This is a genomic window from Vicinamibacteria bacterium (assembly GCA_035620555.1).
Taxonomy (GTDB): Bacteria; Acidobacteriota; Vicinamibacteria; order Marinacidobacterales; family SMYC01; genus DASPGQ01.
In genome coordinates this window covers 1-57,671 of the sequence record DASPGQ010000218.1, presented here as the reverse complement: position 1 = coordinate 57,671, position 57,671 = coordinate 1, and the positions used below count along the sequence as shown (strand labels likewise).

Annotated in this window: 53 protein-coding genes (1 of these 53 running past the window's edge); 26 read left to right on the top strand and 27 right to left on the bottom strand. The window is 62.6% G+C overall.

The window, feature by feature from the left end; all coding sequences use genetic code 11:
* The 4 genes from VEK15_08905 to VEK15_08890 form a co-directional block, all read right to left on the bottom strand.
* On the bottom strand, positions 1 to 143 hold the 5' portion of the coding sequence (locus VEK15_08905; protein ID HXV60800.1) for a hypothetical protein. It extends 70 nt beyond the left edge of the window; the window shows 143 of its 213 coding nt (coding positions 1-143); its start codon is at positions 141 to 143; its stop codon lies beyond the left edge, outside the window.
* 36 nt (positions 144 to 179) lie between these two features.
* Positions 180 to 2,609: a protein kinase gene (locus VEK15_08900; protein ID HXV60799.1), complete on the bottom strand. Its 2,430-nt coding sequence runs from the start codon at positions 2,607 to 2,609 to the stop codon at positions 180 to 182.
* Between the two features lie 318 nt (positions 2,610 to 2,927).
* A complete protein-coding gene (locus VEK15_08895) occupies positions 2,928 to 3,641 on the bottom strand; it encodes a BON domain-containing protein (GenBank protein ID HXV60798.1) in 714 nt (237 codons plus the stop codon).
* A 55-nt stretch (positions 3,642 to 3,696) separates the two neighbouring features.
* The gene (locus tag VEK15_08890) at positions 3,697 to 4,509 is read right to left on the bottom strand and encodes a DHHA1 domain-containing protein (protein ID HXV60797.1); all 813 of its coding nucleotides are present in this window, start codon (positions 4,507 to 4,509) and stop codon (positions 3,697 to 3,699) included.
* Positions 4,510 to 4,641: 132 nt separating this feature from the next.
* Here VEK15_08890 and VEK15_08885 point away from each other — a divergent pair, with 132 nt between their 5' ends.
* Entirely contained in the window at positions 4,642 to 5,703 is a 1,062-nt protein-coding gene (locus tag VEK15_08885) for a hypothetical protein (GenBank protein HXV60796.1), read from the top strand.
* Positions 5,704 to 5,732: 29 nt separating this feature from the next.
* Here the strand turns inward: VEK15_08885 and VEK15_08880 are convergent, their stop codons facing one another.
* Positions 5,733 to 6,995 (bottom strand): MFS transporter, encoded by a 1,263-nt coding sequence (locus VEK15_08880; GenBank protein HXV60795.1) that lies wholly within the window; start codon positions 6,993 to 6,995, stop codon positions 5,733 to 5,735.
* Positions 6,996 to 7,045: 50 nt separating this feature from the next.
* On the opposite strand from VEK15_08880, the gene VEK15_08875 reads away from it, so the two are divergent.
* The 4 genes from VEK15_08875 (at position 7,046) to VEK15_08860 (ending at position 11,075) form a co-directional block, all read left to right on the top strand.
* A complete protein-coding gene (locus VEK15_08875; GenBank protein ID HXV60794.1) occupies positions 7,046 to 8,065 on the top strand; it encodes an amidohydrolase family protein in 1,020 nt (339 codons plus the stop codon).
* Positions 8,062 to 9,513 carry a 4-hydroxyphenylacetate 3-hydroxylase N-terminal domain-containing protein gene (locus VEK15_08870; GenBank protein ID HXV60793.1) on the top strand — a complete coding sequence of 484 codons (1,452 nt, stop codon included), beginning with the start codon at positions 8,062 to 8,064 and terminating at the stop codon, positions 9,511 to 9,513. Before VEK15_08875 ends, VEK15_08870 begins: the two co-directional genes overlap by 4 nt.
* 26 nt (positions 9,514 to 9,539) lie before the next feature.
* Positions 9,540 to 9,692, top strand: a complete 153-nt coding sequence (locus tag VEK15_08865; GenBank protein HXV60792.1) for a hypothetical protein — start codon at positions 9,540 to 9,542, stop codon at positions 9,690 to 9,692.
* A 300-nt stretch (positions 9,693 to 9,992) separates the two neighbouring features.
* The gene (locus VEK15_08860; protein HXV60791.1) at positions 9,993 to 11,075 is read left to right on the top strand and encodes a sugar ABC transporter substrate-binding protein; all 1,083 of its coding nucleotides are present in this window, start codon (positions 9,993 to 9,995) and stop codon (positions 11,073 to 11,075) included.
* 126 nt (positions 11,076 to 11,201) lie between these two features.
* Here VEK15_08860 and VEK15_08855 read toward each other — a convergent pair whose 3' ends face one another.
* Positions 11,202 to 12,224 carry a trypsin-like peptidase domain-containing protein gene (locus VEK15_08855; protein HXV60790.1) on the bottom strand — a complete coding sequence of 341 codons (1,023 nt, stop codon included), beginning with the start codon at positions 12,222 to 12,224 and terminating at the stop codon, positions 11,202 to 11,204.
* An 835-nt stretch (positions 12,225 to 13,059) separates the two neighbouring features.
* Between VEK15_08855 and VEK15_08850 the strand changes: the two genes are divergently transcribed.
* The gene (locus VEK15_08850; protein ID HXV60789.1) at positions 13,060 to 13,218 is read left to right on the top strand and encodes a hypothetical protein; all 159 of its coding nucleotides are present in this window, start codon (positions 13,060 to 13,062) and stop codon (positions 13,216 to 13,218) included.
* 70 nt (positions 13,219 to 13,288) lie between these two features.
* Here VEK15_08850 and VEK15_08845 read toward each other — a convergent pair whose 3' ends face one another.
* The gene (locus VEK15_08845; protein HXV60788.1) at positions 13,289 to 13,900 is read right to left on the bottom strand and encodes a DUF998 domain-containing protein; all 612 of its coding nucleotides are present in this window, start codon (positions 13,898 to 13,900) and stop codon (positions 13,289 to 13,291) included.
* 329 nt (positions 13,901 to 14,229) lie between these two features.
* On the opposite strand from VEK15_08845, the gene VEK15_08840 reads away from it, so the two are divergent.
* Positions 14,230 to 15,594 carry a hypothetical protein gene (locus VEK15_08840; protein ID HXV60787.1) on the top strand — a complete coding sequence of 455 codons (1,365 nt, stop codon included), beginning with the start codon at positions 14,230 to 14,232 and terminating at the stop codon, positions 15,592 to 15,594.
* A 54-nt stretch (positions 15,595 to 15,648) separates the two neighbouring features.
* Here VEK15_08840 and VEK15_08835 read toward each other — a convergent pair whose 3' ends face one another.
* Genes VEK15_08835 through VEK15_08820 form a run of 4 tightly spaced genes read right to left on the bottom strand, consistent with a single transcriptional unit; the run spans position 15,649 to position 20,757 of the window.
* Complete coding sequence (locus tag VEK15_08835) at positions 15,649 to 15,963, bottom strand: LuxR C-terminal-related transcriptional regulator (GenBank protein HXV60786.1); 315 nt, start codon at positions 15,961 to 15,963, stop codon at positions 15,649 to 15,651.
* Positions 15,882 to 17,243 carry a DUF4340 domain-containing protein gene (locus tag VEK15_08830; protein HXV60785.1) on the bottom strand — a complete coding sequence of 454 codons (1,362 nt, stop codon included), beginning with the start codon at positions 17,241 to 17,243 and terminating at the stop codon, positions 15,882 to 15,884. The genes VEK15_08835 and VEK15_08830 overlap by 82 nt, the downstream gene beginning before the upstream one ends.
* A complete protein-coding gene (locus tag VEK15_08825) occupies positions 17,243 to 19,993 on the bottom strand; it encodes a Gldg family protein (GenBank protein HXV60784.1) in 2,751 nt (916 codons plus the stop codon). Before VEK15_08825 ends, VEK15_08830 begins: the two co-directional genes overlap by 1 nt.
* Complete coding sequence (locus VEK15_08820) at positions 19,993 to 20,757, bottom strand: ABC transporter ATP-binding protein (GenBank protein HXV60783.1); 765 nt, start codon at positions 20,755 to 20,757, stop codon at positions 19,993 to 19,995. The genes VEK15_08825 and VEK15_08820 overlap by 1 nt, the downstream gene beginning before the upstream one ends.
* Before the next feature lie 223 nt (positions 20,758 to 20,980).
* Between VEK15_08820 and VEK15_08815 the strand changes: the two genes are divergently transcribed.
* A complete protein-coding gene (locus VEK15_08815) occupies positions 20,981 to 21,628 on the top strand; it encodes a hypothetical protein (GenBank protein ID HXV60782.1) in 648 nt (215 codons plus the stop codon).
* Here VEK15_08815 and VEK15_08810 read toward each other — a convergent pair.
* From VEK15_08810 to VEK15_08800, 3 genes are read right to left on the bottom strand one after another with little or no spacing between them, the layout of a single operon-like run.
* Positions 21,625 to 22,881: a HAMP domain-containing sensor histidine kinase gene (locus VEK15_08810; protein HXV60781.1), complete on the bottom strand. Its 1,257-nt coding sequence runs from the start codon at positions 22,879 to 22,881 to the stop codon at positions 21,625 to 21,627. The genes VEK15_08815 and VEK15_08810 overlap by 4 nt on opposite strands.
* Before the next feature lie 6 nt (positions 22,882 to 22,887).
* Positions 22,888 to 23,595, bottom strand: a complete 708-nt coding sequence (locus tag VEK15_08805) for a response regulator transcription factor (GenBank protein ID HXV60780.1) — start codon at positions 23,593 to 23,595, stop codon at positions 22,888 to 22,890.
* Between the two features lie 36 nt (positions 23,596 to 23,631).
* Positions 23,632 to 24,168 carry a periplasmic heavy metal sensor gene (locus tag VEK15_08800; GenBank protein HXV60779.1) on the bottom strand — a complete coding sequence of 179 codons (537 nt, stop codon included), beginning with the start codon at positions 24,166 to 24,168 and terminating at the stop codon, positions 23,632 to 23,634.
* Positions 24,169 to 24,435: 267 nt separating this feature from the next.
* Between VEK15_08800 and VEK15_08795 the strand changes: the two genes are divergently transcribed.
* The gene (locus VEK15_08795) at positions 24,436 to 26,037 is read left to right on the top strand and encodes a CHAT domain-containing tetratricopeptide repeat protein (protein HXV60778.1); all 1,602 of its coding nucleotides are present in this window, start codon (positions 24,436 to 24,438) and stop codon (positions 26,035 to 26,037) included.
* On the opposite strand, the gene purF is transcribed toward VEK15_08795, so the two are convergent.
* From purF to VEK15_08760, 7 genes are read right to left on the bottom strand one after another with little or no spacing between them, the layout of a single operon-like run.
* Positions 26,038 to 27,441 (bottom strand): amidophosphoribosyltransferase, encoded by a 1,404-nt coding sequence (gene purF, locus VEK15_08790; protein HXV60777.1) that lies wholly within the window; start codon positions 27,439 to 27,441, stop codon positions 26,038 to 26,040. It abuts the gene before it with no gap.
* Positions 27,438 to 29,633, bottom strand: coding sequence for a phosphoribosylformylglycinamidine synthase subunit PurL (purL, locus tag VEK15_08785; protein ID HXV60776.1), 2,196 nt, complete (start codon positions 29,631 to 29,633; stop codon positions 27,438 to 27,440). The genes purF and purL overlap by 4 nt, the downstream gene beginning before the upstream one ends.
* A complete protein-coding gene (purQ, locus tag VEK15_08780; GenBank protein ID HXV60775.1) occupies positions 29,630 to 30,301 on the bottom strand; it encodes a phosphoribosylformylglycinamidine synthase subunit PurQ in 672 nt (223 codons plus the stop codon). The genes purL and purQ overlap by 4 nt, the downstream gene beginning before the upstream one ends.
* Positions 30,301 to 30,543, bottom strand: a complete 243-nt coding sequence (purS, locus tag VEK15_08775; GenBank protein HXV60774.1) for a phosphoribosylformylglycinamidine synthase subunit PurS — start codon at positions 30,541 to 30,543, stop codon at positions 30,301 to 30,303. The genes purQ and purS overlap by 1 nt, the downstream gene beginning before the upstream one ends.
* Entirely contained in the window at positions 30,540 to 31,838 is a 1,299-nt protein-coding gene (purB, locus tag VEK15_08770) for an adenylosuccinate lyase (protein HXV60773.1), read from the bottom strand. Before purB ends, purS begins: the two co-directional genes overlap by 4 nt.
* Positions 31,832 to 32,674, bottom strand: a complete 843-nt coding sequence (locus VEK15_08765; protein ID HXV60772.1) for an MBL fold metallo-hydrolase — start codon at positions 32,672 to 32,674, stop codon at positions 31,832 to 31,834. The genes purB and VEK15_08765 overlap by 7 nt, the downstream gene beginning before the upstream one ends.
* Positions 32,667 to 33,920 carry a pitrilysin family protein gene (locus VEK15_08760; protein HXV60771.1) on the bottom strand — a complete coding sequence of 418 codons (1,254 nt, stop codon included), beginning with the start codon at positions 33,918 to 33,920 and terminating at the stop codon, positions 32,667 to 32,669. The genes VEK15_08765 and VEK15_08760 overlap by 8 nt, the downstream gene beginning before the upstream one ends.
* A gap of 139 nt (positions 33,921 to 34,059) precedes the next feature.
* On the opposite strand from VEK15_08760, the gene rlmN reads away from it, so the two are divergent.
* A complete protein-coding gene (gene rlmN, locus VEK15_08755; protein ID HXV60770.1) occupies positions 34,060 to 35,079 on the top strand; it encodes a 23S rRNA (adenine(2503)-C(2))-methyltransferase RlmN in 1,020 nt (339 codons plus the stop codon).
* A 190-nt stretch (positions 35,080 to 35,269) separates the two neighbouring features.
* Here rlmN and purE read toward each other — a convergent pair whose 3' ends face one another.
* Both purE and purD read right to left on the bottom strand, forming a co-directional pair.
* The gene (gene purE, locus VEK15_08750) at positions 35,270 to 35,770 is read right to left on the bottom strand and encodes a 5-(carboxyamino)imidazole ribonucleotide mutase (GenBank protein HXV60769.1); all 501 of its coding nucleotides are present in this window, start codon (positions 35,768 to 35,770) and stop codon (positions 35,270 to 35,272) included.
* A gap of 8 nt (positions 35,771 to 35,778) precedes the next feature.
* Entirely contained in the window at positions 35,779 to 37,068 is a 1,290-nt protein-coding gene (gene purD / locus VEK15_08745; protein ID HXV60768.1) for a phosphoribosylamine--glycine ligase, read from the bottom strand.
* Positions 37,069 to 37,311: 243 nt separating this feature from the next.
* On the opposite strand from purD, the gene rpsU reads away from it, so the two are divergent.
* Complete coding sequence (rpsU, locus tag VEK15_08740; GenBank protein ID HXV60767.1) at positions 37,312 to 37,512, top strand: 30S ribosomal protein S21; 201 nt, start codon at positions 37,312 to 37,314, stop codon at positions 37,510 to 37,512.
* Between the two features lie 31 nt (positions 37,513 to 37,543).
* Here the strand turns inward: rpsU and pta are convergent, their stop codons facing one another.
* The gene (pta, locus tag VEK15_08735) at positions 37,544 to 38,545 is read right to left on the bottom strand and encodes a phosphate acetyltransferase (GenBank protein ID HXV60766.1); all 1,002 of its coding nucleotides are present in this window, start codon (positions 38,543 to 38,545) and stop codon (positions 37,544 to 37,546) included.
* Positions 38,546 to 38,692: 147 nt separating this feature from the next.
* Between pta and VEK15_08730 the strand changes: the two genes are divergently transcribed.
* The 8 genes from VEK15_08730 (at position 38,693) to VEK15_08695 (ending at position 46,427) form a co-directional block, all read left to right on the top strand.
* Positions 38,693 to 39,031, top strand: coding sequence for an STAS domain-containing protein (locus tag VEK15_08730; protein HXV60765.1), 339 nt, complete (start codon positions 38,693 to 38,695; stop codon positions 39,029 to 39,031).
* A gap of 53 nt (positions 39,032 to 39,084) precedes the next feature.
* Complete coding sequence (locus VEK15_08725; GenBank protein ID HXV60764.1) at positions 39,085 to 40,011, top strand: decaprenyl-phosphate phosphoribosyltransferase; 927 nt, start codon at positions 39,085 to 39,087, stop codon at positions 40,009 to 40,011.
* A gap of 61 nt (positions 40,012 to 40,072) precedes the next feature.
* Entirely contained in the window at positions 40,073 to 40,807 is a 735-nt protein-coding gene (locus VEK15_08720; GenBank protein HXV60763.1) for a hypothetical protein, read from the top strand.
* A complete protein-coding gene (locus VEK15_08715) occupies positions 40,804 to 42,072 on the top strand; it encodes a glycosyltransferase family 4 protein (GenBank protein ID HXV60762.1) in 1,269 nt (422 codons plus the stop codon). The genes VEK15_08720 and VEK15_08715 overlap by 4 nt, the downstream gene beginning before the upstream one ends.
* Entirely contained in the window at positions 42,069 to 43,160 is a 1,092-nt protein-coding gene (locus VEK15_08710) for a glycosyltransferase (protein HXV60761.1), read from the top strand. The genes VEK15_08715 and VEK15_08710 overlap by 4 nt, the downstream gene beginning before the upstream one ends.
* Positions 43,157 to 44,218: a glycosyltransferase family 4 protein gene (locus VEK15_08705; GenBank protein ID HXV60760.1), complete on the top strand. Its 1,062-nt coding sequence runs from the start codon at positions 43,157 to 43,159 to the stop codon at positions 44,216 to 44,218. The genes VEK15_08710 and VEK15_08705 overlap by 4 nt, the downstream gene beginning before the upstream one ends.
* Positions 44,215 to 45,999, top strand: coding sequence for a glycosyltransferase (locus VEK15_08700; GenBank protein ID HXV60759.1), 1,785 nt, complete (start codon positions 44,215 to 44,217; stop codon positions 45,997 to 45,999). Before VEK15_08705 ends, VEK15_08700 begins: the two co-directional genes overlap by 4 nt.
* 122 nt (positions 46,000 to 46,121) lie before the next feature.
* The gene (locus VEK15_08695; GenBank protein ID HXV60758.1) at positions 46,122 to 46,427 is read left to right on the top strand and encodes a hypothetical protein; all 306 of its coding nucleotides are present in this window, start codon (positions 46,122 to 46,124) and stop codon (positions 46,425 to 46,427) included.
* A 44-nt stretch (positions 46,428 to 46,471) separates the two neighbouring features.
* Here VEK15_08695 and VEK15_08690 read toward each other — a convergent pair whose 3' ends face one another.
* A complete protein-coding gene (locus tag VEK15_08690; GenBank protein HXV60757.1) occupies positions 46,472 to 48,337 on the bottom strand; it encodes a glycoside hydrolase family 20 zincin-like fold domain-containing protein in 1,866 nt (621 codons plus the stop codon).
* 50 nt (positions 48,338 to 48,387) lie between these two features.
* On the opposite strand from VEK15_08690, the gene rpiA reads away from it, so the two are divergent.
* The 7 genes from rpiA to VEK15_08655 all read left to right on the top strand — a co-directional run bounded on the left by rpiA (position 48,388) and on the right by VEK15_08655 (position 55,630).
* Positions 48,388 to 49,089: a ribose-5-phosphate isomerase RpiA gene (gene rpiA / locus VEK15_08685; GenBank protein ID HXV60756.1), complete on the top strand. Its 702-nt coding sequence runs from the start codon at positions 48,388 to 48,390 to the stop codon at positions 49,087 to 49,089.
* A 14-nt stretch (positions 49,090 to 49,103) separates the two neighbouring features.
* Entirely contained in the window at positions 49,104 to 49,865 is a 762-nt protein-coding gene (locus VEK15_08680; GenBank protein ID HXV60755.1) for an ATP-binding cassette domain-containing protein, read from the top strand.
* Between the two features lie 49 nt (positions 49,866 to 49,914).
* Complete coding sequence (locus VEK15_08675) at positions 49,915 to 50,502, top strand: ABC transporter permease (GenBank protein HXV60754.1); 588 nt, start codon at positions 49,915 to 49,917, stop codon at positions 50,500 to 50,502.
* Positions 50,499 to 51,368, top strand: coding sequence for a glycine betaine ABC transporter substrate-binding protein (locus tag VEK15_08670; GenBank protein HXV60753.1), 870 nt, complete (start codon positions 50,499 to 50,501; stop codon positions 51,366 to 51,368). Before VEK15_08675 ends, VEK15_08670 begins: the two co-directional genes overlap by 4 nt.
* Before the next feature lie 84 nt (positions 51,369 to 51,452).
* Positions 51,453 to 52,610 (top strand): FHA domain-containing protein, encoded by a 1,158-nt coding sequence (locus tag VEK15_08665; GenBank protein HXV60752.1) that lies wholly within the window; start codon positions 51,453 to 51,455, stop codon positions 52,608 to 52,610.
* On the top strand, positions 52,607 to 53,533 hold the full coding sequence (locus tag VEK15_08660; GenBank protein HXV60751.1) for a VWA domain-containing protein: 927 nt from the start codon (positions 52,607 to 52,609) through the stop codon (positions 53,531 to 53,533). Before VEK15_08665 ends, VEK15_08660 begins: the two co-directional genes overlap by 4 nt.
* Before the next feature lie 114 nt (positions 53,534 to 53,647).
* The gene (locus tag VEK15_08655; protein ID HXV60750.1) at positions 53,648 to 55,630 is read left to right on the top strand and encodes a radical SAM protein; all 1,983 of its coding nucleotides are present in this window, start codon (positions 53,648 to 53,650) and stop codon (positions 55,628 to 55,630) included.
* 24 nt (positions 55,631 to 55,654) lie between these two features.
* On the opposite strand, the gene VEK15_08650 is transcribed toward VEK15_08655, so the two are convergent.
* The gene (locus tag VEK15_08650; GenBank protein ID HXV60749.1) at positions 55,655 to 57,106 is read right to left on the bottom strand and encodes a CRTAC1 family protein; all 1,452 of its coding nucleotides are present in this window, start codon (positions 57,104 to 57,106) and stop codon (positions 55,655 to 55,657) included.
* A 94-nt stretch (positions 57,107 to 57,200) separates the two neighbouring features.
* Positions 57,201 to 57,671, bottom strand: a 471-nt coding sequence (locus VEK15_08645; protein ID HXV60748.1) for a hypothetical protein, incomplete at its 5' end; no start/stop codon positions are given.

Sequence of the window (57,671 nt, the reverse complement as noted above, 5' to 3'; positions counted from 1 at the left end):
CCAGCCATTTTCTCCTGGATACGACTCAGCTCCCGTTGGGCGTCAGAAATCTCCTGCAGCAGCTCCTTGATGTCGAGAGTCGTCTCTACCGGTTTACTGCTCTTCTTCTTCGCGGCCCTCGTCTTTGCCTTTTTCTTTGCCATGTCCCTCCTCCTTGCCTGGCATGGACGTTCACGGAATCAGGGGGGAAAGTCCAGTCTTCGCATGAGGTCCTCGAACCTTTCGTCGCCCCTCAAGGGGTCGAGAAGCGGATTCGTCTTCACGCTCACCATGTTCGGGTCGTGGACCTGGAAGCCTTTCTCGAGCCACTCCATCGCCTGTTCCATTTCCCCGAGCGCGGCGTAGACGAGCCCCACCTCGAAGGGAAGACGAGGGTCCAAAGTCTCTCCCGCCAGGAGTTTCTCGAGCACGGCTCTGGCTTCCTCTTTCTTGCCAGCGGTCGCGTGGACCTGGGCCAGCATCGCCGAATAGGAGTCCCCCACCGCCCGGAGCTCGGCGACAGCCTCCTCGTAACGGCCGACCTGGACGAGCGCCCGGGCGAGGAGGGTCTTCGCCGGAACGAAGTCCGGGTCCGCGCGCAAAGTCTTTTTCAGCTGGTCGACGGCCTCGTCGAAGCGGCGAGCCGAATACAGCGTCCACGCCACTCGACGGCCGTAAACAGGTGAGAGCGGCGAGCGGGACTCGGCGAGCCGGCTGTGAACGAGCGCTTCTTCATGGTGCCCAATGGCCGTCAGGTAGTCCGCGTACCAGTGGTGCACATCCGCGGAGTGCGGAGCGAGCGAAAGGGCCTGCTGGAATTCCTGGAGCGCCTTCGACCAATCCCAAACCAGCGCATAATGCGCGAAGGCCTGCGCGGCCCAGGCGTCGCCCAAGGTGGCGTCGATAGCGAGCGCTCGTCCGGTCGCGTCGACTGCCAGCGCGTACGCGCGGTCCGCGCTCACCACGCCCCAATACGCGCTGAGCAGGCTGTACGCATCGGCCATCCCGACGTAGGCTTCGGCGAACTCGGAGTCCTTCTGGACCGCGGCCTGAAAATGCTCTACGGCTCGGTTGAGGCTCGCCTCCGTGCGATCCGAAAGCTCTTGGCGGCCCCGGAGGTAAGAGGCCATCGCTTCGGATTCCACAACTCGGGAGCTCGCGATCTGAAGCGTCTCGCCCTGGGCGAGCTGCACTCGAAGAAGGGCGGCGATCTGCTGCGCGATCTCTCCGCGCACGCGCAGGAAGCCGCCGAGCTCCCTCTCGATCGAGTCCGACCACAGGAGGAGGCCGGTCTCCGTGTCGAAGAGCTGCGTCTGGATGCGCACCACGCTCCTTCGGCCACCCGATTCCGAAGGAACCAAGGCCACCGCACCCTCGAGGACCGCGTCCGCCCCGCTCTCCTGCCGGATCTGGCCGAGAGACGTCGACTTCTCCCGGTAGCGGCGCATGAACGTCCAGGGAACGACCTTCAGCGTTGGAACTTGTCCCAGACGGGACGTCAGCTCGAGCGGCACCGCGGACGCGAGGTAGTTCTCCTCCGCGTTTCCTGAGACGTTCTCGAAGGGAAGCACTCCGATCGTTCGAAGGTGCGGGTAGGCGACGGTCCCGGGCTGCCCCCAGAAACGGTAACCGACGGCGGAGAGAGCGAATACGACTGCGATCGCCGAGGCGAGCCAGACCCGGGTCCGGGATCCAGGCCCGGCCTTTTGGCTGAACCGCGAGACCACCCGTTCGAGGGCCTCTCGCGCCTCGCCGGCCGAGGCGTATCGCTCCTCGGGTTTCTTCGCGAGACATCGGTTCAGCACCTGGAGGAATCCGTCCAGGATCGGCCCGTCCGCGCGGCGGGGCACGGGAGGGGTCGCGTGCTTCACCGCCTCGAGCACTTCCGGGTCGCTGCCTCCCCGGAAGGGAAGCTCCCCCGACGCCGCTTCGTACAGCACGACTCCCAGGGAGAAGATGTCGGACCTCCCGTCAACCATGTGACCCGAAGCCTGTTCGGGCGACATGTAGGGGGGTGTGCCGAGAGCCGTGCCCTTGAGAGTCATGCCCGAAGGGTCGGCGGAGTCGCGAACCCGGGCCGGACGGGGGCTTCGCAGCGGAGTGGCGTCTGCTTCCGCCGCGAGCGCGTTTGGCTCGGACAGGGCCTTGGCGAGCCCGAAGTCCAGCACTTTGACGAGTCCGTCCGGTGTCATCATGATGTTGGACGACTTGATGTCGCGATGGACGATCCCGAGTTTGTGCGCGGCGCCCAGGGCCTCACAGACCTGCACTCCGATCGAGAGCACCGTGCTCATCGGCAAGGATCCCGCCCGCAGCGCCTGCTTCAGGTTGCGACCGGGAACGAGCTCCATGGCGATGAAGAGAACGCCGCCCTCCTCGGCCATCTCGTGGATGGTGGCGATGTTCGGATGCGTCAGCTGCGAGGCGAGGTGAGCTTCACGGAGGAAGCGGGCCCTTGCAGCCTCGTCTTCGAAGAGCTCGGCGGGAAGAATCTTGAGGGCGACGACGCGCTGGAGAGCGGAATCTCTCGCTCTGTAAACCGTGCCCATTCCCCCGGCGCCGAGGAGATCGAGAATCTCGAAGTGGCCGAGGGTCGTGCCGGGCGCGAGATCTCGTTGAGTTTCGTTCACCGTTCCGGAACCGTCTCCTCGGTCACTCGCCGGGCTTTCGGATTGGAAACTATCACGCTCGTTGATGGACATCAAAGGAAAATTCCGCGAGGCCGGTTGCTCCGATTCGAGAGCCGTCCCTCCGCTCTCAGTCGTTGGTGGTGCTGGCGACGACCGGGACGTAGTCGGTTCCGCCGATCATCATCTCGTCCAGACATCGTCGAAGCGATTCCGACATCCTGGTCTCGATCGTGCGGTTCAGGTCGTTCTCGGCGTCCTCCTCGTCGTCGTCAATGTCGTGGTCTACGTCTCGTCGCCTACGGCCGCCGCCAGCAGCGGTCAGCTTCCAATCCGTAGCCTGCTCTCGACGGAGAGCACTCCGGGTGTCTGGCGGATGATCGACTCGGCCTTTTGCTTCATGAGCTGGTTGTTGACCACCCCGGTGAGGATGACGCGGCTTCGCGAAACGATGATGTGAATGGGGGGGATGGTCATGGAGGCGAAGTCCGAGAACGTCGGATCCCGATAGAGCCGATTCCAGAGCGCTTGCCGCAAGCGTTCGTCCGACTGTGACGTGGGCAGCACTTCGATGTCGTTGGAAAACTCCTGGATGCCGATGACGTCACGAAGCCTCTTCTGGAGCTCTTCCTTTTTGAAGGGCTCGGTCACCCAACCGAAAAGCACCACTCTGCCGCCCTCGACATATGCGCTGGCATCGTCGAAAACGGTGAAACGGCTGTACTTTCGAAGCTCCTTCACGACCTGCTCGCCGAGCTCGCGATCGCTCTCCGCTTGGGAAACTTCGATATCGGCATCGACTTCTTCAATCGACGCCTCGGCAAGCGCCAGCTCGAGCGCCTGTTCCTTGTCGAATACGTTTCGCACCCGGCCCTTCAGGCTCACGGTCTTGCCCTGGACCGAGACCGCGAGGCCCTTGATTTCCGCGTCTTCGAGGGCCTTCTCGATCGTCGCGCGAACCTGCTCATCGCTTTGAGACGCCGTCGCGCCGCTACTGAGAGCGAGTACGATTCCCAGGATGGCGAACGTTCGCATGATTCCTCCCCGTGGCCGATTCTAGCGCATTCTCGCGCCGCGGCCCGGAGCGCCTTCAGCGCTTGGGGCGAGGCATGAAGTCGGCGGGAAGCTCCGACTCGAAACCCGCGGCCTGTCGATGCCCACCGTTTCGAAATCGCCGGGCGAGCTCCGACACGTCGAAGTCCTTCCGCGAGCGGAGGGACCACTGCCGCTTGCCGTCCCCACGGTCGAAATAGATGACCACGAACGGCGCGTCGCGGTGGCGCGCGAGCAGTTCCTCGCCGACGTCGGAGCCCAGGATCGTGGCGTTGACCACGGGAACGCGATTTCCCGCGAGGTCCTCCCAGCGAAACTCGTCGCAGAGGAGCTTCACCAACTCTTTCTGATAGCGCAGGATTGCGACCCCGTCCTGAGCGAGGGTCTCGATGTCGAGCGAGCTCCAGATCTCGAAATCCATGGGATAGGAGCTCAGCCCGGCGAACACTTCGCGGCTTCGCGGCAGCTCGTAGCGCCAGAGGTCGCGGTCCATGACGTAGCGGAGCAGTTCGGGAACCGTTTTTTGGGGGTGAAAATACTCCCAGGCGAGCACGGCGGCGCTCTTCTCGTTGTCGAAGAGAGCACAATCTAGGCCAGCGAGCTCCACTTCCGCGGTCCGATGATGGTCGATCACCACCAGCTCGCGAAAACGCGAGTGCATCGCCGTCGTGACCGCGCGGGGGTAGGAGAAATCCAGGATGTAGACCGTGTGTTCGTCGGGGATCTCGGGCGGGTCGGTTCCATGCTTGACGGGGATATAGACCGCCGAGGAGCCGAGCTTTTTCCATGCCGCCCAGGCCGCGCCGAAGCCGTCGGCACAGTGCGAATGATAGAGGACGGTGCTGTCCATGGGGGAAATCCTACCTCACTTGTGATCGATTCCATCCGTTGCTAATATGCCCCCTTTGCGCGCCACTGATGCCGTCTTCGCCGGCCGGGCGGGCGGCTGCACAACGATGGACAGGAAAGGAAATCACCTCTGATGACGCGTGTCCTTTTTGGTTTTCTCGGTGTCGGTTTTCTCGGAATCGCTCTAGGTTGCGGCGATGACTCCCCTAGTGGGCCAAGCGCTCCCAGCGGACCCCGTAGCGCGAACCCGAGCTCTCCGCACGCGCAAACGGATCTCACACTCACCGCTCCGACGCTTCGGGCCCCCGCCATGGGCGAGGCGGTCAAAGAGCTCCAGCCCGAGCTCGAGATCGGTAACGCGCAGGGGGGCTCCGGGCCGAGAACCTACATTTTCGAGCTCGCACTCGATTCCGCATTCCAGGAAATGGCGGTGACCGAATCGGGGGTAACCGAAGGGCTCGGTGGCATTACCAAATGGCGGGTCATCGAGCCGCTCGAGGCGGAAACCAAGTATTACTGGCGCGCGACGGCGGTGTCCGGCGGTGGCGCGGGTCCGTCCTCGGAAACCTGGGAGTTCCGCATCCGCGAGGCTTTCTCCTCCGACCGGCCGACGGGCGATATCGTCGTGTTCGATCCCCTGACGAACGGCTACTCGGTCGGCGAAGTGATGGGGGGGCAGTTCGTAAGCGGCGGCTGGCAGCCGCAACATCACGCCGACTGCCTTCGCTACCAAGTGCCAACGCTGAGCGAGGGTCGCATCGAGTTCACGTCCACCAACCTGTCGACGCCGAACCCCGCCCCGGGAAAGCGAATGCTCATCAGCATGTGGGACCCGACGAAAGGTGAGTACACGACGAACCCCTTCAGGATGCATCTGCAGAAGCTCGACGAGAGCACGGCCAAGTTCGACGACGTCCGCCTTCGGTGGATTTCGCGGGGGCAGGAGCACAACACCGGCATTAGCTTCTACGACTTCGAGCCCGAGCTCGTCTACGAATGGCGCATCGAATGGGGAAGCTTTCCCGGAATCAACTCGCAGCACGTAAAGGTATTTCTCGACGGGTTCGAGATTCTGACGCGAAATTACGATCCCATCTATCACCCGAAGACGCACTGGATCGAGCTCGGTCAGTGCGAGCGTCAGGAGACACTCGAGCAGGCCATCTTCTCGAACGTCCGCATCGGGTCCCGCTGAACGATTCCAAGAGGTTTTCATCAGCCTGACTAGGCCTTCTCGCTCGCGGCTTCCGTGAGCCGTCCTTCGACGGTGTCGGCGGAAAGGCGTAATCGCTCGTCTCGGTACGTCGCCCGGGCCGCGAACAGTGACAGGCCGGCGGCAATCGATGCAGCTACGAGAACGAAGAAGGCGATCCGGTAGCTACCGTGAACATCGTAGAGATATCCCATGATCGGAGGACCGGTAGCGAAACCAATGGTCACGAACGCCGTCAAGATGCCGATGGTCCGCCCCAGAACTCTTGGCCCGAAGCAATGCCTGCTCAGAACCGGAATGTCCACGATCGCCCCGCCGTGGGCGAGACCGCGGACCGCGGCGAAGACGAGGAGCGAAACGGCGCTCTGGATGGAGAACATGAACACCACGGAAAGCGCCATGAGGAAGTAGCACGCGGAAACGCCTCTCAAGGACCATCGGTCGTAGATCCATCCGAAGCCCAGCTTCCCGGCAATGCTGGTGAAGAACACGAAGCTCAGCGCGCTCGACGCGGCCGAACGCCTCAATCCGAGGTCACGTTCGAGATAGAGAACCGTGTGTTGGGTCATCGCCTGATCCACGAAACCGATGAGCACGACGGCTAGCGCCACCCACCAGAAAGTTGGTCCCAGCAGAATCAGGCGAAATGGAGTCGTATCGGTCGCTGCGGCGCTCACGGGAGCGTCCTTGGCCTTCCAGACGAAGACGGGCAGGGCGACGAGCCAGATTCCGAGGCTGAGAAGCGCCATCGAAAATCTCCACCCCGCGAGATCGATGAGCCGACTGGCGAGCACCGGCGCGAAGCTTCCGGCGACGCTGGTGCCGAGTAGCGCGATGCCGACCGCGACCCCTTGTCGCCTCTCGAACCAGCGCGAGACGAGCACTTTCATCGAGATCATGACGCCGAGCGATCCGAGACCCAGAACGAGGCCGATGGCATAGAACAGCCATAGAGTGCGTATGCCGAGAAAAGCGATCATCGCGCCGCCGGTGATCACCGAAGACGACACCACGATCGTTCGGATGCTGACCCGGTCGATCAGGAAGCCCAGAACGATGCCCCAGGCGGCGCCGGCGCCGACTTTCATCGTGGCCACGAGCGTGACTTGCGTGCGGGTCCAACCGAACTCGTCGATGATCGAGGAGTAGAGAACGGGAAGGATGACGGTCGGAACACCGAAGGCGAACACGATGGCGAGAAACGCCACCGCGACGATCCACCAACCGTAATCGGGTGGCCGGCCTTCGTCTTTTCGCGAAATCACGATGGACACGGTATGCTCCTCGCCCGATTGCAGGCAACCGCCGCTCGAGAGGAGGCTCCATGGTAATCGATGTCCACGCGCACGTGAGCGCGCCCGAGGAGCTCTACGCATACAAGGCGGGGATTCTCGCCCACCGCGGAGCTCACGGTCGGGGAAAGGTCAGTGCTTCCGACGAAGAGCTGAGGCGAGCCGTCGAAACGCCTGTGTTCGGTGGCCGATCCCACCTCGGGCAGCTCGAGGAGGTGGGTACCGACATGCAGCTCCTTTCACCCCGGCCTTACACGTTGATGCACAGCGAGAAGCCCGAGAAGCTCGTGCGATGGTTCGTCGAGGAGACCAACAACGTCATCGCCCGGCAATGCGAGCTGTTTCCCGAGACCTTTCGCGGCGTGTGCGGACTTCCCCAGAACATGGGGGTCAGCCCGGAGAACTCACTCGAAGAGCTCGAGCGGTGCGTCGGCGAAATGGGCTTCGTCGGCTGTCTCATCAATCCCGACCCCAACGAAGGACTGGCGCCGGCGCCCCCGGGGCTCGGAGAAGAGTATTGGTATCCCTTGTATGAGAAGCTGGTCGAGCTCGACGTGCCTGCACTGGTTCACTCCGCGGGCTGCCGCTCCGAGCGAGAGCCCTACTCGCTTCACTTCCTGAACGAGGAGAACATCGCCGTCGTCTCGCTCCTGAGCGCGAGGGTGTTCGACGATTTTCCCGCGCTGAAGCTCGTCATCGCCCACGGCGGTGGCGCCATCCCTTACCAGATCGGACGTTACCGCTCGATGTGGATCCGGAGAAAGCTGCCCCCGTTCGACGAACAGTTGAGGAAGCTCTATTTCGACACCTGTTTGTACTCGAAGGAGGCCCTCGAGCTCCTGGTCAAGACCGTCGGGCCGGAGCGCTGCCTCTTTGGCACCGAGCGGCCCGGAATCGGCACCTCGAAAGATCCCGAGACCGGACGCTGGCTCGACGACATCAAGCCACACATCGATGCGATGGACTTCTTGAGCGACGGCGACCGCCGAAGAATCTACGAAGAAAACGCGCGAGCGATCTTTCCGCTCGATCGTTCGCGGCGAGCCGCGTGAGCAGCATCGCGCCCGAGGGTGCCGTCACCGGAACGAGGTACCTGGAGAGCCTCCGGGACGGACGGGAGGTCTGGTATCGAGGCAAGCGCGTCCGGGACGTGACGCGACATCCCGCTCTCGGCGAGATGGCCCGATCCATCGCCCGCATCTACGATTTGCAATCGGCCCCGAAGACCGCTGACGTCATGACCTTCGAATCGGAAGGTCGGCGTTTCTCCTGTTCCTACTTGCTGCCCCGTACGCGCGACGACCTGCTCCGGCGCCGGCGTAACTCAGAGATCTGGGTTCGGGAGAGCTTCGGCATGATGGGGCGATACTCGGATTTCTGCGCCAGCATGTTGGTTGGCTTCTACGACGTCCGCGAAGAGCTGGCTTCGTTGAACCCCGATCTCGCCGCGAACGTAACGAGCTACCACTCGTACGCGCGGGACCAGGATCTCTGTCTTTCCCACGGGCTTCACGATCCGACGATGGACAAGTCGCTCCGCCCCGAGCAGGATCCCGATCGGTGTCTGCGGATCGTCGAGGAGCGGGACGGCGGGCTGGTGGTCCGGGGAGCCCGCTTTGCCACGCTCGCCCCGTTCAGCAACGAGATCCTGGTGGCCCCGAGCTATCCGCTGAACGAGCGTGAGGCGGATCATGCGATCTGGTTCGCCATTCCGATTGCGTGGGAGGGCCTCAAGGTCCTCTGCCGGGAATCCTTTGCCGAGGGACGTAACCGGTTCGATCACCCCGTCTCGGTGCGTTTCGACGAGCAAGACGCGCTGGTGGTTTTCGACGGCGTTCTCGTCCCCTGGGAGCGCGTGTTTCTTGCCCGCGAGCCCGCGGCGGCGGAGCGCTTGTTCCGCCGTCGCGTCATGGCCTGGGCGTCTTACACGAGCCTCACCCAGCTCCTCGGCCGACTCGACCTGATGATCGGCACCGTTCATCTGCTCGCGGAAACGAGCGGTATGAGCGAGCGGCAGGACATCCAGATCGAGATCGGCGAGCTCATTGCTCACACCGAGATGGTCCGCTCGGCGCTCCGGGCCGCGGAGGTCGACTGCCTGCCCACTCCGGGCGGCCTCGTGAGCCCGGCGCCTCTGGCGCACGTCCGTTGCTTTCTGCCGATCATCTCCGAGCGTCTGGTCGCGATTCTGGAGCACGTCGGAACGAGCTCCCTGGTCTTCCTGCCCACGGCGGAAGATCTCGAAACGCCAGATATCCGGGGCTACATCGATCGGTACTTCCGGGGCCGCGGCGTTCCAGCCGACAAACGGGTACAGCTCTCAAAGCTCGCCTGGGAGCTGACCGGCGATTCCTATGGCGGACGTCAGCAGCTCTATGAGCGTCTCCACGCGGGAGACCCGAAGGCGATTACCGCTGGTCTCTACCGGCTCTACGACAAGACGTCGGCGGTCGAGATGGTGCGCCGGCTGCTCGGCTGGGCCGACGAGCCGTCCGACTGAGGCTCAGGTCGGGCGTTACGGCCAGAGTGATCGCTACCTGCAGGAGCAAGCTCCTCATCGGAACGAACCTATGGATCGGGGCGACGGTCGCCCACGACATGGCGCTTGCTGCCCGCAACCACCGTCACTTCCGCCGCGTTCCCGGAGTGAAGATCGCGGATTATCGCCAAGCGCGCTAGATGAGCTTGATCGCATCGATGGCGTCACGCCGGAGCTGGGCGGCCCGCCGGAGGTGGGAAGCATCTTCGGCCGTCACCGCGATGTCGTCGAGGTGCGCTGGCTTCGTTCCCGAAGATTTCCGCCGCGCGGTTGAGTGCGAGCGCGCTCGTCGAGTTCCTTTTTGCGGCCCAGAGACAAAACGCCTCGGCCGAACGGTGCGGCACGCCGCTATCACGAAAGCGAGGGAGAGAAAACCATTCGATTTTACGATCTGCCTCGGTCCCAACCGGAAGCGTTTGAGCTATAGTCGAGAGCGATCGATGGCAAGCCGAATCGGGCACGGGAGTCCTGGAGGATACGCGTGCGCGGCGCTTTTTGCTCTCCTCGCATTCGCGCCTCTTGCCCGTTCCCAGACAGAGGAGACGGTCTCGGAGCCGGTGCGCAAGATTCTTGCTTTCGACGCTCGAAACGTCGCAACGAAGAAGGAATACCGCATCGCCGTCCTCGCGGAATGCCCTCCTCCGGGCGGTCTGCGCGACCGGTACTGCCAGGCGAGGCTCGAGGGTCTGAGGGCGGCCGCAAAGAAGTACGGGTTCGAGTTCGAAATCTACTTCGCGAACTTCAATCCCGAAGCGCAACGGCCCCAAGTCGAGGAATCGGTGGCACAGGAGTTCGATGGATATGTGTTCGCGCCTACCGCCGCCGATCCCGGATGCGCGATGTGGACCGACCACCTGGTCCCGACCGGAAAGCCGGTCGTTTCCGTGGACCTGCCCATGTGCAACGATCCGGACCACACACCAGGTCTGGCGGCGACCGTGCTCATGCAGAGCCAGGCTTACTACGACGCCGACGTCGAGTTCGCATTCCGTACCTGTGAAAGGCCCTGTTACGTTGCCGCCGTCGGAGGCTTCGACGGCTCGGGTCTGTTCCAGGTCTGGCGGAACGCGATCGAGCGCGCTTCGACGCTGTACCCCGACGTGCACCTCCTCGTCGACGAGCCCGGGAACTTCGACTGGCGTGTGGCTCGAGAAAAGGTGAGACAGGGGCTTCGTAACAACCCCGAGATCAACGTGGTGCTTTCGGCCTGGGACGAGATGAGCCGCGGCGTGGAGCAGGCGATTCGATCGGCGCACAAGCTACCGGGCCGGGACGTTCGAATCTATTCCATGGGCGCGACGAGACAGGGTGTGGCAAAGGTAGCGCAGGGGATCTATTTCGAGACCACCGTTCTGTTGCCCTGGGAAGAAGGCTACTACAGCGCCGTTGCTGTCGTTGCGGCGCTGGAAGGCGAGCCCCTCGATGGATTTGTCAATGAAGCCGAGCTTCCCCGAGTCACCGAGGGCCCCGGTTCCATCTTGCTAACGCGCGAGAACGTGAGTCTCTTCGAGCCCAACTATTAGTCACGAGCATCAACGTGAGGGATGCACGTATCCGACGACTATCGCAGCTTCGTCGAGCGATGATCTCGGTGCCTACGAACATCGCCGAGGGTTCCAAGCGTCACTCGACGATTTGACGAGACTCGGCTACCAGTCGAGCCGATAAATGCGGCGGATGGAGCGGATCGCGTTCGGCCTCACGCCTTGCCGTTCCGCCACGGCGCTCAGGGTCAGGACTTGATTACCGACGTAAGACGCGAGCTGCTGAAGAGCTCCGACGCGACGGGCACAGTCGGCCGTAGGGGTCGAACTGGCGTCAAAGTCCGACAATAAGAGAGCGACCGTTGGCCGGGCCGCTTTGTAATAGACGTCGATGTTCACCAGGCATTGCCATTTGATAGCTTCGTACTCGCGGTCGATCTGGTCCGCTTGCGCCGAAAGCGGTTTCAGCGCTTCTTGCAGATTCCGAGCGGCCGACCGTGCCACCGAGGCACGCCCGTCGCTGGCCGCTGGGATCTGAGGCTCGGGTCGAGGCGTCTCCAAGAACATTGCGAGCGTTTCATCCTCGGTCGCGGCCGCGACCGATAGCGGTTCCAGCGAGCGCCCCTCGAACAGCGCGGCAGCGTGGTCGGCGGCGATGGCCAGTCCGAGTGACTCGGCCTCCTGGAGCTTTGCGGTATTGATCCCAACCACCTTGCCGTCCAGACCCAAGAGTGGTCCCCCACTGTTTCCGGGGTTGATGGCGGCGTCGGTCTGCAAGAAGGTGACACCCTTGGCGGTGCGGATAGCGCTCACGATACCTCGCGTCACTGTTTCTCGCAGGCCGAAGGCCGAGCCGATGGTGACGACCTCCTGCCCGATGACGACATCTTCGACGGAGCCAAGCTCGAGGACGGACTGACCTGGGTCGGGTTCATAGAGCTCGAGCAGAACGAGGTCATGATTCGGAGCGGACTTGAGGAGACGCGCCGACCGTGGCTCATTCCTGCCTCCGATTTCGACGAGCCGTGTGCCTCCGGTGACGTGGTAATTCGTCACGACGATCGAAGGCGTGATGAAAAAACCGCTTCCGGTGAACAGCCCGGCCCTGACGGAGACGACCGCCTTCATGGCATCGGCCAGGACCTCCTCGCGTGATTGCTTCTCAGCCCTTTCGGCGTTCCCGGCCACGTCATTTGCGGCGGCATCAAGGGAGCGATCGCCTCGTTGTTCCACGGCTTCTTCCATCAAACCGGAAGGTGGATCGTTCGCCGAGGCGGGAGTCTCCTCGCTCCCGATAAGATTTGCAGGGGGAACTATTGCGGATGCGGTGGGGGTCTCGAATCGGGGCTCGCGCGGTATACCGGGCCGCACAAGGGTCCACACCACCACGCAAAAGACGATCCCAAGCAGAACCAGAGTCGCGACCTTCCACAGATCAATCGCCGCGATGGATGGCGCTCGTGGCCTTCTCCCACCGCACCGGCAAGAAAGCATCGACCGCGAGAGACGCCTCCCGCAGCGCTCGCAGACCCAGCTCGTCGCATCATGCTTGCGGCCGCCAAGGATTCTCAGGAGCGCGGCAATCGTCAGAGGTTGGTTCTCCCCGCCGTTGTGAGTCATACCGCCTTCATCCTCTAATGGCGACTGCACCCAAAATGTTTCGTCGCTGGCTGTTTGAACCCCAGGCTTGAACAATCGCCGCTTAGAGAACCGGCCGGACCTCATGATTGGCCGGGTCGTTTCTCAGGTTGTGGTTGACGACGAGCGTGTCATGGTTCGGAAGAGCTCGGACGAGGCGACGAACTCGAGCGGGTGGATGCCTTCCGCCGCATGGGCGTGCCGCCCGACACACAAGTGAGCATCATGGTCTCGCGGCTCCTGAGGAGGAATAGGAACTCTGAACGAGCGACCTGTAAGAGGCCTGTGGAAAAAGGGTCGCGCGCGGGTTCCTGGGTCGGTAGAGGGGAGGATAGGCCTCTGGCTGCCCCAGAGGAGTTGAGAGATTCAGAGGGCCAAGCCAGTCGTGATCGACCGGGAACTGGTGACGCGCAAGCTCACGCTGATTCTCGAAGATCTGAAGTCTCTCGAGACTCTGGCGCGGAAGCCGAGGGAGGAGCACTGGCTTCGCCGTACGACGAGCTCGCAGCCGACAGGCTTCTGGAACGGCTCATCGGCCGGATGATCGACGTCAACTACCATCTGATCGTCGGCGCCTTCCATCGCGGCGCGATACACCTCTTCGAATCCAGCGGTCACGGCTTGTCCTGGAGCAGCATTTCTCCCTTGATGGTCCAGGAGACTCCGAAGGCCCAGAGGGCGAACGACTCCAGCCAGAAAACCGGCTTGAGCGCGGCCAGGGCCGATTCCTCGAGAAACAGGTAGTAAAATAGGATCGACCCGATGCAGGCGAGCATGATCCACCCGCAAACACGGTAGACCTTGTTGCGCTGCAGCTTCTGGGGGGTCGGCGAGCCTCCGGTCTTGGTGAAGAGCCTCAGCGAGAAGTACGAGAGGACGAGCAGCAGGGCGGCGGCGCAGACGAAGTGAACGGTGCGAATCCAGAGCCTCGCGCTGGTGGTGGGAAAGAGCGCCACCCCCAGAGCGAAGAAACAGGCGAGATCTCCAGCGAGGTCGTCCTTCCGCTCGTAGCCTTTGTAGGTGAACATGAACCAAGCGATGGCGAACAGGATGCCGACGAAAAGGTCCCGGACGCTCGTTCCGTAGTAGTCGCTGATCGAATCCTCGAGGCTGTGGTACAGCCCGAAGCCGAGGCAGAGGAGCGGCAGCAGAACTCCCAGGACTCCCACGACCTTTCGCAGCGTGAGATAAGAGACCAGCTCCTTGGAGCTTGTCTTCTCGTCCATCCCGGGATTCTAAGCCATCGGATTCCATGTAGTCCTGGGCGTCGAAGTGAGACCGAGTCGGATCGGGCGAGGCCACCGCCTGTACGACCGCGAGCCGGCCGGGACTTGTAGAGGGGAAGAATAGAGCTCATGGCCGGGAGGAAGGCGAAGCCGTCTCCGAGATCGAGAGCAGCCCCCTCGTTTCCCGGCTCCTTCAGGGCGAGAGCTTCCCTCTCGCTCCGATAGATCGGGACACGGCGCCGGGACATCGAGCCCCGGACACCTCATGAGTCCCGGGACGGTAGGAGGTTGCCCGCGGCGGTGTGCTCTCCTGATATATTGATCTGGACTTGCCTTCCAGACTCCTCGGCCCTTCGAGACGGCTCAGCAATCGATCTACCTTCGTAGCACTCGCGTTCTGTCTCGTCTCCCGATGCGGCTCCGGAGGCACGAGCTCCCAACGAGTGGCGGCCGAGGTGCCGGCCTCACAGATCGAGTGGCAGCGCCTGTTGGGAACGAGCGAAGACGGCACTCTTTACTCGCTGGCGGGCAGGGGCTTCCTGGGCATTCCATTTCTCGCTTCGCCCGAGCTCGATGACGGCATCGAGGAGTTCATCCGCACATGGCTCGAAGAACATCCCCACGCGGTGGTGGTGCCCGTCGAGAGTTACCCCTTGTTGTCCGAGTCGGCCCCCTTCGTCTACGCCTGGGTGATCGGCGACCGGGCCCACCTCAATCTCGAGCTCGTCGAGAAAGGATACTGTCGGGCCAGTCTCATGGTGCCTCTTCTTCGAGCCGAAGATCGCCTGGTGGGAGAAGAGCAGGTGGATGTTTTCTTGACACGCATCTCCCAAGCGGAACGCCGAGCCGCGACGGCCGGGACTGGGATCTGGCAATCCGCGTCCCCGGACAAGGTAGCCTCAGCCGGCGACATACCTCCTCCCGGTCGCCGTGCTCTCTCCGAAGTCATCGCCGAAGCTCGGGCCGCCGACGCGGAAGCGACCCCGCCGGCACCGACCTACGATGCGAGAACGCCGGAGGATGAGCTCATCCGCCTCGCCGACGGCGCCGATTCGGCCGCCTCCTATGCGGCATTGGAGGAGCTCTTGCGCCGCGCGCTGACCGAGAGCCTCTCGGACGCAGCCTTCGCGTCTCTGATCGAACGGGGCCTCGAGCGGCAGGCAGACGTCGCCCTCGACTGGCGTGGGCACTATGGATGGTTGCTTCAAGTCGCCTATGACCAAGGGCGGCTGTCGGAGGCGGACTTCCGGCAATACGCCTCTGCGTTCTTCCACCTGGAGCTCGCCGCGGCGTACCACCCCCCGGCGATCCTCGAGCTCCGTGGAGAACATCGGGGTGGTCCTCTTCGCGACTTCGACGGCACCTGGATTCCCACTATCCCGGTCTTTGCCATGGTGTACGTTCGGGACGTGTCTCTGGACGGCTCACCGGTCGCGATGCTCGAGGCCGACAGACCACAAGCCGAGATCGTTCTCTTTCATGACGGCAACGGAACCGGGACCGCCGCCGGCCGCAGAATACAACTTGGCACGGAAGATTCCCTCCTGCCCGGAACGCACGTGCTCATGGGTCGGGTCGAGATCGTCGTGAGGCGCGGCGCTCACAGTTGGCGAGACGGCGCCATTGAACAAGCCCCCCGGATTCTGAGCCGCGAGGAGTCCTTCCGTGCGACCTTCGAGGTGCCTGGCCGCTAGCGACTCAACGTCTGGGTCGTTACCCAGCTGACCGCGGGGCCGCGGTCGCCAAGCTCAAAACGTGGGCGGGCCTCCCGGCGGGACCTGCAGGCATCGGGAGATCAAGTGCTGACGGCGCTCGACACCGAACTTGGTGAGAAGATTGGACACATGGAACTTCACCGTCCTGTCGGAGATAGCCAGCTTGCTCGCGATCTCCTTGTTGGAGAGGAGGAGAAGATGCCGCCATGGCGTCCATGGCGAGTGAAGACGAAATTCGCTACGACAAGCCGCCTTCGGCCCGAGGCTCAGGTCTCCTTCTTCTTGAGCAGATCGCTCCGCTTCAGGTGAATCTTGTCGAAGCTGCTCGAGGAGATGACGTAGTACCAATCGGCGAACCGATTCGCCAGAGTGTCGGCCTTCTCTCGCCCGTTCTTGGTTTTCTCCTCCCACTGTTCGTGGGCATCGGCGAGCTCTTTGTTGCGCTTATCGTCGTCCGACCAATCGCTCTCTTCCTTGTCCTCGAAGGCGGTGTTGGCCGGCCGCTGGGGCTCGGGCAGAGCCGAGGAATCGAACTCTGCGGAAATGAACAGGTAGCGATTCTCCCCTGGGCCACCCGACTCGTCCGCCGTGGTCTCCGCACCCGCGCTGATGGCCTCTCCACTCCCGTACAGGATCTCGCCGAAGCGAAGCGTATAGAGCACTCCCTCGTTGGTGCGGACCCGCAGCTCACCCTCGTTCGACATGAGATCGCCGGCGCGGGTCAAGTAATATCCGCGGCTCTGGAGCGAAAGTACGTCGGTGCGGGAAATGGTCAAGTCCGAAAGCCTCTCTCCGATACCCTCGGGTTTGGGCCGGACCCCGACGATCTTGAGCTCGTCGACCTCGCGCAGCAGGTCGTTCATCTTCGTCGTGTCGACCTCTTGGTCGGCAGGCATCCGGTTTGCGCTCCAATTCCCGTCGCTCTTGTCGAGCTCGACCGTGTCTCTCACGTCGACCATCAGCGTTCGTTCGTCGATCGAGTAATCTTCGAGAACGACGCGATCGATGTTGCTCCTTTCGACCTGGAGAAGGTCCTTCTCGATCCAATCCTCGAACTTGGTGGAGATGTCGACGTCGATGTTGGCGGCATAGACCCGCTTCTGCCCCGGAACGCGAACGAAGTGAAACTTCTCGCGCTCCTCCACTTGTTTTCCGATGATGAGATCGGCGAGCACCACGTCGTTCGCTCCTTTGATGGTGACTCGCTTGCCGCGGCCTCTCAGACTCGTCGCCGTCTCGTCGAGGGGGTCGATGACTCCGAGGGCCTCGTGATCCGCGACGTTGTCGGAGCGGAAGTCGTCCTTCACGATCGTTATGACACCCGCCGCCGTTTGAGCGAGTCGATCCTTTCCGTCCGCCGGGTAGCCGTGATGCGATGGGATGGTCCAAACCCCGCCCTGGTTGGTCACTTTGAAGGGCTTGGCGGCGGCGGTGTCCTCGTCGAACTCGATGACCTCGAGCGTCGTGGCGACGTTGGGATCGTTGAAACCCGGAAAGAACGGCTCACCGATGTCGACGAAAGCACTGGGCGTCACGTTGCGGGGCGCAGTGACGATGGTGACGATGGCGAGAAGGATAGCGGCCCCCGCCAGAGACTTCGTCAACTTCAGCTCACTTCGCGTTTCCATCACGCTCCCTCCCTCAAACGGCGAGCGGCGGCTGCCCCCTCACGTTCTCGCTTCTGCCTTTGAATAAAGATATAGACGCCGATCACGAAGATGGGAATCGGCGGTAGAAGTACCGCCGCCGTTCTGATTCCGCTCTGGATGCGGCGGATCTGTGTCTGCATCCTCTCTTCGCTCGCGCGGACCTTGGCCTCCTTCTCGGATTCGATGTTGGTCTTGAGGACTTCGAACTTGCGGTTCTCGACCTCTTGAAGGTTGCGCGCCATGATCTGCTTCGTCTGCTCGTCGAGGTCGTCGCGGTTACGGACTTCGGCGACTCGCTCGTCGAGATGCCGCTGCGCTTCCGCAAGGGCTGTTTCCGCCTGCCGCTCGGCTTCGGCTTCCTCCTGAGTACGGCGCTCGATGAACTCGCGGGTTTGCTCTTCGACGCGGGCGAGCGTGCGGTGTCGCACTCGGCGGTTCCTCAAAGCTACGAAAGAGTCGTCGCCGACGAGCGTGTCCATGGCGTTGAGGAAGAACGAGACGTTGTCGAAGTTCAAGTTGCCCGGTCCGATTCGCCGGATCTCGAAGAACTGCTCGGAGATGAAGTCGATGTCGGCGACGAAGATGACGTGGATGGGGAGCGAGCCGTTCTCCGGATTGGTGGCTTCCTCGGTCCCGGCCTCCTCACTGGCTTCGTCTCCATTGCCGGTCTCGGGAGAGCTCGTGGCTTTGCCTTCGGGCGCGGGACGGCCCTTGATCTCGGCGGCGACCGTATACACCATCGGGTCGGGGCGGTGCGGCAGGTTGCGATTCAATGAGGCACCAAGAAAGTTCCGCTGGACCATCTGGAAGTAGGGGAACCGGCCGGAAAATGCGCCGCTTTCGAGCAGAGGCTGGTAGACCAAGCCTTCTGCCGAAGCTGACTCGACGTGTCCGGGGTACAGGAGCACGAGCTGTTCGAGCTCGGCGCTCGCCAGGTGGTTCTTGCTGAAGACGTTCTCGTTCTGATTGCCCCGGCCGAGGAAGACGACCTCGGGAGGAAGGTGCGCTAGGTCGGGATGAGGGTTGTAGCTGTCCCAGATGATCATCGAAGGGTCCCACCGGAAACCCAGCTCTGCGAGAAAACCACGAATGTCGCCCTTTGGCTCGGGAGGCGGTTGGCCCTGGCGCATGAAAGGATTCATGTTGGCGCCGGCCTGCTCCGAGGGCGCGAGGCCCAGGTTGACGACGGGGAGAGGATCGTCGAGCAGAAGCGCCGGGGTTCCTTCTTTGATGAGTTCGAGAACGTTGTCCATCTCGTCCTGGGCGAGCGAAGACGGGAGCACTACGAGGAGTCCGTCGATCTCTTCGGTGATGGCGGTGTTCGGAGTGATTTGGACGACCTCGTACTGTTTCTTGAGCTCGTCGACGACCGACCAGGCGGGGGTCGATTGCATGGTGTTGAAATCGAGCCCGCCGAACAGCCTCAGCTGGGTATTGACGACGCCGACGCGCTTGCGTTCCGTGTTCGCGACGACGCGGATGCTCCGGGCGATCTCGTATTCCGCCGGAAGCCCTCGGTCGAAAAACTGGATTACCTGCTCCTCGGCCCCGCAGGTGAATGCGAGTCCGAGGAATACTTCGCTGAAGCCAGCGCGCGCTCCTTCGAGGTTCGGAATCTCCCGCGCTTGGATACCAAACTTCTCCCGGGCCTCGCGAGCCTCGTCGCTGAAGGGCTCGGTATCGTAGACGGCGACCTGGACGCGTCCGCCGGAAGCGGACCCCATCTCTTTGAGCAGTCCGATGACGTTCGCCCTCGTCTGTACGTAGGGTTCGGGGACGGTGGGGCTGATGTACGCCTGCACGAACACCGGCCGGTCGTCGGAGAGCTCGTGGAGAAGTTGCCTCGTTTCCCGGCTCAGCGAATGAAGCCGCTCGGCGGTCGCATCGACCCTCCACCCCAACCTGCCTAACATGGCAATTCCGGCGACGAGGATGACGGCGATGGAGACGGCGCGGATGAGGTGATGCGTCGTCATCCTCAAACCTTCGGCCTCGCGCGGCCAATGGCGCCGGTTGACGAGGAGGACATTGAGGTAGAGAAAGAACCCGCCGATCGCGAGGAAGTACAGGAGCCCGGTGGTGCTCATGACCCCTTGCCCGAACTCCTCGAAATGGGGGAATACCCCTAGCGGTGACAGGAGCCGAGCCAGGCCCTCGCCCACGATTCGGGCCATCGGTTGGACGAACACCCCGATGGCGCAGAAAACCGCTCCCAGAACGAACGCGATGGTCACGTTCGCGGTCAGCTGAGAAGCGAGCATCCCGACGGCAATGAGCGCAGCTCCGGCCAGCCAGAAACCCAGGTAGTTGGCGAACATCAGCCCCATGTCGGGGCTTCCCAGAAAGAGAAGCACCACCACGTGGCTCAGCGAGAGGACGAGGGCCACGGTATAGACGGCGAGGACCGCCAGGTATTTTCCCAGAACGATCTCGAGATCGGTCGCCGGCAGAGTAAGAAGAAGCTCGTCGGTTCCGAGCTTCTTCTCCTCCGCCCAGACGGACATCGTCAGGGCGGCGACGAAGAATACGAGCAAGTAGGGGAAGACATTGTTCAACTGGTCGAGATTCGCCAGGTTGTTCAGGAAGAACCGATCCTGCCAGAACGCGGCCGCCGCGCTGAGAAAGATGAAGAGCGTGATGAACACGTAGCCCGTCGGGTTGCTGAAGTACATCTTCAGGTCCCGCTTCACGATGGCGCGTACGATGTTGAAGTTGATCTCCTTCAGCATCAGTGCACCTCCTCCTGGAGCTCCTGGCTGTCTCGAGTCAGGCGGTAGAAATTCGACTCGAGAGAGCCGTCCTCACGAAGCTCGCTCGGCGGGCCCTCGAAAACGAGGCGACCGTTGTGAACGAAGAGAACGTAGTCGGCGACGGCGTCGACTTCCTGGAGTATGTGAGTCGAGATGAGGATCGTCTTGCTCCGGCCGAGCTTCTTGATGTTCTCCCGGAATTGCCGGATCTGGTTCGGGTCGAGCCCCGCGGTGGGCTCATCCATGATGAGGACGTCGGGATCGTGGAGCAACGCCTGGGCGAGCCCCACTCGCTGCCGAAGACCCCGGGAAAGCTTTCCGATCGGTTTTTCCATGACTTGACCGAGAGTGCAGAGCTCGCGAACCGCGAAGATGCGCTCTTTCGCTTCCTTCGGGGGAAGCTCACGAGCTTCGGCGAAGAACTCCAGAAGCTCGAGCGGCGTCATGTCGGGATACAGTGGCCCGTTCTCGGGAAGATAGCCCAGCTTCTTCGATGCAGCGATTCTCTCTCGATGGATGTCGAGGCCCGCGATTCTGGCCGAGCCGCTGGACGGGGCGAGGTAGCCGGTGAGCATCTTCATCGTCGTGGTCTTTCCGGCACCATTCGCCCCAAGAAACGCCACGATTTGTCCTTCGGGGATGGAGAACGAGATGTTCTCCGTCGCGACAAACGGCCCATAGTACTTCGTCAGACCCTGCGCCTCGATCATCGTTCTCGGTTCGCTTGGGGACGCGTTGGTCATGGGAACTCGAGCACCTCCCTGGTCGAAAGTTTCGCCCTCCGCTCCGCGGAGAGCCGGATTTTAGCGAAAGCCAGCGGGCGACACAAGTCGTGCGGCGTCCGTAAAGATTCTGAACAAACGGTTTATAGTCCGACGTCCTAGGCGCCTGACACCCCCTGTGAGATTCGTCACTGGCAGCCGGGAGTCGCGTCAGCCCATCGCACCACGTTAAGATGATGGTGCCATGCCCGATGAAATCCCTTCCCCCGCGGAAGCCCAACAAAACATGCCCCCTTATGTGATCGAGGGGGCGCGTTCGAGCCGTTCCAAGTGCAAGACCTGCCGCAAGAAGATCGACAAGGACGTACTTCGAATCGGTATCCTCATCGAGGGGCCGTACGGCGTCGGCTACCTCTGGCACCATTTGACCTGCGCTGCCAAGCGGCGTCTCGACGACGTCGAAGAGGCCTATGAGATCGAAGCGTGGAACAACGCCAAGGAACCTCCGGGAGAGGTTCCGCCCATCGAGGCGATGCGCAAACTGAGCGAAGAGGCGGAGGAGCAGCGACAGGCGAGAAAGCGAATTCCCTACGGAGAGGTCGATCCTTCGGGTCGGGCGAAGTGCAAGAACTGCGGCGAGCTCATGGACAAGGGAAGCCTCCGCGTCGTGCTCGGCCGCGAGATCGAGTTCGGAAATCAGTATCGAACCATGCCGATCCAGGTCCATGCGCGCTGTGTGTCCTCGGAGATCGAGAAGGACGATTGCAATACCGAGGCCGGCGGGTTCGAGGCCGCGATACGAGCCAACAGCCGGGAGTTGACTCCGGAGCAAATCGAGACGATCCTGCGGGAGGTTGGTCGGCTTCCCGAGAGCGAAGCGCCGCCTTTTTAGACGGTTCGCAGAGTCACCTCGAAGCAGGTACCGCCTCCCCCTCGGGGAAGACAGCGCGCATCCCCCTCGTGTCGTCGTGCGATCTGGCGGACCAGAGCCAGTCCGAGTCCCACTCCGCGATCCTCACCTTCGCGCATTCCCTGAGGGCGATAGAAAGGTTTGAATATATTCTCCCGTTCCTCTGCCGGTACGCCGTCGCCGCGATCGGCGATGAGCAGGAGCGCACCCGAGCCGCGGGGAACCACGGATGCCTCGATGGGTGAGCCGGCGGCGTAGCGGCGCGCGTTGTCGAGGAGGTTCCGAATGAGCCGCCTGAGCATCCGGGGATCTCCCTGGATCGAGACTGGCTCTCCGGTGACCGTGGCCGCGCTGCGAGCTCCCTCCTCCGCGAGAATCGCCAGGAGATCCACGTCCTCGTTCCTCTCGAGTTTTTCGAGCGCGTCGAGTCGGCTCGCGAGCAAGAGCTCTTCGATCAAGTCGTCCAGCTCTTGGATGTCCTTGGAGATCCGGGCGCGGACGTCCGGTCGCTCCTCACCACCACCCAGAAGCTCGATGGCCACCCGCATCCGTGCGAGGGGGGACCGAAGCTCATGAGATGCGCTCGCGAGCATGTGCCGCTGGGCGTTCACCAGGCGCTCGATCTGACTCGCCGCCTGGTTGAAACTGCGGGCGAGAGCGGCCACCTCGTCGTTTCCTTCGATTTTCACGCGGGCCGAGAGATCTCCGGCGCCGAGCTCGTCCACGCGGCTCTGAAGTCTTTCCAGCCGGCGCGTGATGCGACGCGCCAGGGGGTAGGAGCCCAGGGCAATCGCTCCCGCCAACAGTACGAGCAGCCAGAGTACGTGCACCGCCGGCGGATGAACGTGGCGGGCGACCAGCCAGCGTCCGTCGGGAAGACGGAAGGCGGCAGCGCCTCTCGAGCGACGGCTACGAATCCAACCGCTGCGCTCCCGTTGCGGCGAGGGTGCCGGCAAAGCCTCCCCGACGGATGCGAGAAGCCGCCCGTCGGCGTCGTGGACCGCGAGGTCGGCGTCGAAGCGTTTGCTGAGCCGCTCGAGCGTCGACTGGAGCTCGGTGACGGGCTCGTCGGCTCGCGGCAGCACCTCTCCCGCCATTGCCGAGATGCTGTCGAACATCAGGAGCTCGCGTCCGCCGGGAGCCTGGAAGTACCAGGCAATGGTGACGAGAGCTCCGAACAGGAACAGGATTCCCAGGAACGCGAGATAGACTTGCAGATACAACCGGCGCTTCATGTCTCGTCAGGCTTCCGATCCCTCGTCCTGCTTTTGGGCGAAGACATAGCCGGCGCCGCGCACGGTGATCACGCGCCTCGGCCGTTTGGGATCCTCTTCGATGGCTGCACGGATACGAGAGATGTGAACGTCGATGCTTCGATCGAAGGCCGAATGGCCATGGCCGCGAAGGTGCTGCATCAGGGATTCTCGCGAAAGCACCCGCCCCGCATTCTCGGCGAGGGCGCATAGCAGATCGAACTGGTGACTCGTCAAGGTCTTCTCCTCGCCTTCGACGCGGACGGTGCGCGATGCACGATCGATCTCCAATCGTCCGAAGCGAAGGGGTCGAGCGGACCTTCGGGGAGACGCGCCGCTGCGGCGGAGTATGGCGCGCAGGCGAGCGAGGAGCTCTCTGGGATTGAAGGGCTTGGGGAGGTAATCGTCGGCCCCGAGCTCGAGGCCGACGATGCGATCCGTATCTTCGCCCCTCGCGGTGAGCATCAGGATGGGGATGTCCGATCCCGCTCGCACGCGGCGGCAGATTTCGAATCCGTCGAGGTCGGGGAGCATGACGTCGAGAACCAGGGCATCGAAGTCACCACTCTTCACGAGCGGAAGCCCCGTCTTCGCATCGGGCTTCGCGATGACCTCGATGCCCCGTTTGCCGAGATACTCGGCGACCATCTCGGACAAGCTCCGATCATCCTCGATCATCAAGATGCGTTCTGGCACGTCTCGATCTCTCGCCTCACAGGACGCTTCCCCCTGCTACCGGTGGTGGTGAAAGCGCTCCGCCATCTCGATGAGCTGGGCGCGCTGCTCGGGGGTGAGCGCTTCGGCCGCATCCGCCAGCGCTTCCACGAGCCGCGTGCTCGCGGCTTCGGCCATCTCTATCTCCGCTCGCCGCAGCTGTTCGAGCGCAGCCCGGTCGATGGTCGGCTTCGATAGCTCGTTCACCCATGCCTCTCGGCTCTGGCGGTGCTGATCCACGAGCGCCGCAAGATCGTCGGCCGAGCGTCCGATGATGGCCTTGACTCGCTCCTGTTGCTCATCGCTGGCGTCGATCCGACTGAGCACCCAGGAAGCGGCAAACTCCGCGCGCTCGCGTGCCAGCTCGGGATCGTGGCCGAAGTGCCCCCGAAGGCCCCGTCCGACGTGCGACCATCCCGCCGCGTGGGTCGAGATGACGGCCGTCCCGGCCACGATCGCGCCGAGGGCCACGCTCAGAAGGACACCGACTCGGAATTTCCTCGACCCGTTCTTTCCGTCGTCCTTTCGAACCTCTTCGTCAGGATTGCGATTCATCGTGTAGCTCCCTGTTCGAGATCTCGCTCCATTGCGATCCTCATCCCGAGGTTAGCCACGGGCGTTTTCGGAAGTTTGTCAGCGGCGTAAAGTTTTGTAAATCACGCGCTGCTCTAAGATCGGCGTTTCGATTGGCGTATTCAGAAAACGTACACCTGCCCCGCCGAATAGAGTCGGGTGTAGCCGGGGCCTCACCGTTTCGCATCAAGGAATGCCGGTAGACCACAGTCTTTGCCGTGGCATGCACCTTGCAGCCGCCCCACGACCATGGGACTCGGGACGCACCATCTGGGCGCCGCCGTGGCGTTCCTGGTCCTCACGATCCTTGCCACCTCGGGCGACTCCGAGCCGATTCGATCGCGGAGCGCGCTGCTCGACGCCGCGGCCGCGCATCAGGCTCACGCGGATCGGGATCTCTCGGTCGATAATCGTCGTCGAGCGGCGCACCATTTGCACCGTGCGCTCTCGCTCTATCGAGATCTCGGACGTCGAGACCTCGAGGCGAGGGTCCTCGTCGAGCTCGGACACTTGCACCGGGTCGAGGGGCGGACGGGACTCGCGCTCTCCTTTTTCGACCGCGCCGTTTCGGTCGACGTCCGGCCGGGCGCCCGCGCCCTCGTCGAGCGGGGCAAAGCCCTTTCCGAGCTCGGTGAGCACGAGCGGGCTCTCAGTGATTTCCACCGGGCGAGCCGGTCGGGTCTCTCTGGGGGCGAACGTGCCGCTGTCCTCTATGGAACCGCTATCTCGCTCGACGAGCTAGGGCGTCTCTCCGAGGCTCGAAGAGCCATCGAGCTCTCGCTCCAAGCCTCGAAGGACGTCGACGAGCGGTTCGCCTTCTACGCCGATCTCTTGATGCGCATGGGTGAGATCGCGAAGGCCTTCGAGGTGAGCGAACAGGCCCGTACGGGTCGGAGCGTGTCGCTTCGCGCCTTCCAGGAAGAATTACTCGACGACGACACGCGCCTGTTGTCCTACTTTCTCGGAGACGAGCGGAGCTTCCTCTGGTCGGTGACCCGAGGCACGCTATCGGCACACGAGCTTCCGGCGCGCCGAAGCATCGAACGGCTGGTGCGGGAAGCGCGACGAGACCTGTCGACCCCGTTGAGCCGGCGAGTGATCGCGCTCGAGAAGGTGTCCCGGCTCCTGCTCGGACCCGTGGCCGGGCTGACGATGAAGCCGCGGCTCGTGGTCGTCTCGGACGGGGAGTTGAGCGCGCTTCCCTTCGCCCCGTTACCCCTCGGCTCCGACCGGATTCCACTCGTCAATGTTCTGGAGATCGTCCGCCTTCCCGCGGCGACGCTTCTCCCCGAGCTTCGTTCCCGGGTCCAGAGAACGCGCTTTTCGAGGACGGTTGCCGTCGCGGCCGATCCGTCCCACGGCTTGCCGGCGGCGCGGCGCGAGGCCGCCAGCATCGAGGCGATCGCGCCGTCGGGACAGGTCGAGGTCGTCTACGGCAAACAGGCCAGCCGGGACTGGATCGCGAGGGTGGAGCTCGGGAGCTTTCGGGTCTTGCATTTCGCCACTCACGGTGCCCTGGGTCGGGGGATCGCTCTTCGAGACGGATTCCTGCGACTCGACGAACTCCTCGAGCGGCGCGTCGCCGCGGAGCTCGTCGTTCTGAGCAGCTGCGATGCGGGTCTCGCACGCGGATTTCTCGAGGCTGGCGCTCGCCGGGTGATCGCGAGCTATTGGGCCGTCGACGACGAGGCGACCGCCGCACTCATGAAGGTTTTCTACGAAAAGCTGTTCTCCGGAGCGTCTCCCGCGACCGCGCTGAGAGAAGCCCAAATGATGCTGAGGCGCACGCCTCGATTCCGCTCACCTTACTACTGGGCTGGATTCGAGCTCCGCGGCGACTGGGCTTTTTAGCTAGTCCCGCACTTTCTCGAAGAGCTTGAGCTGGTCCTTTCCTTCCTCGGGCAGCGCGAGGGGGTAATTTCCCGAGAAACAGGCGGAGCAGTAGCGATCGCGGTCCGTCTCGACTGCGGAAAGAAGCCCCTCGTGCGAGAGATAGCCCAGCGAATCGGCACCGATGAAGTGAGCGATCTCCTCGACCGTGTGCGTCGAGGCGATCAACTCATCGTGCTTCGGGGTGTCGATGCCGTAGTGGCACGGGCCCGTCGTGGGCGGTGACGAGACGCGGAAGTGAACTTCCTTCGCGCCGGCTTGCCGTACCAAACCGACGATCTTCCGGCTCGTGGTGCCACGCACGATCGAGTCGTCGATGAGCACGATCCGGCGGTTCTCGATGACCGAGCGCACGGGGTTGAGCTTTACCTTGACGCCGAAATTTCGTATCGATTGTCGGGGCTCGATGAACGTCCGTCCGACATAGTGATTTCGGATGAGCCCGAGCTCCATGGGGAGACCCGATTCCTGCGAGTAGCCGATGGCGGCAACGACACCCGAGTCGGGAACGGGAACGACGACGTCGGCGTCTGCGGGCGCCTCCCGAGCCAGCGTTCGACCCATGGCGATGCGGGTGCGATGAACGTCGCGGCCGAATACGTGGCTGTCCGGACGGGCGAAGTAGACGTGCTCGAAGATGCACTGGGAGGCCGGCGCCGGGGGGAAGGGACGGTAGGACCGGACTCCGTCCGGCGAGATGCGCACGAGCTCGCCCGGCTCGATCTCGCGGACCAGCGTCGCGTCGATGAGATCCAGGGCACAGGTCTCCGAGCAGAGCACGTAGCTCGAGTCGAGCTTCCCCAGAACCAGGGGCCGGAAGCCCCTCGGATCCCGGGCTCCGTAGATCGCATCGTTGGTCAGGAACAAGAGCGAGAAGGCCCCTTCCACGCCGCGGAGGGCGTCGACGATGGCGTCGGTGGGCTCGCGCTGGAGCGATTTGGCATAGAGGTGAAGGATGACCTCGGTGTCGCTCGTCGTCCGGAAAATCGATCCGCGCTCGACCAGACCGTGACGGAGGACGTGGGCGTTGACGAGATTGCCGTTGTGGCAGACCGCAATCTCTCCGAACTTGCACTCGATATGGATGGGTTGTGTATTGGCGTTGTTGCTCTCGCCCGACGTGGAGTAACGCGTATGGCCGATGGCGTTCGTGCCCCCGAGGCTCTCGAGGGCTTCGGCATCGAAAACCTCGGCGACGTAGCCCTGGCGCTTTCGGCTCGCGAAACCCTTTTCTCCGGAGGTGACGATGCCGGCCGCCTCCTGACCTCGGTGCTGCAGGGCGTAGAGCCCCAAGTACGTCAGGCGCGCGGCATCGGGATGTCCGAAGATGCCGAAAACGCCGCACTCGTCTCGAAAACCGCTCATGCTCTCAATGCCTTTTCGATTGAGTTCCACCATAGCTCACGGAGCCTCGCCACGCCCAGAGAGACCGCCTCGTCACCGTTGACCCGCACCACCAATTGATCGCCGCCGGTGACACCCAGACGCGACAGCGGCACGCCATGCGTCTCCGCCAGTGTTTCGAGCTTCGAGCTGGCGCCGGGAGAGACGCTGACCAGAATCCGTCCCTGAGTCTCGGAGAACAGGACGGTGTCGGCCCGCCCCGGGGTCTCGAGGGCGACCGAGGCACCCACGGACTCACCGAGTGGCCCGAACAGACACTCCACGAGGGCGACCAAGAGCCCCCCGTCGCTCACGTCGTGAGCCGATTGCACCAACCCCTGCCGAGCGGCTTCTCGAGCGAGATCGTGGACCGCTCGTTCGGCGTCCCAGTCGAGTCGAGGAGGCTTTCCCTCGATGCGACGATGTACGACTTTCAGGTACTCCGAGCCCCCGAGCTCCTCACGGCTATCACCGAGGAGGAAGATGAGATCATCTTTCCGTTTGAAGTGGTGGCTGACTCGCTTCGAGGCATTCTCGAGGAGCCCCACGACCCCGATGACCGGAGTGGGGTAGATGGCGGCGCCCTCGGTCTCGTTGTAGAAACTCACGTTTCCCCCGGTGATGGGCACGCCGAACCGATTGCAGGCCTCGCCGATTCCCTCGATGGCCCGAACGAACTGTCCCATGATCTCGGGCTTTTCGGGGTTGCCGAAATTGAGGCAGTTGGTCGCTCCGATCGGCGTGGCGCCCACCGCCGCGAGATTTCGGCAGGCTTCGGCGACCGAGATGGCCCCGCCGAGGTAGGGGTCGAGCTGGGTGTAGCGCCCATGGCCGTCGAGACATACCGCCAGAGCAAGCTCGGTGCCCTTGATTCGGACGACGCCCGCGTCACCCCCGGGAAGTCCGATCGTGTTGCTGCGCACCATGTGATCGTACTGCTCGAATATCCAATGCTTGCTCGCCACCGTATGGCTACCGAGAAGCTGTAAGAGCGTCTCTTCGAGATTCCCGGGCTCGTCGATGTCGGCCATCTCGCGCGAAGGGGGTGGCTCGACTGCGGGCCGGCGGTACATGGGTGCATCCTCGGCGAGCAGGCGGCATGGCACGCTCGCGACCTCGAGCTTTCCCGAGAAAACGCGGAACAGTCCGTCGCTGGTCACCCGACCGATGGCGGAAGCATCGAGATCCCATTTGTCGAAAATCCGCTTCACGTCCGGTTCGCGACCGGCTCGGGCCACGAGGAGCATCCTCTCTTGGGATTCCGACAGCAGGGTCTCGTAGGCGCTCATGCCGGCCTCACGCCGGGGCACCTTGTCGAGGTCGATCTCGATCCCGGTACCCCCTCTCGCACCCATCTCGGCGCTCGAGCAGGTGAGTCCCGCTGCCCCCATATCCTGGATAGCCACGAGCGCGTCGGTCTGCATCAGCTCGAGGCAGGCTTCGAGAAGGAGTTTCTCCAGGAACGGATCGCCCACCTGAACCGTCGGCCGCTTCTCTTCCGACCCTTCGCTGAACTCCGCCGACGCCATCGTGGCGCCGTGGATTCCGTCTTTTCCCGTCTTCGCTCCCACGTAGAAAACGGGGTTGCCCTCCCCGGAGGCCCGGGCGAGAAAGATCCGCTCCTTGGGGGCGATCCCGAGACAGAAGGCGTTCACGAGCGGATTCGCGCTGTAGCAGTCCTCGAACACGACTTCGCCCCCGACCGTGGGAATGCCCATGCTGTTTCCGTAGCTCGCGATCCCGGCGACGACGCCCGAGAGCAACGACCGGTTGTTCCGAACGCTCAGCGGACCGAATCGGAGAGAGTTCATCAAGGCGATTGGCCGAGCGCCCATGGTGAAGACGTCACGGATGATGCCGCCCACTCCGGTGGCGGCACCCTGAAAGGGCTCGATGAACGAGGGATGGTTATGCGATTCGATCTTGAAAACACATGCGAGTCCTTCGCCGATATCGACCACGCCCGCGTTCTCGCCCGGACCCTGAACGACGCGAGGCCCTTCGGTGGGCAAATTCTTCAAATGAATGCGGGAGCTCTTGTAGCTGCAGTGCTCCGACCACATGACGGAGAAAAGGCCGATCTCGATGGCGTTCGGCTCGCGGCCGAGCCCTTGCACGATGGCGTCGTACTCCGACCGCGTCAGGTCGTGGGCTTTCAGCTGCTCGTCGTTCATCGTTGTTCCGTCCAGGCGACCAGACTCTCGAACAGCTTGCGCCCGTCGGCCGTACCGAGCGCGGGCTCATAACAGCGATCGGGATGGGGCATGAGCCCCAGGACGTTGCCCCGCTCGTTCCGGATCCCCGCGATATCGTGGGCGGCCCCGTTGGGGTTGTCCAGGTAACGGAAGACGACGAGGTCCTTTTTCTCGAGGGCCTCGAGGGATCTTTCGTCAGCGAAGAAGTTGCCATCGGCATGACCCACGGGAATTCGCAGCTCGTCTCCTTCACGAAGAGTCTCGGTGAGCGGGGAGCCGGCCTTCTCGACCCGTAGTCCGACGTACCGGCACACGTAGGTCAAGCTCCGGTTTCGCAGCATCGCTCCCGGCAACAGCCCCGCCTCCTGGAGCATTTGAAAGCCGTTGCAGATTCCGACGACGGCTCTTCCCGACTCCGCCATGCTCGCAACCGCGGGCATCACCGGAGAGAAACGTGCGATGGCGCCTGGCCGCAGGTAGTCTCCGTGAGCGAAACCCCCAGGAAGGATGACGGCGTCGTAGCCGTCGAGACGGGTCTGTTTGTGCCAAACCAGATCGGTTGGATGTCCCAGCACGTCCTGGAGGCAGTACTGGACGTCCTCCTCGCAATTCGATCCGGGAAAGACGAGCACCGCGAAGCGCGGCACTAACCTTGAACCTCCACCTCGAACACCTCGAGAACGGGGTTGGCGAGGAGCCGCCGGGCGACCTCCTGGGCGAGCCTTTGCGCCTCTTCGCGCGAGTCCGTGTCCAGGCTGAGCTCGAAGAACTTGCCCTGCCGCACGGAAACGGCTTGCTCGTACCCCAGCTGCTTCAAGGCGTTCGAGATCGTCTCGCCCTGGGGGTCGTGCACCGCCGGCTTGAGCCTCACGATGATGTTGGCCTTCATCGACCGAAAACCCGCTGGTAAATCACGTCGAGGCGCTCCATTTGCCGCTCGAGGTCGAAGGCACGTTCCAGCTCCGCGTCCGAGAGCCGCTCGCGGACCTCGCCATCGACTTTCAGGAGCTCCCGGAGCTCTCCTTTTCCCTGCCATACCGCCATCGCGTTGCGCTGCACCATCCGGTAAGCCTCCTCGCGCGACAGGCCTTTCTTTGCCAGCTCGAGCAGCACCTGGCCGCTGAAGACGAGGCCTTTCATCGACTCGAGATTCTCCCTCATCCGATCGGGATAGATGATGAGCTCATCGACGACCGAGCGCATCTTCCGCAGCATGTGATCGGTCAGGATGTAGCTCGAGGGAAGGATCATGCGTTCCACCGAGGAGTGCGAGATGTCGCGCTCGTTCCACAGAGGAATGTTCTCGAGGGCCGCCTGAAGGTTTCCCCGGACAACCCGCGCCAGCCCGGAAATCTGCTCGCAGGTGACCGGATTTCTCTTGTGGGGCATCGCCGACGAGCCTTTCTGCTTTTCCGAGAAGAACTCTTCCACTTCCCGTATCTCGGTTCTCTGAAGGCTTCGAATCTCGACGGCGATCTTGTCGAGGCTGCTCGAGAGGATCGCGAGTGCCGACAACGCCTCGGCGTGACGGTCGCGCTGGAGGACTTGAGTGGATATCGGTGCGGGAGAGAGCCCCAACCTTCGACAGACCTCTTCTTCGACGATCGGCGGCAGATGCGCGAACGTCCCCACCGCCCCCGACAGTTTGCCGACGGCTACGGATTCGCGAGCCGCCTCGAGCCGCTTGCGGTTGCGTGCCATCTCCGCGTACCAGAGCGCGAGCTTCATGCCGAACGTCATCGGCTCGGCATGTACGCCGTGGGTTCTCCCGACCATGATCGTTCTCTTGTGATCGAGTGCCCGCGCTTTCAACACCTCGGCCAGGGCGTCGAGATTTCGGATCACGAGATCCGTGGCGTCCCGCAGCCTCATTCCGAGAGCGGTGTCGACGACGTCATAGCTCGTCAGGCCAAAATGGATGAAACGCCCCGCCGGGCCGACCTTCTCGGCGAGCGCCTCGGTGAAGGCGATGACGTCGTGTTTGACCTCTCGCTCGATGGCGGCGACGCGCTCGACCGTGTAGGCTGCCTTTTCCCGAATCTCTCGTGCGGCAGCCACGGGGATGAACCCTTGCTCCGACATGACTTCGGCGGAGACGACCTCGACTTGGAGCCAGGAGTCGAACTTGGCCTCCTCGCTCCAGATTCGGCCCATCTCGGGATGAACGTATCGATCGGTCAGCATGTCTCGAAGACCAATGCACGTTGGGCGAAGCTGTCGGTGGTTGCCTTGGGCTCGGTGAGGCGCAAAAGGGGCGTGGGTCGATCGGGATAGGTGAGATGCACCTTGGGCAAGAAACCTCCTCGCCGCCGTAGCGCGTCGTAACAACTATCCAGCGCAAGCCGCTCGTGGTTGTTGTTCTGGGAGAGGTGCGCGAGAAAGAGGTGTCGCACCGAGTCCGGGAGGCGATGCTCGAGATAGAGCGCGAGCGCCTCGTTGGATAGGTGCCCAAGCTGGCTTCGGACCCGATCCTTGAGCGAGTCGGGATAGTCGCTCTCCCGGAGCATCTCCACGTCGTGATTCGACTCGATCAGGATGGCGGTGCTGCCGCGGAGCCCGTCCACCACGGTCTCGGACACGTGGCCGATATCGGTCACGTGCCCGAAGGCTAGCTTGCCTCGACGGAGACGGAAGCCGACCGGATCGGCGGCATCGTGTGGGGTGGGGAAGAGATCGACGGTCAGCCTGCCCAGCTTGACGCTCGAGCCCGACCGGACGCGTACCCAATCGATTTCCTTGCTCGAAGCTCGGGGCATCCGGCGGAAGGTTCCTTCCGTCGCGTAGAGAGGGATCTTGTGTTTCCCGCAGAACCGCCAGGCTCCTCTCGCGTGGTCGCCGTGCTCGTGCGAGAGTAGAACCCCGTGGAGATCCCTTGGAGCGACTCCCAGGAGTCCGAGACGGCGCTCGATCTCCCGGCACGCCAGACCGGCGTCGAGAAGAAGCCTGCTCGAACCATCCGAGGCGAAGGTGACGTTGCCTGCACTTCCACTTCCCAGAACCGAGACGTGGAGCTCAGGCAACCAGGCTCTCCGGGATCCACTCGAGGCGCCCGAGCCTTCCCACAACCGTCATGGCGAGGGGGCGCTGGAAAATCGAGGACGCCAAACGCAGCAAGTCATCGGCAGTGACGGAATCGATCCCCTGGATGGCTTCCTCGGTCGCGATATGTCGACCGAAATACAACTCCTGTCGGGCAAGCTGTGACATGCGCGCGTCCGTCGATTCGAGTCCCATTAGTATACTTCCACAGAGGTGGTCTTTGGCACGGCGGAGCTCCTCCACCTGGACGGGAATATCGCGGATGAGGCGAAGCTCGTGCAGAACGAGATCGACCACTTCGGGCACTTTCTTCGGGTCCGAGCCAGCGTAGACCATGAGTTGACCGGCGTCGGAGAACGCCGATAGGGCCGAATAGACCGTGTAGGCGAGCCCGTGCTCCTCACGAATGACTTGAAAGAGACGTGAGCTCAGACTTCCTCCGAGGATGGCATTCAGGACGTAAGAGACGAAGCGGTCGGAGGACGTTTGGCTAGGAGCCACCGTCCCGAGCACGATGTGAGCCTGTTCCAGATCCTTGTCCTCGAGCCTCACGGTCATCGATGGCTGAGGCGGAGTGGCAAGGATCCCGTCCGGTGGCGTCTCGAGCCTGGCGAATCGGCTCTCGACCAGAGACAAGAGCTGTTCGTGCTCCACGTTGCCGGCGGCGACGACGATCATGTTGCTGGGGGCATAAGTCCGTCGGAAAAAGCGCAGCAGGTCGTCACGATCGAAGCGCGCGACGGTTTCCGGTTGGCCGAGGATCGGACGACCCAGTGGGTGATCGGGCCAGAAAGCCTGGGCGAAGAGCTCGTGGGCGAACTCCTCGGGGTTGTCTTCGACCGTTTTGATCTCCTCGAAGATCACCCGACGTTCGCGTTCGAGCTCGTCGCGATCGAAGCGTGGCGATAGCACGATGTCCGAGAGCAGGTCTACCGCTCGAGGGACGTGCTGATCGAGAACCTTGACGTGGAAGCCCGCGTACTCCTGCGTGGTGAAGGCATCCGTCTGGCCGCCGATCGCGTCCATTTCCTGAGCGATCTGAGCTTGGCTGCGCTTCTCGGTCCCCTTGAAAACCATGTGCTCGATGAAGTGGGCGAGCCCGCCCTCACCGTCGTTTTCGTCCCGACTTCCGCGCCGGAGCCAGATGCCCATGGCGACCGACCGTACGCCGTCCATCCTCTCAGTGAGGACTGTAAGTTCATTTGGTAGAATACTTTTGCGGAACACGTCCTTTGCCTCGACCTTCTGGCTGGTGGGACTTTTGAGGTTAGCATACGCCGTGGAGCCGGGTCAAAAAGGATCTCCTTCGGGGTTCTCTGGGAGCTCGGCTCGAGAGAAGGCGTGCCAATTGCGTTACGATGGGTCGATGATCAATCTCTTTGGGCTCTCGCGGACGTCGCTCGAGGGCGAGATGCTCGCGCGCGGTCGTCCCGCCTTCCGCGGAAGACAGATTTTCCGATGGATGTACGCCCGGGGAGCGGCGAGCTTCGAAGCGATGACCGACTTGCCTCGAAAGCTCCGAGACGAGCTGGCCCATGACTACGTGATTCGTCTCCCAAACGTTCGATCGCGACGAGCTTCGATCGATGGAACCATCAAATATCAGCTCTCGCTTCAGGATGGGCGGAACGTCGAAACCGTATACATCCCCGATGGAAAGCGGCACACGTTTTGCCTCTCCACCCAGGTCGGCTGTCCTCTGAAATGCAGTTTCTGCTTCACCGGGACCATCGGACTCGAACGCAACCTGACGGTGGGCGAGATCTTGGGCCAGTACCGTCTCGCCCTCGGCGATCGAGAAATCGCTCCGGCGAGGAGGAACATCGTCTTCATGGGCATGGGCGAGCCGCTTCTGAATCAGGAGGCGGTCATCGAGGCGCTTCGGATCCTTACCGATGAGGACGGTTACGGCGTGTCTCCTCGCCGAATTACCGTTTCGACCGCAGGACTGCCTGCCGAGCTCGAGGATTTCGCCAAGAATGCACCCGCGGTGGGCCTTGCGATCAGCCTGCACGCGACCACGGATTCCTCACGCGATCGCATCATGCCCATCAACCGCGCGCACCCGCTTGGAGAATTGCTGGCGGTGGCCCGGAACCTCCCGCTTCCTCGCCGCCGCCGAATCACGTTCGAGTACGTGCTCCTCGAAGGCGAGAACGACACCGCAGCCGACGCCTCGAGGCTCGCCGGACTGCTTCAAGGCATTCGCGCGAAAGTCAACCTCATCACCTACAATCCCTGGCCCGGCTCGCCGCATCGTCGCTCCACCGACGAGAAGACCGACCGGTTCGTCGATCTCTTGACGACGTCCGGGCTTACCGTGAGCTTGAGGCGGAGCCGGGGGGATGACGTTCTTGCCGCGTGCGGGCAGCTGGCGAATCGGTAGAGTGCTCAATGCCGTGGCGGGACCCGCAATCGATCGTGCCGCCACGGCTCGGGCTGCTTACGACGCGGCCATTATTCGCACTGCGTGCTCACATCTCATACCCTCGAAGGAGCCCCATGCGGACGATTGCGCCGGGCTCGCTCCGCTCGCGCAGGGTGGGTTGAGTTTCATCACCCTGCTAGGCCCGAGACTAATCCTCCGAGCCGCCCATCTTCCGCGACGCCTCCTCGACCTCGCGAGCTTTCCCCTCGCGCCACATCCGAAGTCGCTCGGCGAGCGCTTCGTCCTCGGTCGCGAGGATCTGGGCGGCGAGAAACGCGGCGTTACGTGCGCCCGGCTTGCCGATGGCCATCGTGGCTACGGGAAAGCCGGCTGGCATCTGAACCGTCGCCAAAAGCGCATCCAGTCCCGCGAGAGGCGTCGCCGCGAGTGGCACTCCGATCACCGGAAGATTGGTACGTGCTGCGAGCGCTCCCGCGAGATGAGCCGCCGCTCCGGCGCCCGCGATCAGCACCTTGATGCCTCGAGAGGCAGCTTCGAGGGCCAGTCGGGCAGCCCTGTCGGGTGTGCGGTGGGCCGAGTACACGCCCATTTCACAGGGAACCTCGAGCTCGCGCAGGACGGCATAGGCTTCCTTCATGACCTCCTCGTCCGACGCGCTTCCCATCACGATGATTACTTTCGCTGACACGATGAGCTTCAACCTCCCGATAAGCGAGCCAATGCACGTCGTCCGATATCGCTGCGGAAATGACGTCCTTCGAAACGTATTTTGTCGACACTCTCATAGGCGCGCTCGATAGCGGCTTTCAAGTTTCCCCCGAGGGCGGTGACCGCGAGCACTCTCCCGCCGGATGTCACGAGAGACCCCCCCTCCTTTTTCGTTCCGGCGTGGAACACGTAGGTATCCCTGCCGTTCTCGACGTTCTCGTTTTCGAGCCCCTCGATCGGAAAACCGGTTTGGTAGCTTCCGGGGTAGCCACCGGAAGCGAGCACGACGGTGACGGCGGGCTCACGGGTCCACTCGATACGATGCTGGCCAAGCCTGCCGTTCGCGACCTCCTGTAACAAGGGAACCAGGTCGGATTTCAACCGAGGGAGAATGGCCTGGGCTTCCGGATCGCCGAGCCGAACGTTGAACTCGAGCACCTTCGGTCCATCGGCCGTGACCATGAGGCCACAATAGAGGATGCCCTGGTATTTCCGACCGTCGGCCGCCAAGCCGGAGATGGTGGGGTGGACGATATCCCGAACGATTCCCTTCAGGGTCTCGGCGTGAAAGATCGTCGCCGGACAGATTGCCCCCATCCCACCCGTATTCGGTCCTTTGTCCTCGTCTCGAGCGCGTTTGAAGTCCTGCGCCGCCACCAAGGGAAGGACGTTGTGTCCGTCGGAGAGTGCGAAGAACGAGACCTCGTCTCCCTCGAGGAACTCCTCGATGACCAGCTTGGAGCCCGCGCTCCCCGGGTGACGCTCTCCGATTCGCTTGTCGAGAAATGCGCGCGCCTCTTCGGGGCTCTCGACGATGGTGACACCCTTTCCCGCCGCGAGCCCGTCCGCCTTGATGACCAAGGGGAATCCAAACTCGCCGTCGCCAATGACCGACTGCGCTTCCTCTCTGCTATTCACCGAGCGGTAGCGCGCCGTGGGGATGTCGTGGCGACGAAGAAAGTCTTTAGCGAAAGTCTTGCTCCCCTCGAGCTCAGCTGCGGCACGGTTGGGCCCGAAGACGGGAAGGCCGCGTCGCTCGAACTCGTCGACCGCCCCGAGAATCAGCGGCAGCTCCGGCCCCACGACCGTGAGCTCGATCGAGAGCTTCTCGGCGAAATCCGCGAGCTCGACGATATCGGACGGATCGATGTTCACGCAGTCGGCGAGCGAGGCAATTCCCGCATTGCCCGGCGCGCAGTAGACCTCCTTGACTTCGGAACTCTGTCGGATCTTCCACACGAGCGCGTGCTCGCGCCCACCGCCTCCGATTACGAGCACTCTCAACGGTCAATCCTTGTCGATGTAAAAGTCATTCTATCAATAGATTAACGTGATCGAGCCGCGCGATCCGTTCGGAACACTTGACAGAAGGAAAAGGTGTCTCTTATGCTGGGTATTTGGGCCGGAAGCTCGAAGAGAGGCCGCACCCACGCTTTCGCATCCAACTCGAAATCCAGGTGCCGGCGGCTCGTGTCCCCTTGGGCACGAGCGGTCCCGGCGACGAAGGGAGGTTGAGCGGATTTGGCCGAGATCAAGATCCAGGACAACGAGTCCATCGAGAGTGCCCTGCGGCGCTTCAAGCGCAAAGTGCAGCAGGAGGATATCATCAAGGAAATCAAGAAACACTCGTTCTACATGAAGCCTGGAGACAAGAAACGCGCCAAGCAGGCTCTCGCTCGGAAGCGACAGCGCAAGAAAATCCGCCGCGAGCAGACCGACTGACGCTTGAACTGATTTTCGAATCCCGCTGCGGTCATCGCGCCTCGCCCGCCTGGAGGGACGTGATGGCCGCAACGTTTACGATATCCTCGATGCTGCAACCTCGGGAGAGATCGTTCGCCGGGGCTGCCAGTCCCTGGAGGATGGGTCCGATGGCCGAGGCACCGGCCAATCGTTCGACCAGCTTGCAGGCGATGTTGCCGGAATCGAGGTCGGGAAAGATGAGCGTGTTTGCATGTCCGGCGACGGAGCTGGCGGGCGCCTTTCTTTGACCGACGGAGGGTACGATCGCGGCGTCGGCTTGAAGCTCGCCATCGGCCAGAAGGCTCGGCGCTCTCGATCTCAGCGTTTCGAACGCCTCGATGATTCTGCGGGTGCGAGGATGGTCGGCGCTCCCCTTGGTCGAGAAGGACAGAAGGGCCACCTTCGGCTCGACGCCGAGAAAGAGCCTCGTGTTGGACGCGGCGAGGATGGCAATCTCCGCGAGCTCGCTCGGGCTCGGCTCAGGCAAAACGGCGCAGTCCGCAAAAACGAATTGGCCACGTTCGTCGGGAAAGCTCATCAGGAAGAAGCTGGACACTCTACGGATCCCATCCTGCGTGCCGAACACCCAGATGGCCGGTCGCAGAACTTCCGCCGTGCTGGCCTTTGCGCCGGCGACATAGCCCGCTGCTTGACCCGCCTCGACCATCAGGGCACCGAAATACAGCGGATCGCGCGCTCGATGGCGGGCCTCGTCTTCGGAGATGCCTCTTCGCCGAACGATCTGATGCAGGCGGGCCCCGTATCGATCGGCGACGGGACCTGTCGTCGGGATCACCTCGAGGCCGTCGAGCTTTGCGGCCGCAATCCCGGCGTCCAAGGCCGCTCTTCGCACCGCGTCCGGCTCACCCAGAAGAACGGGCTCGGCGACGCCGCGGGCTTTCATCTCGACCGCCGCGGAAAGCGTCCTCGACTCGGTAGCCTCGGGGAGGACGATGCGTCGGAGCCGGCTCGAGGCGCGCTCCTGCAGGCTCCGAAGGAAGGAGTCAACCATTGGGTCGCGCCCGAGTGTAACATAATCTCACCAGGGGTCATGCGGATAACTGGCGTCGACTCAAATAGTTTGACAGGGTTTGCCGGATGTGGTAGTTCTGTCGGACTGCAAGAGTAGTCCCGCTAAGTCTAGGAGGAATTCTTAGCAATGAAAATCGAGGAAAGAGCAGTGGGAGGGGTCACCATCTTGGATCTCCAGGGGAAGATGCTCATCGGCGAGGGTGACGAACTGCTTCGCGAGAAGATCAATACGTTGGTGGAGAACGGGACCACGAAGATCGTTTTGAATCTGGGAGAAGTACCCTACGTTGATAGCGCTGGCCTCGGCGAAATCGTCCGCTGTTATACGACGGTCAGCCGCAAAGACGGTAAGCTGAAGCTCCTGAACCTGACGAAGCGTATTCACGATCTGCTATCCATCACCAAACTCTTGACGGTCTTCGAGACCTACGAAAGCGAGGAAGAGGTAGTCAAGAGCTTCGGTTGATCCGATCGCCGCGCGAGACGAGCGTTTTGAAACCCCAGTCAGGGGAGTTCCCGATGTCGGACGCGCTGGTGTGGTTCGTTCGCCAGCTCCAAAGTCTCGTCGTTGCCATACGGCCGCAACAGTGGACCAAGAATCTAGTCGTTCTCGCAGCACTGATTTTTGCGGAACGTTTGTACGATCCGCATTCGCTACTTCAGGCGGTGGCCGCCTTCGGCGTCTTCTGTGCCCTCGCCGGTGCCATCTACCTCCTGAACGATCTCGCGGACCTCGAAGGGGACCGGCTTCACCCGGTCAAGCGCATGCGTCCCATCGCATCGGGTGCGTTGTCGCCCCGGGTCGCCCTTGCGGCAGCGGTCGCGCTCGGGGCCCTGGGTCTTGTCGGCGGCCTCGCCATCGGGGCCCCATTCGCCGCCGTCGCGCTCACCTATCTCGTGGCAATGACCGCCTATTCCTTTCACCTGAAGAACGTCGTCATACTCGACGTGCTCGTCGTGGCGTTCGGATTCGTGCTGAGGGCGATCGCCGGCGCGGTAGCGATCGGCGTCGTCTTCAGCAATTGGCTCTTGATATGTACCCTACTGCTCGCCCTGTTTCTCGCGCTCGCCAAGAGGAGGCAAGAGCTCACATTTCTGGCAAGAGAAGCGGCGGAGCATCGGAGGATCCTGGGAGAGTACAGCCCAAATCTTTTGGATCAAATGATAGCCGTGGTTACGGCCTCGACCCTCATCTCCTATGCGCTCTACACACTGGCGCCGGAGACCGTGGACCGGTTCGGTACGGACCGCATGATCTGGACCCTTCCTTTTGTTTTGTATGGGATTTTTCGCTATCTCTACCTCGTGCATCAGAAGGAAGAGGGGGGGAACCCGACGCGGGTCCTCCTCGATGACAGGCCGATACTCGTGACAGTAGCGCTCTGGGCCGCCACAGTGATCACGCTGATCTACCACGGCAGTCGTTCGAGCTTGACTCTCCCCTAACGACAACTGCCCAGTTTGTGACGCGCGGTGCCGCGAAGCGGCAGACGCGATGAGGAGGTTCATGTCTACCTTCAGCTCCAAAGGCTCGGACATCGATGTCGAAGCCATCATGACCAACATCCGCCGGCAGATCGAACAGAAGCGGAAGGGCTTGTACACCGAAGAGGAAGTGCGCGAGATCGCAGAAATGCAACTCGACGCCGTTCTCGATAGTCAAGAGTTCAACAGCGATTTCGTCGCCGCTTTCCGGGCGAGAGACGAGCGATGGAACTACAGCTTCGACCCCGAGACCATCTACGCGTCGTCGCGCGGGGGTGGCGGGGGCCTGATCAGGCTCTGCCGCAAGATCCTGAACCCGGTTCTGAAGCTGTTCTTCAACCCCAACCCCATGATTGCCGCGCTGTCACGGCAGTCCGACCTGAACCGCTACTATGTTTTGCTTCTGCACAACATGGCTCAGGAAATGACCCGGATGAATCTGGAGCTTTCCAACATCAAGGCGCGTCTCAGAACCCTCGGCATTCGTGTCGACTTCCAAACCAAGCGCGAGAAGGCTTTCGAGAGAGTCGTCGGCCCCTCGCGCCCCGAGCGCGAGCAGGAGGAGCCTCCGCGGCCACGCGTCGGACGAGAACCCGGTCAGGATCGCGATTCGCGAGAGAGACGACGGGGTCGGGGGGGGCGCCGGTCCTTTCGCCGGCGACGCGGCGCGGGTGGCGGCGGCGCCCGGCCGAACGATAATCGAGGCGGCGGCAGCGGCAGTGGTTCCTCGGGTCCCCGAGACGGAAGCGGGAGTTGACCCCATCTCCCGCGAATGAAATCGGGCTCAAGCTCGCCTTCGTCGTGCAACGCTACGGCGAAGACGTCAACGGGGGTGCGGAGTACCATTGCCGTCTGGTCGCCGAGCGGCTCGCATCGACGCATCGGGTGGAAGTATTGACAACCTGCGCTCGCGACTACATCACCTGGGCGAACGAAAGAAAGTCGGGGCTCGATTCGGTTCACGGCGTCCCGGTGAGGCGGTTCAAGGTCAAGCGGCCGCGCGACCCCGATCGGTTCGGGCGCCTGTCACAGAAAGTCTTCTTGGGGCGCCACAGCGAAGCCGACGAGCTCTCGTGGCTCGAAGAGCAAGGGCCGCTTTCACCGGCGCTGGTGCGTTACTTGAGACGGAACATGGGGGGGTACGACTATTTCGTCTTCTTCAGCTATCGCTACTATCACAGCTACTTCGGTATTCACGCGGTAGCTCCCAAGGCGATTCTGGTGCCGACAGCGGAGAAGGACGATGTGGTAGGCCTCTCCATCTTCAAGAAGCTATTCCACCTTCCTCGAGCGATCGTCTACAACTCGATCGAGGAACGGCAGATGATCTGGTCGGCGAGCGGAAACCAGCGGGTTTTCGGCGAGGTCGTCGGCGTCGGATCCAGGGTCCCGGAGCGGACCGACGAGGAGGCCTTTCGGCGCCGTCACGACATCGGCGGGCGCTACGCCGTTTACGTCGGCCGCGTCGACCCGAACAAGGGGTGTCGCACCCTCGTCCACTACTTCCGCCGCTACCGCGAGGAGACCGGATCGAGCCTCATATTGCTTCTCGTGGGCGGTCGGCAAATGGAAATACCCGAGGCTCCGGGAATACGCTATCTCGGGTTTCTGCCGGATCCCGAGAAATGGAGCGCGCTTTCGGGTGCCGACCTTCTCATCATGCCGTCGGCTCTCGAGAGCCTTTCGATGGCTACCCTGGAGGCATGGGCCCTGGGTAAACCCGTTCTCGCCAACGGGGAGTGCGACGTGCTCGTTGGACAGTGCCGACGCGCCAACGGGGGCCTCTACTACGGCGACTACTACGAGTTTCGCGAGGCACTGTCGCTCTTGGAGCGACGGGCGGATCTGCGGGCACAGCTCGGCGACAATGGTCGGCGCTACTACCAGCAACACTATCGCTGGGACGTGATCGAGGGAAAATACAATCGAATCCTTGACGTCCTTCGGAAAACCGACGAGAAGCGCGGCCCCGTTCCCCGGGCATCTGGCCTTCTGGACCGGTTGTTCGGGTCGAGCGTATGAGGGTCGATCAGATGCTCGCGGCGCTGTCCTATGGCGACGCCATCGGCAACGAGGCCCTGCGCATCCAAGCCATCCTTCGTGAAGAAGGCTACGAGTCCGAGATCTTCGCCGAGTCCGTTCATCCCGACATGGCAGGCCGGGCGCGGAAGCTTTGGGACTATTCGCAGGTCTCGTCGGCGGATGATCTGGTCATACTTCATTTTTCCATAGGGGCGGGCGTGAGCACGTTCGCTTACCATCTCCCCAACCCGATTCTCCTCGTCTATCACAACATCACGCCGGCCCGTTGGTTTGCACCGTACCACCGGCACCTGGCCGGTCTGTGCTACCACGGTCGGCGCGAGCTCCAGGCGTTCGTGCCTCGAGTCCGCCTTGCGGTCGGCGATTCCGAGTTCAACCGTGCCGAGCTCGACGCGGTTGGTTTCCACCCGACGGGGGTCCTTCCCCTGCTGCTCGACGACTCGCGGCTCGACATCGACCCGAATGAGGCCGTGCTGGGGATGTTCGACGACGACAAGAAGAACTTTCTCTTCGTGGGTCGCGTCATACCCAACAAATGCTTCCACGACCTCATCAAGGTGTTCGCCTTCTACCAGAAGTTCATCGAGCGGAACTGCCGATTGCTGCTCGTGGGCGAATGGGTGGGTTTCGAGAAGTATCACGAGGCCCTGGTGAGGCTGGTAGACGATTTTCAGCTGAAGGACGTCGTCTTCACCGGCCACGTCGAGGACGACGACCTGGTCGCCTACTATGAGGTCGCGGATCTGTTCCTCTGTCTGAGCGAGCACGAAGGATATTGCGTTCCCCTCATCGAGGCCTTCCGCTTCGGCGTCCCGGTGATGGCGATGGACGCTGGCGCCGTGCCCGAGACCCTCGATGGCGCCGGGATTCTGATCCGCGAAAAACGCATCGACGAAATCGCTCTCATGGCACATGCCATCGTGACCAACGATTCGCTCTCCTCGAGAATCGTCACCGGTCAGGACCGTGCTCTCGACCGACTCGAGGCGAGGGACGACCGCGTCCTGCTCGGTGAGCTCGTCAAAAAAGCCCTCGCCTCGGAGGTGGTGGGGAGTCAAGAGTCATGAAGGTCGATCAATGGCTTCCCGCGGCACACCGTGGCGACGCCATCGGTGACGAGGCCCTGCGCATCCGCGATGCGCTGGTCCGGTCGGGCTCGGATGCCGAGATATTCGCGCTCGAGATCGACGAGGACATGGAAGGCGAGGTGATGGCTTGGCGCGACCGAAGGCGCTCGGACATCGTGATACTTCATTTCGCCTTGCCTTCGCCGCTCACGAGCGCGTTCGAGCGGGAGTCCGCGGCGCGTGTACTCATCTACCACAACATCACCCCGGCGAGCTTCTTCCGGGGTCTCGACGATGAGCTCGCCCGGATTGCCTACCGAGGCCGGGAGGAGCTTCGCCGCCTTTCTGGAGCCTGCGATCTGGCTCTAGGAGATTCCGAGTTCAACCGCCTCGAGCTCGAGGAAATGGGCTTCCCGAGGACGGCCGTGCTCCCCATCCTGCTGGACTTCACCCCTTACCTCGATACCGAGCCCGATCCGGTGTTGGGCGAGATGCTCGACGACGGCAGGGCCAACTTCCTCTTCGTGGGCCGGATCTACCCCAACAAACGGTTCGAGGATCTGGCGAAGCTCGCGTTCTTCTACAAGAAGTACGTCTCGGAAAACTTCCGCTTCCTTCTCGTGGGAAAGGCCGGTAGGATGGAGCGCTATCAACAGGCGGTGCAGGCGCTCGCGGACGAGTGGGGCCTGCGGCCGAGCGAATTCCTTTTCGCCGGCCATCTGTCGTTCGACGAGCTCGTTGCCTGCTACCGTTTCTCGGACCTGTTCATCACCATGAGCGAGCACGAAGGCTTCGCCGTGCCTCTCGTCGAGTCGATGTTGTTGGAGTTGCCGGTGATGGCCTACGCGGCGGGCGCGGTCCCGTACACGCTCGGCGGCGCGGGAATCGAGTTTTACGAGAAAAATTACGAGGAGCTGGCGGAGATGGCTCACCTGATGGTCAGCGACGAAGATTTGTCCCGGCGGGTGGCGGCGGGAGGGACCCGTCGGGTCGCCAGTTTTCACCCCCATCGAGTCGAGAAAGCGCTCCTCGATTATGTCGAGGAGGTGTCCCGGTGAAGCTGGCCTTCATCGTTCAGCGGTACGGTCGCGAGATTCTGGGTGGCTCGGAGACTCTCGCACGCCAGCTTGCCGAGCGCCTCGCGCGCCGTCACGAGGTCACGGTCTTGACGACCACCGCCAGGGACTACATCACCTGGAGGAACGAGTACGAGCCCGGTGAACAGAAGCTCCGCGGCGTGCGCATCCTGCGATTCCCGGTCTCGAGCGAGCGTAACCTCGAAGAGTTCAACAAGTATTCCGAGGAGATCTACCACGGGAAGCCCACACGGGAGCAGGAGCTCGAGTGGCTCGACCGACAGGGACCCGTCGTGCCCGAGCTCGTCGAGCACCTCAAGAAAGAGCAGAACCGTTATGACCTGTTGGTCTTCTTTACTTATCTGTACTACCCGACCTACTACGGGCTCCAGGTCGCACCGGAAAAGAGCATCCTCGTACCGACCGCACATGACGAGCCGCCTCTGCGGCTCGGGATCTTTCGCGAGATGTTCCAGCTCCCCAGCTCGTTCTTGTTCAATACCGAATCGGAAGAAGTGCTGATGCTCGAACGCTTCCCGATTCACAAGAAGATGCGCGAAACGATTGGAATGGGGATGGAGCTTCTCGATCAGCCGGACACCTCCGCATTTCGTAAGAAGCACGGCATTCCCGGACGATACCTGCTCTACGCGGGGCGAATCGATCCCGGCAAAGGCCTCGAGGAGCTGTTCCGCTACTTTACGTTCTACAAGGAAGAGAACCCGGCGTCGGGCAACCTTCAGCTCATCCTCATCGGAAAACTGGGGATGAAGCTCCCCGACGATTCAGCGATTCGCTACATCGGCTTCGTCGACGAGGGGGACAAGCTCTCGGCGATGGCCGGCTCCGAAGCGGTGGTGCAGCCGTCGCGGTTGGAAAGCCTTTCCATCGTAACGCTCGAAGCCTTCTCGGTCGGCACGCCGGTCGTGGTGAACGGTGCCTCCCGCGTTCTCCTGGATCATTGCCGCAAAGCGAACGCTGGCTTCTACTACAACGACTTCGAGGAGTTCGAGGCGATTCTCAACCTGCTCGCGAGCGATCGGGCGCTCGCGAGAGCCATGGGCCGAAACGGCCAGCGTTACGTGAAGGAAAACTACGGCTGGCACAAGTTGCTGCCGAGATATGAGCTCGCCTTGCGCGCCTCGGCGAGGCCGGCCAAGGAGCCTCGAACGGCGCGCCGAGAGGCGCCCCAACCCTCGCGAGAGCCGGCCGAACGCCCAGAGAGACGAGTGACCGAAGCCGTCGTACCCGATGAGGAGGCTCTTCTCGAGCCAACCGGCGGTCCGCCTGCCGAAAAGGAAGACGAGGTCCAGGATAGGGCCCAAGAGGCCCAGGAGATCCAAGAATCGGCCGAGGTGACGGAAGAGGAGATCCAGGACTCTCTCGAGGAGGAAGGGGAGTCCCATCACTCTGCCGAGGAGGAGGAAGAGGAGGTCCGGGACCCGGCCGAGGAGAAAGAGGAGGTCCAGGACTCTGCCGAGGAGGACGAAGAGGTCCCTCACCCTGCCGAGGAGGAAGAGGAGTCCCCGCTTCCGAGCTTCTACCGAGCTTCCATCCCGCCGCGCGCTCCGGAATCGCGACCGGTACCCCCGGACGCTTCACCACCGGATCCGCGCGTCGACCCGAAAGAGCCCGACCGAGGGGAGCGCCCGGAGAGAGCGGCCAAAGAGCCCCCCGAAGAAACGGAGCCAGGCGAGCTGCCAGAATTCTATAAACCTCGCTCCCCGCGCGGGGCCGAGGAAGAAAAAGGCTCCAACGGTTGAGAGCTGGTTGCTCACCAGGGTCCGCCGCTCGACGCGTCGAAGCCTTCCCCGCTCGAGCTCGAAGCTGAGCGCCACCCGCCAGTTTCTTGACGGACGTCTTTTCGTCTCTCAGAATCGAAGGAGTGCTCGATCTGGACGATTTACTGGACGGTATCGAGCTCGGTCCCAAAGGCGGGCCGAGGCTCCAGGCCTTTCTCCGGGTTCTGTTCGGCGCCCTGGGAACGTTTCTCGCGGTGGCGGGCGCTTACCACATGCTCTCCTACGACGCCGGCCTTCCGTTTCGCCTCGCCGCGATCGCTTTGTTCGTTTTAATTGGATGCTTCAGCGCGTTCAACGTCGCTCTCTACCGTGCGTGGCGTTGGCCGGGACGCATGATCGTGGTGGCTTTCGTGGGCGTGTTCGTCGTTCGGATCGTTTTCGGGGCTTAGCGCTCCTTGGTCGGGCGGGCATCGAGCGCGAAGCCTCGTTAGTACTACCGCTCGAGCTTTCGGACCGCCCGTCGCATGCCTCGCAACGACCGTTCGTAATAGCCCCGGGTGGTCTCGAATCCCGACGGACGATTTCGCGCCAGCCACAGCTCGCGATGTCTTTCGCGCGCCTTCGCCTGCTCCCGTGCGACTCGTTCCACCCGCCGCGCGAGCCCCTTCCGGCGGCTCGGGGTCCAGGACGAAGCCTCGTTCTCGAAATCCAGATACTCGAGACCGAGGAGTCCTTTTTCCGCCGCCGACCTCGAAACCGCGACGGCGAATCGAAGCTCCGCCGCAATCAAGGGTCGTGTCTTCAATTTTCCGTCGCTCTGGACGAGGGCCCGTTCCACGCTCTCTAGCCGCCTCAGGGTCTCGACGAGGATGCTCCGACGGGACTTGCGGGTGTAGGTCGCGTCGGTCCAGTCGTCGAAGTAGAGGCTCTTGAGCGGCGAGTGATTGAAGTGGTCGAAGCCGGTCTGGTGCAGTGCACCCAACCGGCGGTAGAGTCGACCCGCCGCTCCCGAGCGATCGGAGAACGCGCTCCAGGCAAAGGCTCGGTCGAACTCCCTGTCTCCGAGGTCACTCCTGCCCCAGGCGCATTGAGCGCCCCAGGCGAAACCGTGGGCAGAGTTTCCGAGGAGGTTGGGGTGGCCCCCATCTCCCCAATCCGTTATCAGAAGCCCGACTCCACGGTGTCGTTTTGCCGCCTCGGCATAGCCGCGGATGTTCGAAACGGCATTCTCGAGGCGGGGGAACAACGTGTTCCAGCTCGACGTTCCCGCGGCGACGAGGAAAGGGATCTTCCTGTCCGCGAACACTCGAACCCGATCGAAGTCATGGTCGGCCTCGTACCACCAGTCCAGAAGAAGAAGACCGTCAGGAAGCTGTTCGAGCACGTCGGGATGCTCGTGGACCACGTCGGCCCAAATCAGCGTCCTCTTTCCGTGCTCCTCCGCCAGAGCTTTCACTCGTCGTACGTGGGACGCAAATACGGCGGCTCGACCCTCTCGTTCGGCCCAATCCTTGGACAGCCCTCTTCCGAGGTCGACGGGCTCGTCGCAGTTCGCATTGAACCACGACGAACCGAAGTTCGGAAGGTACTCGGCATAGAGATCCGAGAGCAGCTCGTAGCTCTGCTCCCGAGCAGGCGAGAGAGACCAACGCTTCTCGCTTTCGGCGAGGTGGCGAAAACCGCGAAGATTCAAGATCTGGTGCATGTGACCGAGCGATTGCAGCGTTGGGACCAGCTCCACGTGACGTTCGGCGGCGTAGGCGTCGAGCTCTCGGATCTCCCAGGCCTCCATGGGCGATGAGTTCCGTCCGATCTCCGGGTGGCGTCGAAAGCGGAACACGTGCTCGGTATAGAGCATCAGCAGGTTGAGCTTCAGCCGGACCATTTGTTCGACGATGCCCTTCAATGTCCCGAGCGTCGGCACTTTGCCGCGCGAGATGTCGATGAGCAGGCCGCGCTTGTCGAGGTCGGGGGCATCGTCGATCGTGCAACAAGGAACTTCGCGGCCGCGACCGAGGAGTTGGCTCAAGGTCTCGATTCCGTAGCGAAGACCCGACGCGCCCGCCCCCGAGACGCGCATCGAGTCTCGTGACACGTCGAGTCGGTATCCATCGCCTTCTTCCCCGGTCCTTTCGAGCTCGATACGCTGGCCGAGATCGCCGATCCGCGCGTGAGTCTCGACCGGAAGCGTAAGACCGGTACGCGCTTCGATTCGACGGCGCAGCGCCCAGGCGGATCGAAAATCGCCCGTGGTGGAGGACGGACCGAGGACGATGGGGAGATCGTGCCGAAGTCGAAACGATCCTTCGCGCTCGTGGAATCGCTGCGGCGTCGGGAGCAAAGCCGGGAGCTTCTGCATGAGGGGATTCTATGACCGTTTCGTGTTGCTCGTTTGCACGATGGTCCGCTATGCTCGTCCTCCCCGTGGAAACCGAGAAATCTCCGCTCTGGTCCGCCGCTGTCGAGGCTGCCGAAATGGTCGAGTCCCGCTGGGTCGTCGGGCTGGGAACGGGTCGGGCCGCGTCGATGTTCGTTCGCGGACTCGGCCGTCGAGTCCAGGGCGGGCTATCGGTTCGCGCGGTGGCGACTTCCCGGGCGACGGAAGCCCTGGCTCGTGAGCTCGAGATTCCCTTGGTCCCCCTCGACCAGGTCGATTCGATCGATATCGATGTCGACGGTGCCGACGAAGTGGCCCCCGATCTCGATCTGATCAAGGGCCATGGCGGCGCTCTGGTCCGAGAACGCGTGGTCGCGTCGATATCCCGGCGATTCGTGATTCTCGTCGGGGAGGAGAAACTCGTGCCTCGGCTCGGGGCGCGAGGCGCGGTGCCGGTCGAAGTCGTGCCTTTCGCCGTTTCCACGGTCTCTCGAGGCCTCGCGAGACTCGGCGCTTCGGTATCCGTTCGCTCGAACGGCGACGGCACGCCTTTCGCGTCCGACAATGGTAATGCCATACTCGACGCGAGTTTCGACGGAATAGACGATCCGGGCGAGCTGTCGAGCCAGATCGATTCTCTGGCCGGAGTCGTGGACAACGGATTGTTCCTCGGGATGGCCGACCTCGTGCTGGTTCAATCGGCGCATGGTTATCGCCGGCTCGAGCGCCGCTGAGCACGAGCAGGGTGATGAAAAACAGCGGAGCACCCACGGTCGAGCTTCGCGGCGTGACGAAGCGCTTCGCCGGAAGCACGCGCCCCGCGCTCGACGGAGTCTCCTTCGCCGTCGCCGAAGGCGAGACCCTCGTGCTGCTGGGGTCGAGCGGCTCGGGAAAGACCACTTCGCTGAAGATGGTCAATCGCTTGGTCGAGCCCGACGAGGGCCAGGTCTTCGTCGAGGGGCGCGAGGTCCGCAGCTGGGATCCCATCGTTTTGCGCCGCCGCGCCGGCTACGTCATCCAGGAAGTGGGACTGATTCCTCACTTCACCGTTCGAGAAAACGTCGAGCTCGTGCCTCGCCTCGAGGGCTGGAACCGAGAACGAAGAAGCGAACGGGCCCGCTACCTCCTCGGGCTGGTGAGCCTCGACCCGGACGAGTTCTCGATGAAGAAGCCCTCGGAGCTCTCGGGAGGTCAGCGGCAGCGGGTCGGGGTAGCGCGGGCTCTGGCTTTGGACCCGCCGCTCCTGCTGATGGACGAGCCCTTCGGAGCTCTGGATCCGATCACCAGGAGAAAGCTCCAGGACGAATTCCTGGAAATGACGCAGTCGTTGCACAAGACCATCGTTTTCGTGACCCACGATGTTCCTGAAGCCTTCAAGCTCGGCGACCGTATCGGTATCATGGACGAGGGAAGATTGATACAGCTCGCGCCTCCGGAACGGATCCGAAGCGAGCCGGCTAGCGACCTCGTTCGCGAGCTGGTGCGGACCGACGGTTATCGGAGGACCTGACGTGGAGCTATTTCGTTTCTTCGTCGAGCGGCGGACCGATATCGCGTTCATGACGTTCGAGCATCTTGGACTGGTGCTGACCTCGACTTTGATCGCGGTCGCCATCGGGTTCCCCCTCGGTGTCGTGCTGACTCGACGCGAGGACCTGGCTTCGCCGATTCTCGGTTTCGCGAACGTCATGCAGACCGTTCCGAGCCTCGCCCTGTTCGGCTTCCTTATTCCCATCCCGTTCGTGGGCGGTATCGGAAGCAAGACGGCCGTCATCGCCCTCGTGCTGTACGCCCTGCTTCCTATTTTGCGGAACACATATACCGGCATCCAGGGCGTGGACCCCGCGGTGCGGGAGGCGGGCCGCGGAATGGGCATGACCGATCTGCAGAGGCTTCGACTCATCGAGATCCCTCTCGCTTTTCCCACGATCGTCGCCGGGATACGAATCGCTACCGTCATCTCGGTGGGCCTCGCCACCATCGCCGCGGCGATCGGAGCGGGAGGGCTCGGGAACATCATCTTTCGGGGACTCGCCATGGTGGACAACCGTCTCATTCTTGCCGGAGCCATTCCCGCGGCGGCGCTCGCACTCGTCGCCGACGCCCTGCTGGGAAGGCTTCAGCGACGCATGGCGGCGCGCCTGTGAAGCGGGTGGTGCTCCTGGCAGCGGTCGCTCTCTGGGGCTGCGCGCCCGGGAGCCGCGTGGTCGTTGGCTCCAAGAACTTTACCGAGCAGATCCTCCTCGGGGAGCTCATCGCGCAGCTCCTGGAACAGCGCGGCGTTCTCGTGGATCGTCGCCTCAACCTCGGCGGGACTTTCATTTGCCATCGGGCGCTGGTGTCGGGAGACCTCGACGTCTACGTCGAATATACCGGTACGGCATTGAACGCGATTCTGAAGGAGCCGGTGCTCCATGATGCCGACGTCGTCTATCAAATGGTTCGCGACGCCTATCGAGAGCGGTTCGGTCTGGAATGGAGCAAGCCGTTGGGCTTCGCCAATACTTTCGCGATGTCCATGCGCAAAGAGCAAGCGAGGGCCCTCGGCGTCCGAGCTCTCTCCCATCTCGGGGAGCACGCCGGTTCGCTTCGCCCCGGCGCGGGCCACGAGTTTCTCGAGCGCACCGATGGCTTTCGGGGTCTGGTGGAAGCCTACGATCTCGAGTTTGGCGCTCCGCCTCGGGGGATCGAGCTCGGTCTCGTCTACCAGGCTCTCGTGGAAGGAGAAGTGGACATCGTCTCCGGCAACTCGACTGACGGACTGATCGAGAAGTACGATCTGGTCGTTCTGGAAGACGACCTTCGATACTTCCCCCCTTACGACGCGGCGGCCGTCTATCGGCCGGAGGCGGTCGCGGCTCATGGGGCCCTCGGAGAGGTCCTGGCGTTACTCGAAGGCTCCATTGACGAGCAGGCGATGAGGCGGCTCAACCGTCTGGTGGACGACGACCGACGCCGCGCGCCCGAGGTCGTCGAGGAATTCGTCCGCGACCGAGGTTGGGCCAGCCAATAGCAACGAAATCTTGTTAGCCTCCTCACAGACTTGCTTGATCCCCCGGTTACAGGGGATCCTAGTTTGGTAAACTCCAGAAGGGGTATGGCTCGCTACCGCATGGGAACCCTCGCCGCGGGTCTCCTGGCCGCCGTCTTCGCGATCGCCCAGGAGCCTTGGGGCTATGTGTGGGTTTTTCGCACGGCGAAGCTCTACTCCCTCGGCGCCGACGAGATCCGTATCGGAAGGCTGACGGAGAACGATGTCGTCTTGACCTCTCCCATGGTCTCACGGCGTCACGCGGCAATCCGGCACAAAGATGGCGGATCCGAGCTCATTGACATCGGCAGCTCCAACGGCAGCCGCCTCAACGGCAGAGAGCTGCGTCCTCGTTTTCCTCTGTCCCTCGCCCCCGGGGCGAGAATCCAACTTGCCGACGAGCTGCTTCTTTATCACGAATCGCTCCCCGAGCTCTGGGGGGACGAGCTCGAGCATAGACTTCTCTCGAGCTTCGCGAAGCTTAATATTCACCTGCCCGAGGACACGACGAGGAGATCCTTTGGCCGCGAGGAGATCGTCCCCTCGGTCTCCGAAGTGCGTATCGACTCGGCGAACGGGAAGGCCGAGCTCACCCACTCCATCGCGCTGGACGAAACGACCGGCTTTCCCCAAGACAGCGCCGCTTTCATCGGCAGCGTTGCGGTAGAACGGGGCGTGCTCGAGCTGAGCCTGTGGACCATCGCCAGCGGGAGCGCGATGACATCGAGACGCTCGTCCATCAGCAACCTCAAACATACGACCCTGCGGATCTCGGTCGAAGGCGGGGTGTCGGATGGCACCGAGGACGGCGGACGGAAGGGACCCTGGTTTCCCTACGAGATCATCGGTACGCTTTTCGACGTGTTTCCTGACGATCCCGAATACAGCCTTCGGTTCGCCAGCAGCCTCGCGAGCCAGGAGCGGCCGGTCGCCCTCCGTGACGCGGCAGCCACCCTGGCCTTCCGCCACCGGATCGATCCGGGTGACTGGAACCTCTTGCTCCTCGCCGCCGAGGCGAAAGCATCTTTCGTCGAACGCGAGGTCGCCGAGCGGAGCGCCCTTCTCACCGACGTCGAGAAGAACAAACTGGAAAAAGCAGTGGAGGAAAGCCGCCGCTGGCTCGACCGTGCTCGAGAACTTGGCGCCGAAGACGATTCCGCCGAAGGAGCGGCTGCCGCCATGGCCCGCGCCGAAGAACGCTTGGCGAGGATCCGAGATCGATGAGACCGAGCCTGGTGGCGGCCAGCTTCCTCGGCGCCAGCAGCCTGTTCGCTCAGCCACCAGACCCCCGACCGAAATTCCGCGTGGACGTCGATACCGTGAGTCTCTCGGTAACCCTCCTCGACGAAAAAGGGGGACTGGTGAACGGGCTGCCAGCGGACAACTTCAAGGTGTACGAGGATGGCGTCGAGCAGACGATTCGGTATTTTTCTCAGGCCGAGCTTCCCTTGAAGATGGTCATCCTTCTCGATACGTCGAGCAGCATGCGTCAGAAGATCGACATGGCGCGGCAGGCCGCGATTCGTTTCGTCCACTCACTGAAGCCCGAAGACGAGGTCCAAGTCGTGGAGTTCAACGACCGGGTCCTGACGCTGGCCGAGTTCACTTCGGATTTCGACCAGGTCCAGCAAGCGATCGAAGCCACCGATGTCGGCGGGGCAACCTCGCTCTACAACGCGATCTACATCTCCCTGAAAGACCTCGAGCGCCAGACGAAGGACGAGCTCGACCGGAGATCGATCGTGGTACTCTCGGACGGAAACGATACGAAATCTCTTCTCGGCTTCGAGGACGTCAAGCAGCAGGCTCGCCGGAGCAACGTCATCATCTACGCGATCTCGCTTCGCGCCACCGAGAGCGATCTGGAGAAGGACAAATACCGGAACGCCAAATACGAGCTGGACATGCTGGCACGTGAAAGCGGGGGGATGTCCTACGCGCCCGACAAGTTGGACGATCTTTCCGGTGTATACGAGGAGATCGCGACCGAGCTCGCAAGCCAGTACGCCATTGGCTACGTTTCGACCAACGACACCCATGACGGCAAGTGGCGGCGTTTGCAAGTGCTGTCGTCGGAGTCCGGCACCGAAGTTCGCATGCGAAGCGGCTACTACGCCCGGCGGGCGCCCCGCCGGAAGCGGCCCTAGCTGCGCTAACGCCGTCCAAAGACCGGAAGGTTTTCCCGAAAGCCAAAGGTCTATATGATTGGCCGGTTGCCAGGGCCGTCACAACCCCTGGAGATCGCGGGCAGGAGGCGGACGATGAGACGTGACAGCTTACCCGAGAGGCTTCACCTGTTCCTGGTGAAACCGTCGAAGTACGACGATGCCGGCTATGTCGTCCGGCATTGGCGAGGCGTTCTGCCGAGTAACACGCTCGCGTGCCTTCACGGTCTGACCGACGATCTGAATCGTCGCCGGGTCCTCGGTGATGTCACGATCGAGGTCGAGCTCGTCGATGAGGCCGTGGCCAGACTCCCGGTTCGGCGGGTGATTCGTGCCCAAAAGCGTCCGGATACCCGGGTCGTGGTCGCCCTGGTGGGTGTCCAGACGAACCAATATTGCCGCGCGGCGGATATCGCCCGGATGTTTCGTCGCCAAGGCGTCACCGTGCTCATCGGCGGCTTTCACGTGAGCGGAATGCTCTCCCTGTTTCAGGAAACGACACCCGAGATCCAGGAGCTGCTGGACGTGGGGGTGACGGTCGTCGCCGGAGAGGTCGAGGAGCATTGGACGGAGATTCTTCGCGCGGCCCATCAGGGGACGCTCCAACCCATCTACCGGTTCTTGGACCAGCTTCCCGACTTGTCCAGTGCTCCGCTGCCCATCATCGACCGCCACTATCTTCGACGGTTCGTATCCAGCAACTTCGGCACCGTGGATACGAGTCGGGGCTGCCCGTTCAACTGCTCTTTTTGCACCATCATCAACGTTCAGGGGCGAAAGAGCCGACACCGGTCCCCGGACTGCATCGTCCAGACATTGCGCGTGAACTACCAGAAACGAGGAGTGGATTTCTATTTCTTCACCGACGACGACTTCGCGAGGAACCCGGCCTGGGAGGCAATCCTCGACGCCCTCATCGACCTCAGGGAGAAGGAAGGTATACCCGTCGAGTTCATGATCCAGGTCGACGTCGCCTCCTACAAGATTCCCGGCTTCGTCGAGAAAGCCGCTCGGGCGGGTTGCAGCAACGTCTTCATTGGCATGGAAAGCATCAACCCCGAAAGCATCAAGGATGCCGGGAAAGCCCAGAACAAGGTGGAGGACTATCGAAACCTGATCGACGCCTGGCACCGCGTTCGGGTCAGCACCCACGTGGGATACATCATCGGCTTTCCTCACGACTGCGAGGAGAGCGTCGACCGAGACATTGGGAAGCTCATGGCCGAAGTAAGACCCCATCGGGCATCTTTCTTCATGTTGACCCCTCTTCCCGGCTCGCGAGATCACAAGAGGATGGTCGAGGCGGGCGAGCCGATGGATTCGGACTACAACACCTTCGACTCCTTCCACGAGAGCATGCCTCACCCGTTGCTCAAGAATGGGGCCTGGACGGACACATACATTCGTGCCTGGCGGACTTTCTACAGCTTCGACAACATGAAGTCCGTCCTCGAGCGCGTCCATCCCGATCGATACTGGGACGTCCTCCGTAACTTCTACTGGTACAAGAATTCCGCGTTGAACGAGGGAGCTCATCCCATGATCACCGGGTTCTTCCCGTTCAAGGACCGGAAGAGCCGCAGGCCGGGATTTCCTCGAGAGGGAAGGATCGCCCACGCCCGACGACGGATCCCCGAGATCTATCGTTACGTTCGGGGTGCGGTTCGCCTGACCCTGGAGTTCGAGGAGCTGTGGCTCCAGACGCGGAAACGAAGCGAGACCGAGAGAAGGGTGGTCGAGGAGCTCTCGCGAATGAGAAAAGGCTTGTCGAGAAGTCTCCGGATCTCCGAGCTGCGAACGGCCTATCTTCGGGCTCGGGCCGCCGTTCCCGGTGTGGAGGTCCCGTCCCGGCTTCGTTTGGCGAAAGCCAAGGTTTCCGTATTACAGGTGGGGCGTCTTCGGGAGACCCGCAGCGACCTCACACGCTTCTGGGAGCGGCTGAGTCTTCGGCTTCGCCAGGGTCGGGTCGACGCGCTGCTTCGAATCGACCGCATCGGACTGAACGTTCTTCGAGAGATCCGTCTGACCACGGGATTCTTCGTCGCTCTCGCGGCGGGAAATCGGCTTCCCACGGAATAAAGCCGGCCAGCAACCCCGGATGGATCAGGGCGTCCGGCCATCCACGACGAGTGTCTGTCCCGCGGGAACGCCCGATCGGGTAACGGACGAGCCGTCGGGGAAGGTGACCGCGACATCGACCAGCGCTTCCGCACCCGTGCCAAAGTGAAGGACGGGAGCGTCCTGAGCGCAGTAGCCTGTTCCCGACCGAGCCTCTCGCATTCCCAGAAGCTCCGCGGAGCCTGCCGGATGAAGCTTCACTCTCGCGCCGAAGGCTCCCGCGTTGCCCTGGGGGCCGATGAGGGAAACCTTGATCCAAGAGCCCACCGGGGACCGATTCAGAAAAAGACTGTTAGGCCCTTGCTTGCTGGCGATCAGGATATCGAGGGCGCCGTCGTTGTCCAAGTCAGCGAGGACCGCGGCGCGGGCATCGTCTCCGATACCCTGAAGCCCCACGTCGTCGACGCGTCCGAAGGCGCCGCTCCCGTCGTTGAGGTACACTCCCGTTTCCCCGGCGAAATACAGGTCGAGATCTCCGTCGTTGTCGAGGTCTCCGAACGCCCCGGTGTAGTGGATCCCGTCGAAGACCTGCACCAGATGGAACCGACCCTCTCCGTTGTTTCGGTAAAGTTTGGATCCATGACCGCCGGTAATGAGGACGTCGATGACGCCATCGTTGTCGAAATCGGCGAAGGCAACGCCGTTGGTTCCCACTCTCTCCCGGCTGCGCCTTTCGTATACGAGGCTCGCAAAATCCGTCGAATCGGCGAACCGGTCGCCCTCGTTCCTGAGGAGCGCAATCGGGCCCCGCCCCTCGTTTTCGAGATATTCGAAAGCGGTGAGGGCAAGGTCGGGTCTGCCGTCGCCATCGTAGTCGGAAGTGGAAATGCCTTGATTGGCAAAGGGGCGGTTGTCGACGCCCTTCAGGCGAAGCCTTTCGAAACGTAGACCACCCAGGTTCCAGTAGACGATTGGCTGTGCACCTTCCCAGGCGGAGACCACGAGGTCGAGCAACCCATCGGCGTTCAGATCCGCGGCGGATACTCCTCGGGAGCCGAGGTCGGTGATCTCGATTCCGGCGCTCTCGGTCAAATCGACGAAGCGCCCCGTTCCCTCGTTTCGGTACAACCGATTATTGCCGTTCCAGGTGTGGACGTTGAAGAGATCGTAGTCGCCGTCGTTGTCGAGGTCGGCGAAGACGGCTGCGTGGGATTCCGCCGAAACGTCTTCGAGAAAACCATCGTCGGCGACGCCGTTGGCGGCTCCAGCCTCCGAAAAGGTCAGAGGATTCCGCCCCTCGTTCATGAAGAGGAGATCGGGCCGGTTTTCCGCGGGATCCGCGATGTGGGTGACATAGACGTCGAGCCAGCCGTCTCCGTTCACGTCGACGACCTGGATTCCATGTCCCCCGAAGTTCTGAGGACTCGGAAAGCCTGCGCTCGAGCTCACATTCGTGAAGCAGAGACCGCTGCAACCGCCGCCGTTCGTCTGCGCCACAGAGAGCCTGGGAAAAGACGGGTCGACCGAAAATATCAGCAACCAAAACAAGCTTTGGACACGCATATTGTTGGTGGGGCCAGGTAGCATACCATCAATCTCGTTCCAGCCGGTACAGCCGATCGGAGCCGGAAACCCGATGAAGAACGAGCTTCCCGCGACCTTCCGCCTGCTCGATTCGACGGCGCATTCTCGGTCCGAGGCGGCCCGAGTGGGTGACGACGAAACGTACACCCGCACGGGCCATGAGCTCGAGGCCCTCATCGAATCGCTCCGACATCAACAATCGGTACGCCTCACGGTAGCTCCGCGGTACGAACCCGCTGTAACCGTTCACCAGCGGGCGGAAGTGAAAGATGGACCGATAGACGTAACGCGCATTGTCCTGGAACCGTTCGGGTGGCGGCAACGGAAGCTCCACGAGGGCCCCCGCTTCGTCCAGGGTCGATACATGATGGTAAATAGACGGCAGCGTCGGGGCTTCCAGGGTCCAGGGAAGAGGACCGGCGTAGCACTCAGCCGCCGCGAGTGTCAGGAAGGCGAGGCGGGCTCTGCGAGTGCGGAC

Coding starts and splice junctions, on each gene's coding strand:
- VEK15_08895 (HXV60798.1), bottom strand. CDS start 3,641: ATGCGAACGTTCGCCATCCTGGGAATCGTACTCGCTCTCAGTAGCGGC.
- VEK15_08890 (HXV60797.1), bottom strand. CDS start 4,509: ATGGACAGCACCGTCCTCTATCATTCGCACTGTGCCGACGGCTTCGGC.
- VEK15_08885 (HXV60796.1), top strand. CDS start 4,642: ATGACGCGTGTCCTTTTTGGTTTTCTCGGTGTCGGTTTTCTCGGAATC.
- VEK15_08875 (HXV60794.1), top strand. CDS start 7,046: ATGGTAATCGATGTCCACGCGCACGTGAGCGCGCCCGAGGAGCTCTAC.
- VEK15_08860 (HXV60791.1), top strand. CDS start 9,993: ATGGCAAGCCGAATCGGGCACGGGAGTCCTGGAGGATACGCGTGCGCG.
- VEK15_08845 (HXV60788.1), bottom strand. CDS start 13,900: ATGGACGAGAAGACAAGCTCCAAGGAGCTGGTCTCTTATCTCACGCTG.
- VEK15_08830 (HXV60785.1), bottom strand. CDS start 17,243: ATGGAAACGCGAAGTGAGCTGAAGTTGACGAAGTCTCTGGCGGGGGCC.
- VEK15_08825 (HXV60784.1), bottom strand. CDS start 19,993: ATGCTGAAGGAGATCAACTTCAACATCGTACGCGCCATCGTGAAGCGG.
- VEK15_08820 (HXV60783.1), bottom strand. CDS start 20,757: ATGACCAACGCGTCCCCAAGCGAACCGAGAACGATGATCGAGGCGCAG.
- VEK15_08815 (HXV60782.1), top strand. CDS start 20,981: ATGCCCGATGAAATCCCTTCCCCCGCGGAAGCCCAACAAAACATGCCC.
- VEK15_08810 (HXV60781.1), bottom strand. CDS start 22,881: ATGAAGCGCCGGTTGTATCTGCAAGTCTATCTCGCGTTCCTGGGAATC.
- VEK15_08800 (HXV60779.1), bottom strand. CDS start 24,168: ATGAATCGCAATCCTGACGAAGAGGTTCGAAAGGACGACGGAAAGAAC.
- VEK15_08795 (HXV60778.1), top strand. CDS start 24,436: ATGGGACTCGGGACGCACCATCTGGGCGCCGCCGTGGCGTTCCTGGTC.
- purF (HXV60777.1), bottom strand. CDS start 27,441: ATGAGCGGTTTTCGAGACGAGTGCGGCGTTTTCGGCATCTTCGGACAT.
- purL (HXV60776.1), bottom strand. CDS start 29,633: ATGAACGACGAGCAGCTGAAAGCCCACGACCTGACGCGGTCGGAGTAC.
- purS (HXV60774.1), bottom strand. CDS start 30,543: ATGAAGGCCAACATCATCGTGAGGCTCAAGCCGGCGGTGCACGACCCC.
- purB (HXV60773.1), bottom strand. CDS start 31,838: ATGCTGACCGATCGATACGTTCATCCCGAGATGGGCCGAATCTGGAGC.
- rlmN (HXV60770.1), top strand. CDS start 34,060: ATGATCAATCTCTTTGGGCTCTCGCGGACGTCGCTCGAGGGCGAGATG.
- pta (HXV60766.1), bottom strand. CDS start 38,545: ATGGTTGACTCCTTCCTTCGGAGCCTGCAGGAGCGCGCCTCGAGCCGG.
- VEK15_08730 (HXV60765.1), top strand. CDS start 38,693: ATGAAAATCGAGGAAAGAGCAGTGGGAGGGGTCACCATCTTGGATCTC.
- VEK15_08725 (HXV60764.1), top strand. CDS start 39,085: ATGTCGGACGCGCTGGTGTGGTTCGTTCGCCAGCTCCAAAGTCTCGTC.
- VEK15_08720 (HXV60763.1), top strand. CDS start 40,073: ATGTCTACCTTCAGCTCCAAAGGCTCGGACATCGATGTCGAAGCCATC.
- VEK15_08710 (HXV60761.1), top strand. CDS start 42,069: ATGAGGGTCGATCAGATGCTCGCGGCGCTGTCCTATGGCGACGCCATC.
- VEK15_08705 (HXV60760.1), top strand. CDS start 43,157: ATGAAGGTCGATCAATGGCTTCCCGCGGCACACCGTGGCGACGCCATC.
- VEK15_08690 (HXV60757.1), bottom strand. CDS start 48,337: ATGCAGAAGCTCCCGGCTTTGCTCCCGACGCCGCAGCGATTCCACGAG.
- rpiA (HXV60756.1), top strand. CDS start 48,388: ATGCTCGTCCTCCCCGTGGAAACCGAGAAATCTCCGCTCTGGTCCGCC.
- VEK15_08680 (HXV60755.1), top strand. CDS start 49,104: ATGAAAAACAGCGGAGCACCCACGGTCGAGCTTCGCGGCGTGACGAAG.
- VEK15_08675 (HXV60754.1), top strand. CDS start 49,915: ATGACGTTCGAGCATCTTGGACTGGTGCTGACCTCGACTTTGATCGCG.
- VEK15_08665 (HXV60752.1), top strand. CDS start 51,453: ATGGCTCGCTACCGCATGGGAACCCTCGCCGCGGGTCTCCTGGCCGCC.
- VEK15_08660 (HXV60751.1), top strand. CDS start 52,607: ATGAGACCGAGCCTGGTGGCGGCCAGCTTCCTCGGCGCCAGCAGCCTG.
- VEK15_08655 (HXV60750.1), top strand. CDS start 53,648: ATGAGACGTGACAGCTTACCCGAGAGGCTTCACCTGTTCCTGGTGAAA.